The organism is Streptomyces kanasensis (genome assembly GCF_043077165.1).
Classification (GTDB): Bacteria; Actinomycetota; Actinomycetes; order Streptomycetales; family Streptomycetaceae; genus Streptomyces; species Streptomyces changanensis.
In genome coordinates this window covers 568,290-625,739 of sequence record NZ_JBIBSF010000003.1, presented here as the reverse complement: position 1 = coordinate 625,739, position 57,450 = coordinate 568,290, and the positions used below count along the sequence as shown (strand labels likewise).

Here is a 57,450-nt window from a genome sequence, read left to right as displayed (position 1 = left end):
ACTGGGCGGACGCCCGCATCACCTGTGCGGACGGCGACTGACGGCGTCCGACGGAAGCCGAGGGGCTGAGGGGGCTAGGGCCGAGGGGGCGTGGGGGCGTGGAGAACGGGCCGCGTGGGGCTTCTGAGACGGCTGGGTCGGCACGAGGGTCGGGGCCTTCGCACGGGGACGGGACGGAGGGGGCGGGGGCTCCGGGAGGGCTGGGGCGGCGTGGGCGTGGAGACCCCCGGGACGGGGCGTCCGGCGGACACGCCATGCTGTGCTCGGCGGCCCGACCAGCCGTCAGACCACCGTGAGCACCAGGGGGACCCCATGGAACACGACACCCCGGCCGCCCCGGCCGCCCCAGCCGTCCGCGTCAAGGTCGTCGAGGACGACCTCTTCGGACCCGTCACCGTCTCGCTGGACCTCGGTGCGGGGGCGGTCGTCGTCCACGGCGACGCCGTCCCGCCCGTCGAGCTCCGCCGGGACGCGGCCGTCTCCGCCATCGACGAGCACGTGCCCGTCGGCACGCGCGACGGGGCGTCGCTCACGCTCGTCGTCGACGGTTCGGCGGTGCCGATCCGGCCCGGCAAGGGCCGGTTGACGAGGCACTCGTTCCGGGTGGACGTGGCGCACGGGGAGGTCGTCTACCGGCTCGTGCCCGACTCGTTGGCGGGCAGTCGGCTGCTGCGGGACGGGGAGCCGATCGGCGGGTTCACCTCCGACGGTGACGGGGCCGTCCTCGTCGAGTGGCGGGACGGCGTCGGCGTGCGGGCCGTCGAGGTGGGGCTCGGATACGCCCTCGCGGCGGCGTTCGGCACCGGGGCGGGGCCGATGTGGCTGCTGGTCCTGGAAGCGCTCGGGGACCTGATCACCCCGGGCTGACCCTCGGCGCCGGCCACCGGCGGCCCTGTGCGGGGCGTCGCGCCCGGAGCCGTACCGCAGCGTGCGTGTCGTACGCGGCCACCGGCGTCCACCGTCACGGGGCACCGCCGTTGACCCGCCCCGCACCACCGACCACCGAGCACCGATCACCGACCGCCGGCCACCGCCGCGCGCCGGTCGGTCGTCGCCTGCTCCGGCACGCCCGGGCCGCCCCGGTCACGTACCGCTCCGCCCCGTCTTCACGCCCATCGTCCCGGCCCCCCCGGGCGACCGGGGCACCCGCACGACCGTGGCACCCGCGGCGACCGGCCAGGGGTCACGAGCGGAGGGTCGGGCGGGACGGTACGCCCGCGGCGACCGCGCGGCGGCGGGGGGCGGCCGTGCCGGACCAGCAGGTCCCGCGGCGGGCGACGAGGCGGTGGAGCCACAGTTCGGTGGAGACCAGGTCGGCGATGCCGTCGAGGGGGACGGGCTCGCCGTCGGCGGCGGCGCGGAGGGCGGTGCGGACGACCCTGGCCTCGATGAGTCCGGCGTCGGCGAGGAGCGGGGCCTCGAAGAGGGCGAGGAGCTGCGGGAGGGCCACGCGGAGCCCGGCGCGTACGGCGGCCTGGGAGGGGGCCTGGGTGGGGGCGCCCCAGCCGGGTGGCAGGTCGTGGATGCCGGTGCCGGCGAGGACGGCGCGCAGGACGTCGGCGCGGGCGCCGGGGCGTACGCGCAGGGACTCGGGGAGGTCGCGGCAGGCGCGGACGACCTGGTTGTCGAAGAACGGGGCGTGGAGGCGCTGGCTGCGGACCTCGGCGGCCTGTTCGAGGACGCGGTGGTCGGCGGCGTGGCGGGCGAGGGCGGCGCGGGCGCGGGCCTCGCCGGGGCGTTGGACGGAGGTGGGGCGGGTCGCTGCCTGGTGGAGGCGAACCGATACTTCGGCGAGGGCCTCGCCGGTGAGCCAGCGGGCGGCCGGGCCGGGTCGGGTCCAGGTGAGGGCGGCGAGGGAGGCGTCGAGGGGGCCGTCGGGGTTGCCGTCGCCGGTGGCGAGGGCGCGGTTGGCTTCGAGGAGGCGGCCCGCGGCGGCTTCGAGTCCGGCGCGGTAGGGGGTGCGGGCGAGTCTGCGGGCGGCCCGGTAGACGGTGATGGGGACGAGGAGGGAGCCGGCGGTGGGGCCGCTGGCGCGGGCGAGGGCGGTGACGGGGCGGAGCAGGTGGCGGCGTCTGCGGTCCATGAGGAGGTCGGCGAGGCGGGCCGGGTGGGCGTCGAGGACCTGGCGGGCGCCGTGGCCGGTGAGGTGGTCGGCGCTGCCCGCGGCGAGGCGGCGGCGGTGGCGGGCCGCGGTGACGAGGGCGGGGCCGGGCTCGTCGGTGAGGGGGACGTCGAGGTCGGCGTAGGGGAGGGCTTCGTCGTCGGCGGCGACGACGACGTGGTGGAGGCGGGGGTTCTCGGCGAGGGCGTGGGCGCGTTCGAGTTCGGCGGTGTGGCCGGGTTCGCGGGCGCCGGCGGTGAGGTCGTTGAAGGTGACGGCGAGGAGGCGTTCGCCGGCGCCGGTGCCGCCGTGGCCGGTGATGGTGCCGGGGACGCCGGGGAGGCCCGCGGCGAGGAGGGCGAGGGTGCTGGAGGCGCTGCCGCCGGAGAGGTCGGCGCCGATGCCGGGGGCGGGGGCGTGGCCGCGGGCGGCGCGGCGGTCGGCGGGGCCCATGCCGGGGACGGGTCCGGGATCGGGCGGTGGGGTGGCGGGGGCGTGGCGGGGGGCGGTGAGGCGGGCTCGGACGGCTTCGACGAGGGCGTCGCGGACGGCTTCGACAGCGTGGTCGGGGTCGAGTTGGGGTGCGGCGACGGCGAGGGAGGCGACGGGTTCGTAGCCGGTGATCTCGCGGGAGCCCTCGCGCAGGACGAGGGCGTGGCCGGGGGGGACGCGTCTGACGCCGGCGTAGGGGGTGGAGTCGCGGAGCGCTTCGGGGGTTTCGGGGCAGGCGAGGAGCGCGGCGAGGTGGCCGATGTCGAGTTGGGCCTCGATGAGGTCGGCGAGGGGGAGGGCGGCGGTGGCGTAGGCGGTGCCGTTGGCCCAGGGGGTGTGGAAGACGGGGCGGGCGCCGGCGAGGTCCGCGGCGATGGTGATGCGGCGGCCGGTCTGGACGACGGCGGTGTAACTGCCGGGCCAGGCGGTGAGGTGGCGCAGGGCGCCGCCGCGGGCGGCGAAGAGGCCGACCTTGAGTTCCTCGTCGGTGGCGGCGCAGCAGCCGAGGACGGCGAGGCGGGTGTCGGGGGCGACGCTGACGACGCGCACTTCGTCGGGGCGCCAGTCGCCGACGGCCCAGAGGGGGTCGGGGTCGCCCCAGAGGAGGTGGCCGCCGACGGGTTGCATGGTGGCGGTGTCGTCGGAGGCGGTGACGGCGCCGACCGTGCCGAAGCTCGCGGCGATACTGCTCCACCCCACCAGCCAGCGCATCGCCGCCTCCACAGCCTGTGGACATCTTCAGCCACTCGGGTCCGCTCGTCGTGTGCCGCTGGGGCGGCTGGTGCGGCGAGGGGTGCCGATGGAGACATGCTGCCACGACAACAGGCGCACAGGAGGTCGTCCGGGCGGCGCGTACGCAAACGGGAACGCGCCCCTGGCAATTGGCGGAGCGGTGGGGAGGTGTCGGTGCGGGGCGGTCAACTCCCTTCGCGGGACGACGGATTCGTCAAGTCCGGCTGGGCGTGGGAGGGTTCGGCCGCATTGGCGATGGGCATCATTCAGCCAATCTCCGTGCCCGCCGGTGCCCGTGCGCGGCGTCGGTCCGGGTCCGGTCCGCCTCGGTGTGGTCCGGTCCGGGGGGCGCTGCTCGCCCCCCGGTCCGGTCCGCCGCCCGCGGGGAATGAGGCGGCGGTGTCCCCCGGCCCGCTGGTTCCCGCCCAGCGGGCCGACCCACGCGGCACCATGGAAGCGCTCTCCCGGCGGGAGGGGGCAGAGCGCACGGACGGGCGCACGGCCACACGGCGGGGGCACGGCGGCGGGTGCGCGGCGCACGCCAACCTCCCGTACGCACAACAATCCCGCCATAGGGAACACCGCCTCTTAACGGTGGGGATGCGGCGAACTACGCTGGGTTTACGAATGCCGCGCGCCTATGCCTGGCAGCGCGGCGGCCGTCTGGGTCGAGGGGTGGCGCATGTCCAGGGAGCTACGCGGACCGAACGAGAAGCTCGGCACCGTTCTCGCCCTCGCCGGCATCAGTAACGCCGGCCTGGCCCGACGCGTCAACGACCTGGGCGCGCAGCGCGGTCTGACCCTGCGGTACGACAAGACGTCGGTGGCCCGGTGGGTGTCGAAGGGCATGATCCCGCAGGGTGCCGCGCCGCATCTGATCGCCGCCGCGATCGGCCAGAAGCTGGGCCGGCCGGTGCCGCTGCACGAGATCGGCCTGGCGGACGCGGATCCGGCGCCGGAGGTGGGGTTGGCCTTCCCTCGGGACGTGGGCGAGGCGGTGCGGTCGGCGACGGAGCTGTACCGGCTGGACCTGGCGGGTCGGCGGGCGGGTGGGGGCGGCATCTGGCAGTCCCTGGCGGGTTCGTTCGCGGTGAGCGCGTACGCGGTGCCGGCGTCGCGGTGGTTGATCGCCCCGGCCGACCCGTCGGTGGAGCGGCACGTCCCGCGCGCGGACGGCCCGGCCCCGAAGCCCGGCAGGACCGCCCCCGGCACCGCGACGGCCCCCGGCGCCGCGGCAGCGCCCGGTACGCCCGGTGCCGCCGCAGCGCCCGGCACCCGCGGCGACAACCCGCCCGCCCCGCCCGCGTCCGGCGCGGGGCCGGCGGCCCCGCAGGCCCCGGGCGCGACCGCCCCGGAGACCACCGCCCCGGCGCCCTCCGTCCCCGCCGCCCGCCCCGTCGCGTCCGTCACGGTGGTCGAGGAGCTGCCGCCGGACGGTGGCCACGCGCGCGTGGGCCACAGCGACGTGGCGAAGCTGCGGGAGGCCGCCGAGGACGCCCGCCGCTGGGACTCCAAGTACGGCGGCGGGGACTGGCGCTCGTCGATGGTGCCGGAGTGCCTGCGCGTCGACGCGGCGCCGCTGCTGCTGGGCTCGTACTCCGACGAGGTCGGGCGGGCCCTGTTCGGGGCGACCGCCGAGCTCACGCGGCTGGCCGGGTGGATGGCCTTCGACACCGGCCAGCAGGAGGCCGCCCAGCGGTACTACATCCAGGCGCTGCGCCTGGCGCGGGCCGCCGCGGACGTGCCGCTCGGCGGGTACGTCCTGGCGTCGATGTCGCTGCAGGCCACCTACCGGGGCTTCGCCGACGAGGGCGTCGACCTGGCGCAGGCGGCCCTGGAGCGCAACCGCGGGCTGGCCACGGCCCGCACGATGTCGTTCTTCCGGCTGGTGGAGGCGCGCGCCCACGCCAAGGCCGGGGACGCGGCGGCGGCCGGGGCGGCGCTGAAGGCCGCCGAGGGGTGGCTGGAGCGGTCCCGGGAGGGCGACGCCGACCCGTCCTGGCTCGGCTTCTACTCGTACGACCGGTTCGCCGCCGACGCCGCCGAGTGCTACCGCGACCTGAAGGCCCCCCGCCAGGTGCGGCGCTTCACCGAGCAGGCGCTGTCGCGGCCGACGGAGGAGTACGTGCGCTCGCACGGCCTGCGGCTGGTGGTCAGCGCCGTCGCCGAACTGGAGTCGGGGAACCTCGACGCGGCCTGCGCGGCGGGCACGCGCGCGGTGGAGGTCGCCGGGCGGATCTCGTCGGCGCGGACCACCGAGTACGTGCGCGACCTGCTGCACCGGCTGGAGCCGTACGGGGACGAGCCGCGCGTCGCGGAGCTGCGCGAGCGCGCCCGGCCGCTGTTGACGACCCCGGCGTAGGGCGGCGGGGACAGGGCGCACCACCTGGCGTGATCCATCTCCCACCGCCGCGCGGACCTGGTTTAACGGCGTTGTCAGCGGGCCAGTGCACTATCGGGGTGGGAGGTGGCACAGGTGTCCGGGTTCGGCGGCGGCATGTTCGACTGCGACATCCTGGTGATCGGCGGCGGGGTCATCGGGGCGTCGACGGCGTACGCGCTCTCGCGGGCCGCTCCCGGCACCCGGGTGGTCGTCCTGGAGAAGGAGGCGGGCCCCGCCCGTCACCAGACGGGCCGCAACAGCGGCGTCATCCACAGCGGGATCTACTACCGCCCCGGTTCGCTGAAGGCGCGGTACGCGGCGCGCGGCGCGGCCGAGATGGTGAAGTTCTGCGCCGAGTACGGGCTGCCGCACGAGGTGACCGGCAAGCTGATCGTCGCCACCGACCGCTCGGAGCTGCCCCGGCTGCACGCGCTCGTCCAGCGCGGCCGGGAGAACGGCATCCCCGTGCGCGAGCTGGGCCCGGCGCAGATCAGCGAGTTCGAGCCGCAGGTGCGGGGCATCGCCGCGATCCACGTCGGCACCACGGGCGTCTGCGACTACGGGGCGGTGGCGGCGCAGCTCGCCGAGGCGTCCGGCGCCGAGCTGCGGTACGGGGCGCGGGTCACGGCCGTCGACCGCCGCCCCTGGGGCGTGGCCGTGCGGACGGCGGACGGGAGCGTGGTGCGGGCCCGGGCGCTGGTGAACTGCGCGGGACTGCACTGCGACGCGGTGGCGCGGCTCGCGGGGGACGAGCCGGGCGTGCGGATCGTGCCGTTCCGCGGCGAGTACTACGAGCTGACCCGGCCCGGTCTGGTGCGCGGCCTGGTCTATCCCGTGCCGGACCCGGCGTTCCCGTTCCTCGGCGTGCACCTGACGCGCGGGGTCGACGGCGGCGTGCACGTCGGCCCGAACGCCGTGCCCGCGGCCGCCCGCGAGGGCTACCGCCGGCGGCAGGTGGACCCGCGGGACCTGGCCGGGACGCTGGCCTGGCCCGGCTCGTGGCGGATCGCCCGGCGCCACTGGCGGTACGGGGCGGGGGAGCTGCGCAGGTCCCTGTCGAAGCGGGCGTTCACGGACGCCGTGCGGCGGCTGCTGCCCGCCGTGGACGCCGCGGACCTGCGGCCCGCGCCGGCGGGGGTGCGGGCCCAGGCGGTGCTGCGGGACGGCACGCTCGTCGACGACTTCCTCATCCGGCGCGGCCCGCGCACGGTCCACGTGCTGAACGCCCCCTCTCCCGCGGCGACGGCGTCCCTGCCGATCGGGCGGGAGGTCGCCCGGCGGGCGCTGGCGCTCGTCGAGGGGTAGGTCGAGGGGTAGGGGGGTGTCGGCGCGGGTTCGTAGAATCGAAGGCACTGTGTCCGAGAAGACCGCGTCGAGCACGCCCCCCACGCCCCCCGCCCCCGCGACCCCGCAGGTGCCCGCCCCGGCGCGCCGCGGCAGCCGTATGTTCGCCGACGGCAGCGGGCCCGCCCCCGACCCGGCCGGGTCGCACTTCGAGCGGCGCATCCGCAGCTTCCAGCCCCGCCGCAGCCGCGTCACCACCGGTCAGGCCGACGCACTGCGCCGCCTGTGGCCCGCCTGGGGCCTGGACATCGACGGGCAGCGCGTCCTGGACCTGGACGAGCTGTTCGACGGACTGCCCGTGGTGCTGGAGATCGGCTTCGGCATGGGCGAGGCGACCGCCCGGATGGCCGCCGCCGACCCGTCGACCGGCATCCTCGCCGTGGACGTCCACACACCCGGCCAGGGCAACCTCCTCGGCCTCGCCGAGCGCCAGGGGCTGACGAACGTCCGCGTCGCCAACGGCGACGCGATCATCCTGCTGCGCGAGATGCTGCCGCCCGCCGCGCTCGCCGGCGTCCGCGTGTACTTCCCGGACCCGTGGCCGAAGAAGCGCCACCACAAGCGGCGACTGATCCAGCCGGAGTTCCTGAGCCTCCTCGCGCCCCGCATGGCGCCCGGGGCCGTCCTGCACTGCGCGACGGACTGGGAGCCGTACGCGGAGCAGATGCTGGAGGTGCTCACCGCGCACCCCGACTTCGAGAACACCGCCCCCGACGGCGGGTACGCGCCCCGGCCCGACTTCCGGCCGCTGACCCGGTTCGAGGGGCAGGGTCTGGACAAGGGCCACGTCGTGCACGACCTGCTCTTCGCCCGCGTCCCGGCAGACCTCCCGGCCTGACGGCCACGGCCGCCCCATCCGACCGCCCAGCCTGACCGCCCCACCTGACCGTTCCGGCGGATGCCCGCCGCGTGGCACCGGCGACCGGACGCCTCCGGCGTGGCGCCACGGGGCGGGACGGCCGCGGCGTGGCGCCACGGGGCGGGACGGCCGCGGCGTGGCGCCCCCGGCGGGGCGGCCGCAGGGCGCTCTCGGCGAGCCCGGCCCGCCGCGGCCCACCGCTCCGGTGGGACGGTCGCAGCGAGGCCCCGCGACGGGACATCCGCGGCGGGTCGTCCGCAGCGCGGCTCCCACGACCGGACACCCACGGCGTGGCACCCCCGGTGGGACGGCCGCAGGGCGACCGCGGTGTGTGGGGCACCCCGGCGACCACGGTGTGTGGGGCACCCCGGCGACCGCGGTGTGTGGGGCATCCCCGGCGGTGCGGCCGCAGGGCGCTCGCGGCGGCAGGGCCGTCGGCCACAGAACCCCCGGCCCGTCGGCCGCCCGGCGCCCGGTCCGTCGGCTGCAGGGCGCCCGCGGAGGGCCGCAGCGGCAGGGCGTGCACCGGCCGTCCGGCCCGCCGGGCCCGGTCCGGCTGTCCACAGACGGTCGCGGAGTGTCGGCGGGGCCGTCTAGGGTCGGCCGGGTGTCACAGTCGCCCGCGCACCGCCCCGCACCGCCGCACACCCGGCCGGCCGGCCCCGCCCAGCCGGCCATCCCGACGTACCACCCGCGGCCGTCCTTCGACGCCGTACCGGACCGGGCGCGCTGGCGGTACAAGCCCCGGCGCGCGTTCTGGCGCAGCAGGGCGGTGCGCGCCTCCGCCGTGATCCTCGTGCTCGCCCTGTGCGCCCTGGTGATCCTGGCCCTGGTGCGCGAGCAGACGGGCACGACGGGCTTCCTGGTGGGCCTCGGGCTGGCGCTGCTGCCCGTTCCGCTGCTGATGGCGGCGTTCCGGTGGCTGGACCGGGTGGAGCCGGGACCGTGGAAGAACCTGCTGTTCTCGTTCGCCTGGGGGGCGTTCGCCGCGGCCCTCGTCGCGATCGTCGCCAACACCTTCGCGACCCGGTGGATAGCCACCGCGACCGCCGACCCGACGTCGGCCGACACGCTGGGCGCGACCGTCGTCGCGCCCGTCGTGGAGGAGAGCGCCAAGGCCGCCGCGATCCTGCTGGTCTTCCTCTTCCGCAGACGCGACTTCACGGGCCTGGTCGACGGGGTGGTGATCGCCGGGTTCACGGCGACCGGCTTCGCCTTCACGGAGAACATCCTCTACCTGGGCAGCGCCTTCGGCGAGGACCAGGAGTTCGGCACCTCCGGCATCGGGTCGGTGACGGCGGCGACGTTCTTCGTACGGGTGGTGATGTCGCCGTTCGCGCATCCGCTGTTCACGGTGCTGACCGGCATCGGGTTCGGGATCGCCGCGATGACGGCCCGCCGCCGCAGGGTGGTGCGGGTGGTGCTGCCGGTGCTGGGGCTGGTCCTGGCGATGGGCGTGCACGCGCTGTGGAACGGCTCGACGACGTTCGGCCCGTGGGGGTTCGTCGCCGTGTACGGGGCGTTCATGCTGCCGGCGCTGGGGCTGCTGACGTGGCTCGCGGTCTGGACCCGCCAGCGGGAGCTGCGGACCATAGCCGCCGAACTGCCGGCGTACGCGGCGGCCGGCTGGCTCACCGCGGACGAGCCGCTCGCGCTGTCCTCGATGCGGGCGCGGTCCCTCGCGCGGGACTACGCGGCACGCGCGTTCGGCCCGGCGGCGGCCCGGTCGGTGGGCGAGTACGAGGCGTTCGCGACGACGCTGGCGTTCCTGCGCCACCGGGCGCGGCGGGGCGCGGCGGACCGGGACTTCACCGCGCGGGAGCAGGAGCTGCTGCACCACATGTGGCAGCGGAAGGCGACGGCCGGCCCGGCGCTGACGTTCGCGGCCCGCGCGACCGGCCGCGTGTGGACGCCGCCGCCGCACCGCGACTACGCGGGGTACAACCCGTACCGGTACTGAGCACGGGCGGGGCGAGCCGCCCGGACGGGGTCGGGCCCGGACGGCCTGGCATGACGGGGCCGAGCCCGGCGGGGCCTGGCGTGACGGGGCCGGGCCGGACGGGGCGGGGCGAGCCGGACGGACGGGCTCGGGCCCGGACGGGCCGGCGTGACGGGGCCGGGCCGGGACGGACGGGCGGGGAGGACCGGCAGCCCTGGCGTCGGGGGGTGTGCCGCCAAGGCTGCCGGGATCGATGGACCGCCGGAGGACGTCAGGCGGGCGGTGCGCACGCCGTACCGCCGTACCGTCGGTCGGTACGCCGCGTCGGCCCGCCCGTACCGCCGTACCGTCGGTCGGTACGCCGCGTCGGCCCGCCCGTACCGCCGTGCCGTCGGGCGGGACGCCGCATCCGGCGGGCCGCCGCGTCGGCGGGGACGGGGTCAGACGGTGAGGCCCTTGCCGCGGAGCCAGGCCAGCGGGTCGATGCCGCCGCCGGAGGGCGTGTGGACCTCCAGGTGCAGGTGCGGCCCGGTGACGTTGCCCGTGGCACCGACGCGGCCGATGGTCTCGCCGGTGCCGACGCTCTGCCCGGCGCTGACGGTCATCGAGGAGAGGTGGCAGTACCAGACCTCCGTGCCGTCCGCGAGCTCCAGGACGACCCGGTAGCCGTACGCGCCGGACCAGCCTGCCGACTTCACGGTGCCGCTGTGGACGGCGTTGGCCGGGGTGCCCGTGGGGGCGGCGAGGTCGAGGCCCGTGTGGTAGCCGGAGGACCACATGGAGCCGGCCTGGCCGTACGTGGAGGTGATCGTGTACGAGGAGGTCGGCAGGGCGTAGCTCGCGGCGAGCTTGGCCAGGCGCTCGGCCTCCGCCTTGGCGGCGGCCGCGGCCTCGGCGCGCTCGCGCTTCTCCTGCTCGGCCTTCGCCTCTGCCTGGGCGGTGGCCTGCTGGGCGGTGGCCTCGGCGGCGGCCTTCTCGGCCGCCGCCTTCTCCGCGGCGGCCCGGGATTCGGCGTCGGCGGCCGCCTGCTGCTGCTCGGCCTGCTGGAGGATCCGGGCGCGCAGGGCCTCGCCCGCGTCGGAAGCGCCCTGCGCCTCCTGGCCACCGGGCGCGGCCGACGACAGCGTGGCGAGCGGCGCGAGGTCGGCGGCGGCGACGTCCTGCGTGTCGGCGGCGGCCTCGGCGGTGGCGCCGGCGTCCGTGGTGTCGTCGGCGATCAGGGCGCCGACGCCGGGCAGCGAGGAGGCGTCCGGAAGGTCGACGTCCGGGAGGGATATGGCGACCCGGGGCTTGTCCTGAGCGGTGGCCATGCCGCCCGCGCCGACGGCGGCGATGACGCCGACGCCGAGAACGGTGGAGCTGCGGGCGAGGCCGCCGCGCTGCTTGACGACGCGGTGGCGGCCGCGGACCGGGCGGACGGAGTCCTCGGTGGGGTTCCACGCGACGTCGGCCGCGGGGGCGGCGGTGCCGGCGAAGCCCTGGCCGACCGGCTGGCCGGTGGTGTCGTACGCGCCGAAGGGGGCTTCGGGGGCAGGCCTGTTGGACGCCACGGGGGCGCTCTCCTTTCCTTCCTTCTCGCCTACCGGGTTAGCTGACGGGTTCGGAGCAGGAAGGTCTCCTACGGGCCGGAATGCAGCCCGATTCACCCCAGGTGTGGTGGGTCCCCGGTTCCCTCGCGGGATTCGGCGCATGCGCACGGTGCCGCCTCTGCGACGGCTGGTACGACCGCGCTGCGTTATCGAACGTTAATAGACGCACGGGTCGTATTCCAAGCTGTTGCCGGGTATTCGTGAAGGCCGGCGACATGGACCAAGTCCCCTATAAACAGACATTCCCCGGCGAATTGACGCCGCGTCACGGGGTCAGAGGGCCGCCGACCGACCACAATTTTCTGACGGTGTGTCACATGCTATTGCCGAGAGCTTTCCCGTCCTCACGGAGCGTGCCCGCCGGGGCGGGTGACCGCGAGCAGCGCCATGTCGTCGTCCGCCCCGCCGCCCGTGTACCGCCGCACGTCGTCGACCAGCCCGTCCAGCAGCTCCCCCGGCACCTGGCAGGTCCGCCCCGCCAGCCACGCGGCCGGGTCGTAGAAGACGCCCGCCGCGTCCCGTGCCTCGGTGAGGCCGTCCGTGTAGAGGAGCAGCGTCGCCCCCGGCGGGAAGGGCGCCGTGTACGCCCGGTCCGGCCAGGCGCCCAGCTCCCCCATGCCCAGCGGCAGCGCCGGCTCCGGCGGCTCCAGTACGGCCACCCGGCCGTCCGCCCCCAGCAGCAGCGGTTCGGGGTGGCCCCGGTTCACCACCCGTACCGTCCCGTCGCCGCGCGGGACCTCGGCGAGCACCGCCGTCGTGAACCCCTCCACCGCGTCCAGGCCGTCCCGCCGGGTCCCCTCCCGGGCGAGCGCCCGCTCCAGCCGCTGCGCCACCGCCTCCAGCGAGCTCTCCTGCTCGGCGGCCTCACGGAACGCCCCGATGACGATCGCCACGGCCTCCACCGCGCCCAGGCCCTTGCCCCGCACGTCCCCCACGACGAGCCGGACCCCGTACGGGGTGTCCTGCACGGCGAACAGGTCCCCGCCGATGGACGCGTCGGCCTGCGCGGCCTCGTAGCGCGCGGCCACCCGCAGCCCGCCGATGCGTTCGGCGGGCACCGGCAGCACCGCCCGCTGCGCCGTCTCCGCGATCACCCGCGCCGAGGCGAGCCGCTCGCCGCTGCGCCGGACGAGCCGGTTGATGAGCAGGGCGAGCCCGCCGACGGTGACCACGGTCAGCAGCTCGGTCAGCGTGGGGACCCGGGCGAGGGGCTTCTCGACCACATGCGGCGCGATCACCGCCAGGACGGCGCACAGCGCGACGACGAGGGTTGCGCGCCGAGTGTAGAGGGGCGCGGCGATGAGCGGCGCGGCGACGAAGAAGGGGACGCCCGTGAAGGGCGGCGGGGTCGCGATGTCGTACGCCACACCCCCGACGAGCAGCAGCCCGGGAAGCCCCCGCACGATCCGCCGGAGCACCCCTCCGGACTCGGCCCGACCGGACGCGACCCGACCGGACGCGACCCCACCCCGCTCGGGACGGCCGTCGCCGCGGGGCACCGGGTCGGCTCGGCCGGCACCGCCGCCGTGGGGCAGCGGGTCACCGCGGCCACCCCGGCCGGCGGCGCCGTCGCGCGCGTCGTCGCCGGCCCGCTCGTCGCCGCCCTCGCCGTGCTCCGCTCGCTGCCCCACCACCCCAGGCTGGCCGCAGCGACCCGCCCCGGCGACCCGCGGTCGGCCGACCGGGCGAGGCGGCCACACCACGCCCCCGCCGACCGCCCGCCATCCGACCGCCCGACCCACCATCCGACCGTCAGACCGACCGCTCTCCGTCCACCCGGCAGCCCACCACCCCACCGGGAAAACGCCGAAGGCCCGGTGCTGTAAGCACCGGGCCTTCGGTTTCAGTAGCGGGGACAGGATTTGAACCTGCGACCTCTGGGTTATGAGCCCAGCGAGCTACCGAGCTGCTCCACCCCGCGTCGATGAACACAACCTTACGCCATCCCGGGGAGTGCCGTTGACCATTTCGCGCCTTCAGCGCCAGAAAGCTGAAGAAATTCCCGGTTCGCCGGCGACGACGCCCCCCGGCAGCGGGTCACCACCGGCCCGGAGCGGGTCCCGAACGGCCCGGAAAGGGAGCGCGGCGCCCCCGGACGCACGAATGCCCCGGCCGGAAGGAACCGGCCGGGGCACCAGACCCCGTGACGAGCCGCGGAGGCTCGCGACTGGTAGGCCCTGTGGGACTCGAACCCACAACCAACGGATTAAAAGTCCGCTGCTCTGCCAATTGAGCTAAGGGCCCTCGACGGGTCATCCCCGAGCATAGCCCGCCGGGGCCGGTGAGCCGATCGGGTATCGGCACAACACCCTCGTACGGCGGCTCCCGGAACCGGGACGGGCCCGTACGCGGCACACGAGGTGTCGCGTACGGGCCCGTCGGGCGCCCTACGGGGCGTCAGCCGTTGCGCTTCCAGCGGGGCTTGTCGTCGCGGCGCCCGAAGGAGGAGCCGGAGTTGGAGCCGGTGTTCGATCCGCCGCGGTGGTCGTCACGGCGACCGTACGGGCGCTCGTGGCCGCCGGAGCGGAAGCCGCCGCCCGCGGGGCGGTCGTCACGACGGTCGCGGTTGAACGGACGGTCGCTGCCGCGGTGACCGCCGGTGGGGCGGTCGTCGCGACGGTCGTCGCGGCGGAAGCCACCGGACGGGCGGTCGTTGTCCCGGCGGAAGCCACCGGACGCCGGACGGTCGTTGTCCCGACGGAAACCACCCGAGGCCGGACGGTCGTTGTCCCGACGGAAACCGCCGGACGCCGGACGGTCGTTGTCACGGCGGAAACCACCCGAGGCCGGACGGTCGTTGTCACGGCGGAAGCCACCGCGGTCGTTGTCCCGGCGCTCGAAGGAGCGGCCACCGCGGTCGTCACGGTCGCGGTTGAAGCCGCCCCGGTCGTCGCGGCGGTCGTTGTCGCGGCGGAAGCCGCCCGACGGGCGGTCGTTGTCGCGGCGGAACCCGCCGCGGTCGTTGTCCCGGCGGTCGTCGCGGCGGTAGCCACCCCGGTCCTCGCGGTCGCGGCGCTCGAAGTTGCCCCGCTCGTCGCGGCGGTCCCGGCGCTCGTACGAGGACGAGCGGTCGTCGCGGGAGTCCCGCTCGGGCTGGGCCGGTACGGCGGCGACGGCGGCCTGCACCTCGGCCTCGGCGGCCTCGGTCACCTCGGCGACGGCGGCCTCCGGGTCCTCGCCCCGCTCGCGCGCGGCGCGGGCGACCAGACGGTCGGCCTCCTCGCGGAGCTCGGCGGCGCGGCGCTGCATGCGCTCCAGCTGCTGGGCGAGGTCGGCGGCCTCGCGCTCGGCCTGCTTGGCGGCGTTGTTCGCGGAGTCGGCCTGCACCTCGGTCAGGGACCGGGCACCGGTGATCTCGGCGACCTCCGGGTCGAACGCCCCGGCACCGCCCACGATGTGGCGCGTGGCGTCGACGCCCGCGTCCTCCATGAGGCGGAAGATCTGGCGGCGCTGGTGCGGCAGGGCCAGCGAGACGACGACGCCGGACTTGCCCGCACGGGCGGTACGGCCCGAACGGTGCAGGTAGTCCTTGTGGTCGCCGGCCGGGTCCACGTTCAGGACCAGGTCGATGCCGTCGACGTGGATGCCGCGGGCGGCGACGTCGGTGGCGACGAGGGCGTTGACGTAGCCCTTCTTGAAGTCTTCCAGGACCCGCGTACGGGCGCCCTGGGTCATGCCGCCGTGCAGCGCGTCGGCCTTGACGCCGGTGTCCTGCAGCTGCTCGGCGATGCGGTCCGCGCCCAGCTGGGTGCGGACGAAGATGATGGTGCGGCCCTTGCGGGCGGCGATCGCGGCGGTGACCGGCGCCTTGTCCTTGGGCTTCACGACCAGGACGTGGTGGGTCATGGTGGTGACGTTGCCCTGGGCGCTGTCGACCTCGTGAACGACCGGGTCGGTCAGGTAGCGCTTGACCAGCGTCGCGATCTCGTTCTCCATCGTGGCGGAGAAGAGCAGGCGCTGGCCGCCGGCCGGCACCTGGTCGAGCAGCTCGGTGACCTCGGGCAGGAAGCCCAGGTCGGCCATCTGGTCGGCCTCGTCGAGGACGGCGACCTGGACGGCCTCCAGCGAGCAGGCGCCGCGGTTGATGACGTCGCGCAGCCGGCCCGGGGTGGCGACGAGGATGTCGACGCCGCGCTCCAGGGCGTAGATCTGGTTGCCCATCGACGTACCGCCGCAGACGACCTTCATCTTGAGGCCGAGGACGTCGCCGTACGGCTGGAGGGCGTCCGCGACCTGCATGGCCAGCTCACGGGTCGGGGTGAGGATGACGCCGCGGGGCTTCTTCTTGTCGGTGTGGCCGCCGGCCAGCGTGGCGAGCAGCGGCAGACCGAAGGAGAGGGTCTTGCCGGAGCCGGTGCGGCCGCGGCCGAGGATGTCCTTGCCGGCCAGGGCGTCCGGGATGGTCGCGGCCTGGATCGGGAAGGGGGTGGTCACGCCGTTCTGGGCGAGCTTGCGGACGACGCCCTCGGGGAGGCCGAGGTCGGCGAAGGTGATGGTGGACTCGTCGGCGACCGTCTCGTCGGCGACCGCCACGGCGGTCTCCTCGGTGGTCTCCTCGACCGTGCCCTCCGCGTCGGCGGCGACGAGCTGCTCGTCGTTCACCGCGGTGTCGGCGGTGGGGTTCTCGGTCGTGGACAGAACGGTGTCAGTGCTGGAAATGGACATGCGAAATGCGAAACCTTCCGGAGTCTCGGCACGCGCCCGTCAACTCCGTGTTTCGCTGCTTAGCAAATCGACCGCCTCGATGCGGTCAGCCACGGCAAGGGAGAGAGTACGCGCCACACGCGGCGCTCTTCGGTCTGGCGCCGGGCAAATGGGATCAAACGATCTACCACCATACGCACCTTCCCCCACTCAGCGCAAGCCCGCCCCCGCTCGGCCGCCGAACGGCGCCTCACCGGCCCCGCCCCGACCCCCCGACCAGACCCCCTGCGCCCCCTTCCCGGACCGGCGTCCGGACCCCGCCCCGACCCCGTCCGGGGCACGAGCTCCGAAACCGACGGATCCCGCCCGGCGCCACCCGAAACACCCCACCCCATCCGGCCTCACACCCACCCGGTCCGCACCTCACCCGGACCCAGTCCCCCTCACGCCCGGGCCACACACCCGGGCCACACGCCCGGACCCCGCCCGGACCACCGTCCCGAGCACGGACCCGAGCACGAACCCCGGGCCCCGCCCGGCCCCGCGCCCAGCCGTGCCCCCGGCGGTGCTCAGGCGGTGCTCAGGCGGGTGCGATCTGCGGTGACGCGGCCGGCTCCGTCCACCGGGACGCGGACCGGTCCGCGCGGTGCAGCGCCTCGGTGCGGGTCTCGGCGGACGGCGACGCGGTGGGCGGCTCCGACGGCTCGGGCGCGGGCGGCTCGCCGGACGGCGTCGGCGTGGGCGTCGGCTCCGGCGGCGGGGCGGGCACGGACGGCTCCGGCGGCGGTCCGCTCGGCCCCGTACCGCCCCCGGAGCCGCCGGAGCCGCCCGTGCCGGGGCCGGGGCCGGGGCCGGGTGCGGGGTCGGCGCCGTGGCCCCCGCCGGGCCTGGCGCTCGCCGCGGGCCCCGCGGAGGGCGCGGCGGACGCGGCCGGCGCCCGGGACGGGCGGGTGCCGGCGGCCGTGTCGTCGCCGGGCGTGTCGGGATCGTCCGCTCCGCCGCGCGGCCCGTGCTGCCCGCCCGGGGCGGCGACCCCGCTGTCCGCCTCGGCCGCGGCCGCCCCGGAGGGGTCCACCGACTCGGTGGGCCGGGGCCGGGAGCTGTCGTCGGAGACGCTCATGCAGCCGCTGACGGAGCCGGCGGAGGCCACCACCGCCACGGCGGTGACGGCCCATCGGACGGGGGCGGGCAGCTGGCGCACGGGGGCACCTCCAGGGCGGGGACGGGGTTTCCCTGCCCAACTCCCGGGCGCCCGCGGGGGACACGCCCGGACGGCGGGTCCGTCAGCCGTACCCCAGTTCGTGCAGCCGGGCGTCGTCGATGCCGAAGTGGTGGGCGATCTCGTGGACGACGGTGATCTCCGTCTCGGCGACCACGTCCTCGCGGGAGTCGCACATCCGCAGGGTCGGCCCCCGGTAGATCGTGATCCGGTCGGGCAGCACGCCCGCGTACCACTCGCCCCGGTCGGTGAGCGGCGTCCCCTCGTACAGGCCGAGCAGGTCGGGGTCGTCCGCGGAGGGTTCGTCCTCCACGAACACGGCGACGTTGTCCATCAGCCGGGTGAGTTCCGGGGGGATCCGGTCGAGCGCCTCGGCCACCAGTTCCTCGAACTCCTCGCGCGTCATCTCCAGCACTCCGCCATTGTCGTGGATGCGGCGGCCGCCCGGGCATAGCCGCGCACCGTGCAGGGCATACGGCCCCAATGGCCCGAGCCGTCGCCCGTACCCCGTACGTCCGTATCGCCCGAGCCGTGCGCCGCGTGCGGCACCGTGTGCGCCCCGGCGCCCGTCCCGGGGGCCGGCCGGCGGCGCCCCGCGACCCCGCCGGGACCCGCCGTCCCGCGGCACGGCGGGCCGTCCGCGCCGTCGGGCTGCTGGCGGTGGTCGTCGCGGGGGCCTGGCTGGGACTGCTGGTCGTGGGCAGCGTCCGTACGCCGGTCGGGCCGATGGACACCAGCATGACGCTGCGCCCGTCCCTCACCGGCGGCACGAAGATCAACGTCTCGCCGCTGGGCGCCCTGGAGCTGGACTCGCACACCGGCCCCATCCGCCTCGACGTGGACGTCGACCAGCTGGACCCGGTGCGCTCACAGGTGCTGGTCGAGCACCCCGAGCGGATCTCCGGCCTCCAGGAGGAGATCACGGGCGACGTGGTGGACGGCACCCGCGAGCTGGCCCTCCGCTCCTGCGTCGCCGTCGTCACCGGCGCCACCGCGCTCGGGCTCGTGGTCTACCGCAGGCCCCGCCGCGCGCTCGCCGCCGGCGGCCTCGCGCTCACGCTGCTCGCGGCGTCGGGCGCGACCGCGTACGCGACGTGGAACCCGAAGTCCGTCCTCGAACCGCGCTTCTCCGGCCTGCTCAGCAGCGCCCCGGCGGTCGTGGGCAACGCCCGCTCGATCGTCACCGAGTTCGACGTCTACCAGAAGGAACTGGCGCGGCTCGTCACCAACGTGACCAAGCTGTACGACGCGACGTCCACGCTCCCGACGTACCAGCCCGACCCGGCGACGATCCGGGTGCTGCACGTCTCGGACATCCACCTCAACCCGGCGGCCTGGCACATCGTCGCCTCGCTCGTGGAGCAGTACGGCATCGACCTGATCATCGACTCGGGCGACACCATGGACCACGGCAGCACCGCGGAGAACGTCTTCCTGAACCCCATCAGCAACCTCGGCGCGCCGTACGTGTGGGTGCGCGGCAACCACGACTCGATGGACACCCAGAAGTACCTGGGCGGCCTGCGGAACGTGCACGTCCTGGACGGCGGGCGGGCGGTCACGGTGGCCGGGGTGCGGGTGGCGGGCGTCGGCGACCCGCAGTTCACACCGGACCGCACGGTCGTACCGGCGGGCGACGACGCCGAGCGGGACGCGGGCCGGCGCCTGGCGGAGTCGCTTCGGGCGCAGACGCGGGCGGGCACGCCCGTGGACGTCGCGGTCGCCCACAACCCCGTCGCCGCCCACCAGACGGACGGCGCGGTCCCGCTGGTCCTGGCGGGCCACGTGCACCGGCGCGTGAACGAGGTCCTGCCGAACGGCACACGCCTCAAGATCGAGGGATCGACGGGCGGCGGCGGCCTGCGCGCGGTCGAGAAGGACGAACCGGAGCGGGTCCACGCCTCGGTCCTGTACCTGGACCGGGACACCCGGCGCCTCCAGGCGTGGGACGAGATCACGCTGGGCGGGCTCGGGCTGACCACGGCGGAGGTCGCCCGCCACGTCCCGGAGGACGCGCTGGTGGAACCGGAACCCGTCCCCTCGGCCGGGAGCCCGTCCCCCGCCCCGTCTCCGTCCCCCACCCCGGTGCCCGGCAGCCCGTCCCCGGCACCCGCCGCGCCGTCGCGGGAGCCCACCGCCGCACCGGGCACCCCGTCGCGGTGACCCGTCCCGGCGTCCCGCGCCCCGGCGCTCCGCGCGTCTCGCCACCGCCACCGCCCCGCCCCCGCGAAACCGTTTTGGCGAACCGTCCCCGCATCCCATATGCTTCTCACGTCCCCGACGCGCTGACGAAGCGCCCAGGCGGGCCCTTAGCCCTCATCGTCTAGTGGCCCAGGACGCCGCCCTTTCAAGGCGGTAGCACGGGTTCGAATCCCGTTGGGGGCACGCATTACCGTGTGCGAGACTTGGTCTCGCACGAAGCTTGGTCCTGTGGAGCAGTTTGGAGTGCTCGCCACCCTGTCAAGGTGGAGGCCGCGGGTTCAAATCCCGTCAGGACCGCTGCGACTCGTCAGAGTCGCGTGGCTGGGTAGCTCAGTTGGTACGAGCGTCCGCCTGAAAAGCGGAAGGTCGCCGGTTCGACCCCGGCCCCAGCCACCAGCCGAAAGGCCCCGTCTCCGGACGGGGCCTTTCGTCGTTCCCCGCCGCTCGCCGGACCGGACCGGTCGCTAGAGTCGCCCCCATGGGGGAGTACGCGAACCAGGGCCGCACGCTGCCGTGCAAGTGGTGCGACCGGCCGGTAAGGCTGGAGCGCCGGTTCTTCCCGCGCCGGTACTGCAATCGCCGGCACAAGTGGAAGCACCGCTTCACCGAGCTGTTCGGCGAGGTCCTCGGCGGCGGCGCCTAGCGACTCCCGGCCCCGCCGCCGTCTCCCCGGGCCCACCGTCTCCCGGCCCCGCCGCCGTCCCTTCGGGTCAGGCGCGCTCCCCCGGGGTCAGGCGCCGACCCCCCGGGTCAGGCGCGTTCCCGGTGGCGCCGGCCGCGCACGCCCAGCACCACCGCGACCACCGCGACGACGCCCGGCAGGAGCGCCCAGTCCGGGACCGCGCGGCCCGCGCGGGCCGCCCACTGCTCGGCCGCGAACGAGGCGTCCACCGACAGCAGCCCCGGCAGGGCCGTCGTGCCGTCGAAGGCCAGGAACATCCCGCCCAGCAGGACGAAGAACCCGCCCGACAGCAGGGACGTGGTGTGCAGCTCCAGCCGGCCCAGCCGCACCGGGCGGCCGCGCAGCCAACGGCGGCGACCCAGGTCGTACCGGTCCCACAGCAGGGCCAGCGCGAACAGCGGCACCGCCATGCCCAGCGCGTACACGGCCAGCAGCAGACCGCCGTAGAGGGCGCTGCCGCCCAGCGCCGCCACCGTCAGGACGCTGCCGAGGATCGGGCCCGCGCAGAACCCCGCCAGGCCGTAGACCAGGCCGAGCGCGTACACCGACACCGCCGACGTGGGGCGGATGCGGCCGCTCGCCTCCGTGAGCCGGCGCGGCGCGAAACCGAAGCCCAGCACCTGGGCGACGCCGAGCGCGATGATCAGCCAGCCGCCCCCCGTGACGAGCAGGTCGCGGTTGCCCTGGAAGAAGCGCCCGGCGACGGAGCCCGCGGCGCCCAGCGGCACGAGGGTCGTCGCCAGGCCCGCGTAGAAGACGCCCGTGCGCGCGATCAGCCGCGCCGTCGAGTCGACGGAGTACGCGAAGAACGCCGGCAGCAGCAGGGCGCTGCACGGGCTCAGCAGTGCCAGCAGACCGCCGAGGAAGGCGGCCAGGTAGCCGATGTCCGTCACCGGCCGGCCTTCGCCGCCGCCGCGTCGATCGCGGCCGTGAACGTCTCCAACGGCTGCGCGCCCGCGATCGGGCGCCCGTTGATCAGGAACGACGGCGTGGAGGCGGCACCCAGCTCGTACCCCTCCTTCTGGTCGCGTTCGACCGCCCGCCGGGCCGCCGGGCCGTCCAGGTCGCGGGAGAAGCGGGCGACGTCGGGGACGCCGGCCTGCCGGGCCAGCTCGGCCAGCCGGTCCGCGCCGAAGCCCTTCTCCTTCGCCCCTTCGGCGTACGCGGCCTTGTGGAACTGCCAGAACCTGCCCTGCCGGCCCGCCGCCCACGCGGCCCGGGCGGCGCGCTCCGACTCCTCGCCGAAGATCGGGAGGTTGCGCCACTCGATGCGCAGGACGCCCGTGTCGACGTACTTCTCGATCAGCTGCGGCTCGGTGTCCCGGGCGAACTTCCCGCAGTACCCGCACCGGAAGTCGGCGTACTCGATCATCACCACCGGGGCGTCGGCGCGGCCCACGGCCAGGCCGTCCCGGGCGTCCCGGCGGGCGAGCTCCTCCCACTGCGGGTAGACGCCCTCCTCCGCGGCGGCGGACGCCGGGGCGGAGGCGGCCGTGCCCGCCGCGTCCCGGTCTTCGGGCTTGGTGGCCGTGTACGAGGCGAAGGCGAGCAGTGCGGCGGCGGCCGCGACGCCGGCGCCGATGAGGTACGGCCTCACCCGGGACGGCTCCTTCGCCGGGGACGGCTTCCTCGACGCCGACGCCGACGCCGACGCCGACGCCGGGGACGGGGACGGGGACGGGGTGGGGGCCGGGGACTTCGGGGACTTCGGGGACATGGTGGATCTCCTGCGGTGTGCGGACGGGAAGGGTGGGGCGCGGCGGCGGGGCGCCGGCTACACGCGCAGGATCGACAGGTCCATCGGGGAGGGCGGGACGAGACCGGGCGGGGCACGCCCGGGGGTGGTGCCGGCCGGTTCCCCCACCGCGCATCCGGTCCCGTGCGCGGCGCCGCGCCCGTCGTACGGCGCGGGGAGCAGCTCGCCGGGCGACGGGCCGCGGGGCAGGGTGGCGGGGGCCAGGCCGCCGTCGCCGGAGCGGGATCCGTCGTCGCAGCCGGGCGTACCGGCGCCGGCGGGGTCGCCGGGGGCGGCGGCCCGCGCGGGGACGGCCGAGAAGCCCGGCGCGGCGGAGAAGCCCGGCGCGGCGGAGGGCACCGGTACGAAAGAGGCGAGAGAGGCAACGGAGACGGCGGGAGTCACGGAGACCGCAGGCACCACAGCGCCCCCAGGCGCCCGGAAGACCGCGGGCACCGCGGGCCCCGCATACGCCGCCGAGACCGCAGGCGCCGTGAAGACCTCGGACACGCCGGTGGCCGCCGACGCCCCGGACGCGGCCGCGGTGGTCACCGTCGCCCGCCCGGGCTGCGCCCCGGTCGCCGCGGGCAGGGCGCCGGCCCACCACCCGCCGGCGCAGAGCAGGAGGCCGAGCACCGCGCCCACCAGCACCGGCACGAGCGGCGCCGGGCGGCGCCGCCGGGTGTCGGTACGGGGCATCGGGTCGGGCGCCTTCCTGATCGCGGCGGCTGGTGTCGGCTCGCCCGAAATGGTACGGGGAAATGGGTTCGCCACTCCCGAGCCGCGGGTGAGATCCTGGGACACGGTATGTCTACTTCCTTCGCCGACCTCCAGACCCTGCTGGCCGAGGTCTCGCTGCGCGACGCGCACCGGCTCGGCCGCCGTCTCGAAGGCGCCCGCCGCATCCGTAAGCCCGAGGCCAGGCAGGCCGTCCTGGACGAGATCGCCGCCGAGGCGGCGAAGGGTGCCGCGCGCACCGCCGAGCGGGCGTCCCGCGTGCCCGCGGTCACGTATCCGCAGCAGCTGCCGGTCAGCCAGAAGAAGGACGAGATCGCGGAGGCGATACGCGACCACCAGGTCGTGATCGTCGCCGGTGAGACCGGCTCCGGCAAGACCACGCAGATCCCGAAGATCTGCCTGGAGCTCGGCCGCGGCGTGCGCGGCATGGTCGGGCACACGCAGCCGCGGCGGATCGCGGCCCGCACGGTCGCCGAGCGGGTGGCCCAGGAGCTGGGGACGCCGCTGGGCGAGGCGGTCGGCTGGAAGGTCCGCTTCACGGACCAGGTCGGTTCCGACACGTTCGTGAAGCTGATGACGGACGGCATCCTGCTCGCCGAGATCCAGACCGACCGCGACCTGCGCGCGTACGACACGATCATCATCGACGAGGCCCACGAGCGCAGCCTCAACATCGACTTCCTCCTGGGCTACCTGGCCCAGCTGCTGCCGCGGCGCCCGGACCTCAAGGTCGTGATCACCTCCGCGACGATCGACCCCGAGCGGTTCTCCCGGCACTTCGGCGACGCGCCGATCGTCGAGGTCAGCGGCCGGACGTTCCCGGTGGAGGTCCGCTACCGCCCGCTCCTCGAAGAGGACTCCGACGACGCGGACCGCGACCAGATCACCGCGATCTGCGACGCCGTCGACGAGCTCCAGGCCGAGGGGCCGGGCGACGTCCTCGTCTTCCTCTCCGGCGAGCGCGAGATCCGCGACACGGCGGACGCACTGGTCAAGCGGAAGCTGCGGAACACCGAGGTGCTCCCGCTGTACGCGCGGCTCTCCCACGCCGAGCAGCACCGCGTCTTCCAGGCGCACCCGGGGCGCCGGATCGTCCTCGCGACGAACGTCGCCGAGACGTCGCTGACGGTCCCCGGCATCAAGTACGTCATCGACCCGGGCACGGCCCGGATCTCCCGGTACAGCCACCGCACCAAGGTGCAGCGGCTGCCGATCGAGCCGGTCAGCCAGGCCAGCGCCAACCAGCGCAAGGGCCGCTGCGGCCGCACCTCGGACGGCATCTGCATCCGCCTGTACAGCGAGGACGACTTCCTCTCCCGCCCGGAGTTCACGGACGCGGAGATCCTCCGGACGAACCTCGCCTCCGTCATCCTGCAGATGACGGCGGCCGGTCTCGGCGACATCGAGAAGTTCCCCTTCATCGACCCGCCGGACCACCGCAACATCCGCGACGGCGTGCAACTCCTCCAGGAGCTCGGCGCGATCGACCCCGCGCAGAAGGACCCGAAGAAGCGACTGACGCCGGCGGGCCGCAAGCTGGCGCAGCTGCCCGTCGACCCGCGCCTGGCCCGGATGGTGCTGGAGGCCGACCGGAACGGTTGCGTCCGTGAGGTCATGGTCATCGCGGCCGCCCTGTCCATCCAGGACCCGCGCGAGCGGCCCGCCGAGAAGCAGGCGCAGGCCGACCAGAGCCACGCCCGGTTCAAGGACGAGACGTCCGACTTCCTCGCCTTCCTGAACCTCTGGCGGTACGTCCGCGAGCAGCAGAAGGAGCTGTCGTCGTCGGCGTTCCGCCGGATGTGCAAGACGGAGTACCTCAACTACCTGCGCATCCGTGAGTGGCAGGACATCTACAGCCAGCTGCGCACGGTCGCCAAGCAGATGGGGATACACCTCAACGAGGAGGACGCCGACGAGCAGCGCGTCCACGTCTCGCTCCTCGCCGGCCTGCTCTCCCACGTCGGCATGAAGGACGTCAAGGACGGCGCGAAGAACGAGTACCTCGGTGCCCGCAGCGCCAAGTTCGCGATCTTCCCCGGGTCGGCGCTCTTCAAGAAGCCGCCGCGCTTCGTCATGTCCGCCGAGCTCGTCGAGACGTCCCGGCTGTGGGCGCGGGTCAACGCCCGCATCGAGCCCGACTGGATCGAGCCGCTCGCCGGGCACCTGCTGAAGCGCACGTACTCCGAGCCGCACTGGGAGAAGGACCAGGCGGCCGTCATGGCGTACGAGAAGGTGACGCTGTACGGCGTGCCGATCGTCACCGACCGCAAGGTGAACTACGGCCGCATCGACCCGGAGGTGTCGCGGGAGCTGTTCATCCGCCACGCGCTGGTGGAGGGCGACTGGCGCACCCACCACAAGTTCTTCGCGGACAACCGCAGGCTGCTGACCGAGGTCGAGGAGCTGGAGCACCGGGCACGGCGCCGCGACATCCTCGTCGACGACGAGACGCTGTTCGACTTCTACGACCAGCGCGTGCCGGAGCACGTGGTGTCCGGCGCCCACTTCGACTCGTGGTGGAAGCACAAGCACCGGGACGAGCCGGAACTGCTCGACTTCGAGCGCGAGATGCTCATCAACGACCGGGCCGGGGCGGTCACCAAGGACGACTACCCCGACACGTGGCGGCAGGGCGCGCTGAAGTTCCGCGTGACGTACCAGTTCGAGCCGGGCGCGGACGCCGACGGCGTCACCGTCCACATCCCGCTCCAGGTCCTCAACCAGGTCGTGGACGAGAACTTCGACTGGCAGATCCCGGGCCTGCGCGAGGAGGTCGTGACGGAGCTGATCCGTTCGCTGCCGAAGCCGATCCGCCGCAACTACGTGCCGGCGCCGAACTTCGCGCGGAGGTTCCTGGAGCAGGCCGCACCCGGGCAGGAGCCGCTGACGGAGACCCTCGCCCGCGCACTGCAGCGCATGGTGGGCGTGCCGGTCTCCGCGGACGACTTCGACTGGGCGAAGGTCCCCGACCACCTGCAGATCACGTTCCGGATCGTCGACGAGCGGCGCCGCAAGCTCGCCGAGGACAAGGACCTGGAGGCGCTGAAGCTGCGGCTGCGCCCGAAGGCCCGGCAGGCCCTGTCGAAGGCCGCCGCGGCCGCGACGGCGGGCCCCTCGGGCTCGGGCGGGTCGCTGGAGCGCACCGGCCTGACGGAGTGGACGATCGGCACGCTGACGCGGGTCTTCGAGACGCGCAGGGCCGGCCAGCCGGTGAAGGCGTACCCGGCCCTCGTCGACGAGGGCGAGACGGTCGCCGTCCGGCTCTTCGACACCGAGGCCGAGCAGGCGCGGGCGATGTGGCGGGGCACGCGGAAGCTCATCATGCTGAACATCCCGGTGAACCCGGCGAAGTTCGCCTCCGACCGGCTGACGAACCAGCAGAAGCTCGCTTTGTCCCGCAACCCGCACGGCTCCGTGCAGGCGCTGTTCGACGACTGCGCGACCGCCGCGGCGGACCGGCTGATCGCCGAGCACGGCGGCCCCGCCTGGGACGAGGAGTCCTTCCGCAAGCTGTACGACAAGGTCCGCGCCGACCTGGTGGAGCTGACGATCCGTACGGTCGACCAGGTCCAGCAGATCCTGGCCGCCTGGCAGGCGTGCGAGCGCCGGCTGAAGGCCACGAACAGCCTCGCCCTGGTGGACAACGTGCGCGACGTCCGCGAGCAGCTGGCGGCCCTCGTGCCGGCCGGCTTCGTGACGAGGACGGGGCTGCGGCGCCTGCCTGACCTGATGCGCTACCTGGTGGCGGTGGACCGCCGCCTGCAGCAGATGCCGACGTCCGTGCAGCGCGACACGACGCGCATGGAGAAGGTCCACGAGATGCAGGACGAGTACGCCTGGCTCCTGGAGCAGCTGCCGAAGGGGCGGCCGGTGCCGCAGGAGGTCCTCGACATCCGCTGGATGATCGAGGAGCTGCGCGTCAGCTACTTCGCGCACGCGCTGGGCACGGCGTATCCCGTCTCGGACAAGCGGATCGTGAAGGCGATCGACGCGGCGGCGCCGTGACGGTGCGGTCGCCAGGAGTGAGTTCGACCTGGTGGTCCGACCTGCTGTACAGTCTTGCTCGCAGCCAAGGAACAACGGCCGCGAAACCTGGTCCTGTGGAGCAGTTTGGAGTGCTCGCCACCCTGTCAAGGTGGAGGCCGCGGGTTCAAATCCCGTCAGGACCGCAGTGATACGAGGGCCCGCACCACACGGTGCGGGCCCTCGTTCGTGTGCCCGGGCCCGGCCTCCGCGCGCCTCCCTCACCGGTACGGCCCCCGCGGTCGCCCTCTCCACCGCACACCCCCCCGCTCCCGGTTCACGCCTCGACGGCTCCCCGGCTCACACCCCCGGCGCTCCACCGGCGGGGCGCTCCCTGCGCCGCCCCGGCACGCTCCCGGACATCTGATCCCCCCTCAGCCCGTACGGGGCCGTCCGCGCCGCTCAGAGGCCCGTACGGGGCGCGGGTGCGTGCCGACCGTCTTGACGGCGGATGACGGGACCGGTACCCAGACAGGAGGGCACCGGCGCCCTGTCCCGGAGGTGACGCGCATGGCGACTGCGACGGCACGGCACGAGACCCGCGCGCTCCTGCGCGCCCACCTGGCGGCCGCCTCCGGCTACCGCCACCTCACCCGGCGCTGCGCCGTGTGCCACCGCCTCGCCCAGCTCGCCGCGCTCACCGAGCAGTCCCCGTCCCGGGAGGTCCGGTCCGAGCCCGCCTGACGGCCCGTCCGGTGGGCGCGCGCGAGAGGTGCGGGGTGCGCGTGAGGCGTACGGGGGCGTGCGCGCCCCACGAGACCGTGCGGGGCGGGCCCGTCCGGCGGGCGGGCGCGGACCCGGCGGGGGTCGCGCGAACCGCCCGAGGGGGCGTCAGGAGTGTGACGCGAGTCACGGAGCTCGTTCGAGAAACCCCTCCACTTATCCCGCGCCTACACCAGCCCGATTTAATACGTGCAATTGCACCGTCGGGACGACGGGAGGCGGGAACGAAAAAAGATCGCGCCGGACCCGGCGGAGTCCAGCGCGATCGGTGACCTTCGGCCCGTTGGGGCGGGCGTCCGTCAGTGGTGCAAGGGGTGGGCGGCCCGGGTTGGGGGACCCGGAAGAGCCCGGTTCACAGGGGTGTCTCAGGCCTCGCTACGCTGCTGCGGAATACCCGCGAGCAGCGCACGGACCTCTGCCTCGCGGTACCGGCGGTGTCCACCCAGCGTGCGGATGGACGTGAGCTTGCCGGCCTTCGCCCAGCGGGTCACCGTCTTCGGGTCCACGCGGAACATCGTGGCAACCTCAGCGGGGGTCAGCAGCGGCTCAGCATCAGGGGTGCGAGCGGTCATGAGCGGCCTCCTCGGGAGAACCGACGTTCTCGGTTCTTTCCTCTAAATTCTGCACCTTGACCCGCGTTGCCCGAAATGGCAGACGCGGGCCGAGTCGGTTATAGGACGAACGGCTTGTCCTCGGCACTACAACTACACCATCTGTCCAGCCACGTTCGGCCAAACCGATGGAATTGCCCTCTCAGGTGTCCATCAGCGGCGGAAGCCGATGGACCATGCCATAGCGGACAGTCACGTCACAGTGACGATCAGTCACAGAGCGATCAGGAGCCACCAGACCCCCCATAGCGTGCAATGCTGAGCCTTCCGCCCAAAGCTGGACGGAAGGAGCCCTCCCCGGACTCCTTGTCCTATTTTGGCATGAGGTCGGGCGATGGACGCAAGAGCCACTGTTAGTGCGATTCATCACCCTTGAGGCAAAGACCCGGATCGGGACCATCGACCTTCAGGGCACGCACGTCACACAAGACTCAGGTGCAACAGCCTCCGGCGCAATAGCCCCACTTGGGAATCTTCCGGTTCAGTTCGCGAAGCGCAGGTCCCGGACCGTCCGCCACCGCGTCGTCAGCCGCTCGTACGCCGTCCCCGCGCCCGTCCCGTCGCCGTCCCGCAGCGCCGCGATGGCGGCCGTCACGTCCGCGACCGACCGGTCCTCCGCCAGCCGCTCCGCCGGCAGGGCGTGCACGAGGCCCCCGTAGTCGAGCTCGACCAGCGAACGCGGGTGGAACTCCTCCAGCCACCGCCCGACGTCCACCAGCCCCTCGGTCAGGGGCCCTTCGTCGACCGCCTGGCGCAGGGCCCGCAGCCCCCGCGCCACCCGCCGGCGCGCCTCGACCATCGGCGTGCGGTACCGAAGCAGCGGCGGCTTGCCCGCCCCCTCCCCCGGCACGTACTCGCGCTCCTCGTCCGCGAAGAGGACGAACCAGCGCACCGGCACCTGCCACACCGCGCCCCGGATCCACGGCCGGGCGTCCGGGTTCCGCTCCCGCCACCGCTCGAAGTCCGCCGCCGCCTGGCCCCGCACCACCGCGGGCAGCGCCGCGTCCAGCACGGGCGGGGGCAGCAGCTCGGACAGCTCCTCCAGGGCCAGCCAGCCGCGCAGCCGGGTCCGCCACGGGCAGACGCACACCACGCCGTCGCGCTCCACCACGAAGGCGTCGCCGCTCTCGTGCACCGGCACCGGCACCGGCGGCGTCGGCAGCAGATCGGCGAGGGAGCGGCGCAGTTCGTCCTGGGCCGTCGGCGTCCCGCCCCGCAGGGCGACCGGCGCGTAGCGGGCCCAGTGGCCCCGCTCGGGCTCCGGGAAGGCGTCCAGGGGCTCGTACACCCGCAGGTACGAGGCGTACGGGACGAGGACCGAGGAGACAGCCGCCATGCCGGGAATCCTTCCACGCCGGCACCGTCCCGTACTCCGGGAGGGGGTGATCCTGCGCACTGCATCGGATCTACGCGCAGGTAGGACTTACCCTCATCCCGAGCAGGTCCCTCCCCACCCCCGGAGGGCCTCATTCCGCCGCTTCGTACTTGGGAGTCACCACCGTGACCGATGTGACCGACGGCGTCCTGCACACCCTGTTCCACTCGGAGCAGGGGGGCCACGAGCAAGTCGTGCTGTGCCAGGACCGCGCCTCGGGCCTGAAGGCCGTCATCGCCCTCCACTCGACCGCCCTGGGCCCGGCCCTGGGCGGCACCCGCTTCTACCCGTACGCCACGGAGGCGGAGGCCGTCCTCGACGCGCTGAACCTCAGCCGCGGCATGTCGTACAAGAACGCTCTGGCCGGCCTGGAACACGGCGGCGGCAAGGCCGTCATCATCGGCGACCCGGAGCAGATCAAGACCGAGGAACTGCTGCTGGCCTACGGCCGGATGGTGGCCTCCCTCGGCGGCCGGTACGTCACCGCGTGCGACGTCGGCACGTACGTCGCCGACATGGACGTCGTCGCCCGCGAGTGCCGCTGGACGACCGGCCGCTCCCCCGAGAACGGCGGCGCCGGCGACTCCTCGGTCCTCACCGCCTTCGGCGTCTTCCAGGGCATGCGCGCCTCCGCCCAGCACCTGTGGGGCGACCCCACCCTGCGCGGCCGCACGGTCGGCGTCGCGGGCGTCGGCAAGGTCGGCCACTACCTGGTCGAGCACCTGGTGAAGGACGGCGCCGAGGTCGTCGTCACGGACGTGCGCGAGGAGTCGGTGCGCCGGATCACCGACGCGTACCCGCAGGTCAGGGTGGCCGTGGACACGGACGCGCTGATCCGCACCGAGGGCCTGGACATCTACGCGCCGTGCGCGCTCGGCGGCGCGCTGAACGACGACACCGTGCCCGCCCTGACCGCGAAGGTGGTGTGCGGCGCGGCCAACAACCAGCTCGCGCACCCGGGCGTCGAGAAGGACCTCGCCGAACGCGGCATCCTCTACGCGCCCGACTACGTGGTCAACGCCGGTGGCGTCATCCAGGTCGCCGACGAGCTGAACGGCTTCGACTTCGACCGGTGCAAGGCGAAGGCGACGAAGATCTTCGACACGACGCTGGCAATATTCGCACGTGCGAAGGAAGACGGCATCCCGCCGGCCGCCGCCGCCGACCGGATCGCCGAGCAGCGGATGGCGGAGGCCCGCCGCCGCTGACCCCGCCGCGGAGCCGTCCGGACACGCTGCGTACGCCCGCCGGGAAGGCGCCCTTGACAGGGCGGCCCGGCGGGCGGCACCTTGCGCGCCCTCGACGACCTCCCGGACGCGCTCCGGGTTGGTGTGTTCGTACAGCGGCGAGCGGCCGTCGGAGAGAGATGGCTCACGCCGGTCGGCGGGTCGACCTCGGGAAGAGGTTAAAATCGCAGCTGACCAGCGAGGACGGGGCGCCTCGCAGGTCCGGCTCCGGGGCGCGTCATGCGGGCGGCGTACCGTATGGCCGCGGAAGCAGGTACCGTTGAAGCCCACGGGCCGGTCTCTCCACGGGGAGTCCGTTCCGCATCATGAACGCGTGTCAAGACTCTGGGGCCGTCGAGCCCCGTCACCGAGGGGGTCGAGCCATGGGGCGCGGCCGGGCCAAGGCCAAGCAGACGAAGGTCGCCCGCCAGCTGAAGTACAACAGCGGTGGGACTGACCTCGCACGGCTGGCCAGCGAGCTGGGCGCATCGACTTCGAGTCAGCCTCCGAACGGAGAGCCGTTCGAGGACGACGACGAGGAAGACGACCCGTACGCCCGCTACGCGGAGCTGTACAACGACGACGATGACGGGGACGACGAGTCCGGTCCGTCATCGCAGCGTCGCGGCGCTTGACGCCCGCACACTCTCCACCCGGTCCGGGGCCCGCCCCGGACCGGGTTTCTGCGCTGCTCAGCTCGCGTAGTCACCCGTGAGGGCGGCGCCGGTCGAGTGGTCGCCGCGCTCGGTGATCTCACCGGCGACCCAGGCGTCGAGGTTCCGGTCGGCGAGGGTCGTCAGGGCCACGTCGACGGAGTCGGCGGGGACGACGGCCATCATGCCGACCCCCATGTTCAGGGTCTTCTCCAGCTCCAGCCGCTCCACCCGACCGGCCGTGCCGACCAGGTCGAAGATCGCGCCGGGGGCCCAGGTCGACCGGTCGACCGTGGCGTGCAGGTGGTCGGGGACGACCCGCGCCAGGTTCGCGGCGAGGCCGCCGCCGGTGATGTGGCTGAAGGCGTGGACGTCCGTGGTGCGGGTGAGCGCGAGGCAGTCCAGCGAGTAGATCCTCGTCGGCTCCAGCAGCTCCTCGCCGAGGGTCCGGCCGAGCTCGTCGACCTGCTGCTCCAGGGCCATGCCGGCCCGGTCGAAGAGCACGTGGCGGACGAGCGAGTACCCGTTGGAGTGAAGACCCGACGACGCCATGGCGATGACGACGTCACCCGTACGGATGCGATCGGCGCCGAGCAGGCGGTCCGCCTCGACGACACCGGTGCCGGCGCCGGCGACGTCGAAGTCGTCGGGGCCGAGGAGGCCGGGGTGCTCGGCGGTCTCGCCGCCGACCAGGGCGCAGCCGGCGAGGACGCAGCCCTCGGCGATGCCCTTGACGATGCCGGCGACCCGCTCGGGGTGCACCTTGCCGACGCAGATGTAGTCCGTCATGAAGAGCGGTTCGGCGCCGCAGACCACGATGTCGTCCATGACCATCGCGACCAGGTCGTGGCCGATGGTGTCGTACACGCCCATGCGGCGGGCGATGTCGACCTTCGTGCCGACGCCGTCGGTGGCGGAGGCGAGGAGGGGGCGCTCGTAGCGCTTGAGGGCGGAGGCGTCGAAGAGGCCGGCGAACCCGCCGAGGCCGCCGAGGACCTCCGGGCGCTGCGTCTTGCGCACCCACTCCTTCATCAGCTCGACGGCGCGGTCGCCCGCCTCGATGTCGACGCCCGCGGCGGCATAGCTGGCGCCGCCGCCCGTGGCACTGGTGGCCTGAGACATGGCTACAGAACTTTCGTGTCGTACAGCGGGGGTGGGGGGTGCCTACGGGCGGCGGAGGGCGTCGGCGGCGGCCGTGGCGGCCGGGCCCGCGGCGAGCTCCGTCTCCAGCAGCTGCTTGCCGAGCAGCTCGGGGTCGGGCAGCTCCATCGGGTACTCGCCGTCGAAACAGGCGCGGCAGAGGTTCGGCTTGGCGATCGTGGTCGCCTCGATCATGCCGTCGAGCGAGATGTACGCGAGCGAGTCGGCGCCCAGGGACTTGCCGATCTCGTCGACCGTCATGCCGTTGGCGATCAGCTCGGCGCGGGTGGCGAAGTCGATGCCGAAGAAGCACGGCCACTTCACCGGCGGGGACGAGATCCGGATGTGGACCTCGGCGGCGCCCGCCTCGCGGAGCATCCGTACCAGCGCGCGCTGGGTGTTGCCGCGGACGATCGAGTCGTCGACGACGACCAGGCGCTTGCCCCTGATGACTTCCTTCAGGGGGTTCAGCTTGAGGCGGATGCCCAGCTGGCGGATGGTCTGGGACGGCTGGATGAAGGTCCGGCCGACGTACGCGTTCTTGACCAGACCGGCGCCGAAGGGGATGCCGCTCGCCTCGGCGTAGCCGATCGCCGCGGGCGTGCCTGACTCCGGCGTCGCTATGACGAGGTCCGCCTCGGCCGGGGCCTCGGCGGCGAGCTTCCGCCCCATCTCCACACGGGAGAGGTAGACGTTCCGGCCGGCGATGTCCGTGTCGGGACGGGCCAGGTACACGTACTCGAAGACACAGCCCTTGGGCTTCGCTTCCGCGAATCGGGAGGTGCGGATGCCGTTCTCGTCGATCGCGATCATCTCGCCCGGCTCGACCTCGCGGACGTAGCTGGCGCCGCAGATGTCGAGGGCGGCGGACTCGGAGGCGACGACCCAGCCGCGCTCCAGCCGGCCGAGGACCAGCGGGCGGATGCCCTGCGGGTCGCGGGCGGCGTAGAGGGTGTGCTCGTCCATGAAGACGAGGGAGAAGGCGCCCTGGACCTTGGGGAGGACCGCGGCGGCGGCCTCCTCGACGGTCAGCGGCTTGCCGTCGGCGTCGACCTGCCCCGCGAGGAGCGCGGTGACGAGGTCGGTGTCGTTGGTGGCCGCCACCTGGGTGGAGCGGCCGTCCTTCTTGGGCAGGTCGGCGACGAGCCCGGCGAGCTCGGCCGTGTTGACCAGGTTGCCGTTGTGCCCGAGGGCGATGGAGCCGTTCGCCGTGGCCCGGAAAGTGGGCTGGGCGTTCTCCCAGACGGAGGCCCCGGTGGTCGAGTAGCGGGCGTGACCGACCGCGATGTGACCCTGGAGCGAGCTGAGGGAAGTCTCGTCGAAGACCTGGGAAACCAGGCCCATGTCCTTGAAGACGAGGATCTGGGAGCCGTTGCTTACCGCGATTCCCGCGGATTCCTGACCCCGATGCTGGAGGGCGTAGAGCCCGAAGTACGTGAGCTTTGCGACCTCTTCGCCCGGAGCCCAGACACCGAAGACGCCGCAAGCGTCCTGGGGGCCTTTTTCGCCGGGAAGCAGATCGTGATTGAGTCGACCGTCACCACGTGGCACACCACCGAGTGTAGGCGAGATCGACCACTGGTCCGAATGGGGCCGTCCCGCCCCCGCGGGGCGCGGGCGGGACGGGGCCCCTGACCAGGCGGCCTTTCGCCGCTCCCGGGAGCCCCGCGGCCCCGCCCGCGGTGTGACGGACCTCGCACCCCTACCGGGCCGTGGCCCGCGCGGCGAATCCGGAGCCGTCCTGCGCGGTGACCGTGAGTGCCCGGTGCTGGATCCGGAACGTCACGGTCCCGCTGCTCAGCGTCCCGTACAGGTGCTGTTCCAGCTCCATCTGCGGCTTGGTGCACATCTTGCGGGTGACGGCGAGGGGGCCGAACGTCAGCTTCCCGGAGCCGGTCTTCACGGTGGCGGTGAAGTTGTTGCAGCCGAGGTTGCCGCGCGCGGTGCCGTCGTCGGCGACCGTCAGGTGCGCCCGGCCCTCGGTGCCGGCGGGCAGTGACGTGGCCGTCTTCCCCTCCAGGAGCGAGTCGACGTGCCAGGTGGTGCCGGCGAGGGGCGCGGCGGGCTGCTCGGTGAGGGCGATGGTGTCGCCGTCCGGGGTGGTGAGGGTGAGGCGGTCGTCGTCGAGCCGGGCCTCCAGCCGGCCGGTGAACGCCTTGAGGAAGGCGTTCTCGAAGCCCTGTACCGGCCCGTCGCAGGCCATCTGGGTGCGGGTGCTCCTGCCGACGGTGACGGTGTCGCCGTCGACGGTCGCCGCGGCGGTGAAGCTGTTGCACCCGGCGTTGCCCGCCGAGCGCCCGCCCGGCTGGAATTCGACGTACGCGGTGGGGGCCGGGGAGGCCGTCCTGCGGCCGTCCACGGTGAGGGAGTCGACCGTCCAGTGCACACCGGTGACGGGGATGTCGGGGCGCTCGCCGGGGCCCTCGGTGGTGGCGCAGCCGGCGAGCGCGACGGCGGCGGCCAGGGCGGGGAGGAGAGTCTTCGTGGTCCGCATGCGGATGTGACGGGCGGGGACGCGCGTCGGTTCCGCCCCCTGCGCCCCTGGGGTCTTCCGGTGGCCCGGGCGCCCCGGGGACCCCGCGGGGCCTCGCACGACGCCTGGGACCCGTACGACGGGCGGCCAGGGGCTGGTGCACGGGGCCGCGCGGGGCACGGCCGGGCGCCCGGGGCGGGCCCCTGGAGCCCTCCCCGCGGGCCACGGGACGCCCCTGGAGGGGAGCCCGGGGGTGGACGGCGTCGGAGGGGCCCGGGTGGCGCGTCGGAGGGGCCCGCGGCCCCGGGTCGACGCCGGCGGGTCAGCCGAGGACGGGGAGCCAGACGGCCAGGTCGGCGCGCTCACCGCTGGCGCGCACGTGGGCCGCGTCGACCGCCTCCGCCCACGAGGTGCGGCCCGTGGCGAGCCGGGTCCAGGTGAGCGGGTCGGTCTCGACGACGTTCGGCGGTGTGCCGCGGGTGTGCCGGGGGCCCTCCACGCACTGCACGACGGCGTGGGGCGGTACCCGCAGCTCCACGGAGCCGCCCGGTGCCTTGAGGGCGAGGGCGTCGGCGAGGACGCGGGTGCAGGTGGCGAGGGCCTGCCGGTCGTGCGGGACGGCCAGCCCGGTCGCGGCGTTGAGGTCGTCGGTGTGCACGGTCAGCTCGACCGTGCGGGTCACGAGGAAGTCGGCCAGCGGCATGCCGCCGAAGCGCGTCACGATCAGCCGGTCGCCGGGCGCGTCCGCCAGCGCGGCGGCGAACTCCTCGGCGGTGCGGGCGTACAGCTCCGGCAGCCCGTCGGGTCCGACGGCCGCCTCGGCGAGTTCGCGGGTGTCCTCGTCCACGGCGGCGGCGTACTGCCGGGTGGCGGCGGGCCAGTCGAGGAGGACCACGTCCCGGACGGACGGCTCGGGCGCCGCCACGCCGCGGATGACGGACCGGAGCACCATGGCGACGTGCGCGGCCAGTTCGCGTACGGTCCACTCGCCCAGCCGCGTCGGCAGGGCGAGTTGCTCCGGGGTGAGCCGTGCGACGCCCTCGTGGACGTGCGCGAACTGCGCCGTGACCGCGGCGCGGGTCTTCGCGGGGTCGTAGCTGCGGGGGCGCTTCCTCGGCTGTGGCATGCCCCGAGGCTACCGGCGCACCACCCCGTACGGCGCGGTCGGGCGCGGGTGTTGGGGCAGCCCGGCGTCCCGCGGCCCCGGCCCGCGGCGACCCGGCCGACAGCCCCGGCGCCCGACGGCGCCGGCGCCCGGCGCCCCGCCGCGCGGGGGCGGCGGGGCGGACGGGACAGCGGGCGGCGGGACGGGGCGGGTCTCAGGCCAGCAGGCCCGGGATGGTCGCCTCGTGGGCCGTGCGGAGCTCGTCCAGCGGGATGCCGAACTGTCCCTGGACGTCGATCGTGTCGCCGTCCACGACACCGATGCGGGTCGCGGGCAGGCCGCGCGCGCCGCACATGTCGGTGAAGCGGAGCTCCTCGCTGCGCGGGACGGCGACGACCGCGCGGCCCGCCGACTCGCTGAAGAGGAACGTGAACGCGTCGAGCCCGTCCGGGACGACGAGCCGGGCGCCCTTCCCGCCGCGCAGGCACGACTCGACGACGGCCTGGACGAGTCCGCCGTCGGACAGGTCGTGCGCCGCGTCGACCATGCCGTCGCGCGAGGCGGAGATGAGGATCTCGCCCAGCAGCTTCTCGCGGTCGAGGTCCACCTTCGGCGGCAGACCGCCGAGGTGCCCGTGGACGACCTCGGACCAGGCCGAGCCGCCGAACTCCTCACGCGTGTCGCCCAGCAGGTACAGGAGGTGGCCCTCCTCGGCGAAGGCGATGGGCGTGCGGCGGGTCACGTCGTCGATCACGCCGAGGACGGCGACGACCGGCGTCGGGTGGATGGCGGTGTCACCGGTCTGGTTGTACAGCGAGACGTTGCCACCGGTCACCGGCGTGCCGAGCTGGAGGCAGCCGTCCGCGAGGCCGCGGGTGGCCTCGGCGAACTGCCACATGACGGCCGGGTCCTCGGGCGAACCGAAGTTCAGGCAGTCGGAGATGGCGAGCGGCCGGGCGCCGGAGGCGGCGACGTTGCGGTACGACTCCGCCAGCGCGAGCTGCGCGCCCGCGTACGGGTCGAGCTTGGCGTACCGGCCGTTGCCGTCGGTGGCGATGGCCACGCCGAGGTTGGTCTCCGCGTCGATGCGGATCATGCCGGAGTCCTCGGGCTGGGCGAGGACGGTGTTGCCCTGCACGAACCGGTCGTACTGGTCGGTGATCCACGCCTTGGAGGCCTGGTTCGGGTGGGCGACCAGCTTCAGGACCTGCTCGCGCAGCTCCTCCGCCGTGGCGGGCCGGGGCAGCGCGTTCGCGTCGTCCGCCTGGAGGGCGTCCTGCCACGCGGGACGCTCGTACGGGCGGTGGTACGTCGGGCCCTCGTGGGCGACCGTGCCCGGGGGCACGTCCACGATCTGCTCGCCGTGCCAGAAGATCTCCAGGCGCTCGCCGTCGGTCACCTCACCGATGACGGTGGCGATGACGTCCCACTTCTCGCAGATCTCCAGGAAGCGGTCGACGTGCTGCGGCTCGACGATCGCGCACATGCGCTCCTGCGACTCGCTCATGAGGATCTCCTCCGGCGAGAGCGAAGCGTCGCGCAGCGGCACGGTGTCCAGCTCGACCCGCATGCCGCCGGTGCCGGCGGAGGCGAGCTCGCTCGTGGCGCAGGACAGGCCGGCGCCACCGAGGTCCTGGATGCCCGCGACGAGCTTCTCCCGGAAGATCTCCAGGGTGCACTCGATGAGGAGCTTCTCCTGGAAGGGGTCGCCGACCTGGACGGCGGGCCGCTTGGTGGGCTTCGTGTCGTCGAAGGTCTCGGACGCGAGGACCGAGACGCCGCCGATGCCGTCGCCGCCGGTGCGGGCGCCGTAGAGGATGACCTTGTTGCCGGGGCCCGAGGCCTTGGCGAGGTGGATGTCCTCGTGCTTCATCACGCCGATGCAGCCGGCGTTGACCAGGGGGTTGCCCTGGTAGCAGGAGTCGAAGACGACCTCGCCGCCGATGTTGGGCAGGCCCAGGCAGTTGCCGTAGCCGCCGATGCCGGCGACGACGCCCGGCAGGACGCGCTTGGTGTCGGGGTGGTCGGCGGCGCCGAAGCGCAGCGGGTCGACCACCGCGACGGGACGGGCGCCCATGGCGAGGATGTCGCGGACGATGCCGCCGACGCCGGTGGCGGCGCCCTGGTAGGGCTCGATGTACGAGGGGTGGTTGTGCGACTCGACCTTGAAGGTCACCGCGTACCCCTGGCCGACGTCGACGACGCCGGCGTTCTCGCCGATGCCGACGAGCATGGCGTCGGACTGCGGCTTCTTCTCGCTGAACTGCTTCAGGTGGACCTTGCTGCTCTTGTACGAGCAGTGCTCGGACCACATGACGGAGTACATCGCCAGCTCGGCGCCGGTCGGGCGGCGGCCGAGGATCTCGCGGATGCGCTCGTACTCGTCCTTCTTCAGGCCGAGTTCGGCCCACGGCTGCTCGACGTCCGGGGTCTCGGTGGCGTGCTTGACGGTGTCGAGGCTCATCAGACGTTGACCAGCTTCTTGAGGATCGAGGTGAAGAATCCGAGGCCGTCCGTGCGGCCCGTGCCGACGAGGGGCTCGACGGCGTGCTCGGGGTGCGGCATCAGGCCGACGACGTTGCCCGCGGCGTTGGTGATGCCTGCGATGTCGCGCAGCGAGCCGTTGGGGTTCACGTCGAGGTACCGGAACGCGACCCGGCCCTCGGCCTCCAGCTCGTCGAGCGTGCGCTCGTCGGCGACGTACCGGCCGTCCATGTTCTTCAGCGGGACCGAGATCTCCTGGCCCTGCTCGTAGTCGGCGGTCCAGGCGGTGCCGGCGTTCTCCACGCGCAGCTTCTGGTCGCGGCAGACGAAGTGCAGGTGGTTGTTGCGCAGCATCGCGCCGGGCAGCAGGTGTGCCTCGGTGAGGATCTGGAAGCCGTTGCAGATGCCGAGCACGGGCATGCCGGCGCGGGCCTGCTCGATGATCGTCTCCATGACCGGCGAGAACCGGGAGATCGCTCCGGCGCGGAGGTAGTCGCCGTAGCTGAAGCCGCCCGCGAGGACCACGGCGTCGACCTGGTGGAGGTCCTTGTCGCGGTGCCAGAGCGGAACCGGCTCGGCACCGGCGAGGCGGGCCGCGCGCAGGGCGTCCTGGTCGTCGAGCGTCCCGGGGAAGGTGACGACTCCGATGCGAGAGGTCACGCCTCCTCCACCTTGACGACGAAGTCCTCGATGACGGTGTTGGCAAGGAATGTTTCGGCCATCTCGTGGATGCGGGCGAGGGCGGCCTCGTCGACCGGGCCCTCCACATCCAGCTCGAAGCGCTTCCCCTGGCGGACGTCCGCGATCCCCTCGAAACCGAGGCGGGGCAGTGCACGCTGCACCGCCTGTCCCTGCGGGTCGAGGATCTCCGGCTTGAGCATGACGTCGACTACGACGCGTGCCACTGGCACTCCCGGTGGTGTGTTGCGTGGGCGGTTCCCTCAGCGTACCTGCCTACAAATTCTACGCGAGTAGATTTCCAGAGGATCCCACAAACGACCAGGGGTGATCTTGAAGGAAGACACGCGCGCACCCGGGAGGCCCGCTCCCCTCCCCGCGGCACGCGGACACGGAAGGCCGGCAACGGCACATCCGCGGGACGCCCGGGGAAAATCCCGGAAAAGAATCCGGTCCGTGCAATGCCAGGTGGACACGCGGGGAGAATTGCCGGGTCTTCCCAGTGCGGCACCCGGCGCTGTACAAAGGAAATAACACCCATGTGAATCAGGTATCGCCGCACGTCAAACGTGTCACAGAACACACATCGACGGCGGCTTACCACGGGAAGGGACCGATATCCGTGGCGCAGCGCGTAGTGGTCACGCTCACCGACGACATCGAGGGCGGGGAAGCGGCGGAAACGGTCAGGTTCGGCCTCGACGGTAAGTCGTACGAGATCGACCTCAATGAAGCCAATGCAGAGAAACTGCGCAAGGCCCTCGCCCCGTACCTCGACGCCGGCCGGAAGAAGTCCGGCGGCGGCGTCGAGAAGGCCCGCAAGCCGTTCCGGCACACCGCCGTGGACCCCGACCCGGCGGCCGTTCGCGCCTGGGCGCAGTCCAACAAGCTGGACGTCCCGGCGCGCGGCCGCATCCCGAAGCGGGTGTACGACGCCTTCGAAGAGGCGCACTGAGACGTAGGGCGCCGGCCTGAGCCGGCGGCGGGACGCGGGCGGGGGCGGTGACGGGAGTCGCCGCCCCCGCCGCACGTCGGCGCCCGTGCGGGGCCGCCCTTGCCGGGCGCGGCCTGTGCGGGGCGTCCGGGGCGCGGCCTGTGCGGGGTGCGGCCTCCCGCCGACCGTCCCGCGCACCGCCGGGTCAGATGCGGGTCGTGCGTGCAGGGCGCCTGTGCGGGGCCGTCCGTGCGGGGCGCGGCAGGTGCGAGGCCCTTGTGCGGGGCCGTCCGTGGGGGGGCGGCCACCGATGCGGGACGAGGCCCGCTCGGGCGGCGGTCGCACGGGGCGGGCCCCCTGCGGAGGGCGGCGTTCGACGCGGGCGCTCGGCGAGGCGGGGGTCCCGGGCAGGAGCCGCACCGTGCGAGGGGAGCACTCGTACCGGCGGCGCTCGTGCGGGGCGGCAGCGCGGCGGTCGGCCGGTCGGGCCCCGGCGAGACGCCGGCGGGGGCCCGGGGGGGGGACGTTCCGTCGGGCGACGGGCCCGCCGGTCTCCCCGAAAGGCCGGCGGGGGCCGGGGAGGCACGCTCCCCGAGGCCGGCGGGAGCGGTGCCGGAGCACCGAGTTGCGCGGCACCCCCCTTGATCGGCTAAAGTCTGGAGCACGCCGAGGGGCGAGGCCGAAAAGGCCGAGACCTCACGGAGCGTGCGGGTGTAGTTCAGTAGTAGAACATCCCCCTTCCAGGGGGAAGGCGCAGTGTGCGATTCCTGTCACCCGCTCCACATCACGTACCGACCACTCCGGTGGATCAGGTACAGTGGTGTTCGCACCGCCCGGTGAAAGCCGGTCGGGAGCAATGCGGACGTGGCTCAGTTGGTAGAGCATCACCTTGCCAAGGTGAGGGTCGCGAGTTCGAATCTCGTCGTCCGCTCAGGAATGGAGACCCCGGTCAATCGACCGGGGTCTTCGCCGTTCCCGGCCCCGCATCCGGCGCCCCTACTCTCCCCTCCTCTCCGCTGCGATGACATTTGTCATCGCGAGGAGCTGACAGCGCCCACTGCCGACCGCCCCGGTCCGCGCCGAGCCTGGAACCATGACCAGCGACGACCACTCCGCCCCCGACCACGGGCCCGCCCGGAGCCACGCCGGACCCGTACCCGCCCCCGCGCCACGTCCCGGCCCCGGACCCGCGTCCCATCCCGGGACCGGACGCCGGCCCGACGACGGACCCGTCATCGAGGCGGAAGGGCTCCGCCGCCGGTACGCCGGGGGCTTCGAAGCGGTGACCGGCATCACCTTCGCCGTGGAGCGCGGGGAGATCTTCGCGCTCCTCGGCACCAACGGCGCCGGGAAGACCTCCACCGTCGAGATCCTCGAAGGGCTCGCCGCCCCCGACGGCGGCAGCGTCCGGGTGCTGGGCCACGACCCGTACCGGCAGCGCGCCGCCGTCCGGCCCCGCATCGGCGTGATGCTCCAGGAAGGCGGCTTCCCGTCCGACCTGACCGTCAGCGAGACGGTCCGCATGTGGGCCGGGTGCACCAGCGGTGCCCGGCCGACCGGTGAGGCGCTCGACATGGTCGGCCTCACCGGCCGCGCCCGCGTCCGCGTCAAGCAGCTCTCCGGCGGCGAACGGCGGCGGCTCGACCTGGCGCTCGCCCTGCTGGGCCGGCCCGACGTGCTGTTCCTCGACGAGCCCACCACCGGACTCGACGCCGAGGGCCGCCGCGACACCTGGGACCTCGTGCGCCAGCTCCGCGAGACCGGCACGACCGTGCTGCTCACCACGCACTACCTGGAAGAGGCCGAGGCCCTCGCCGACCGGCTGGCGATCATGCACGCCGGACGCGTCGTCTCCTCCGGCACTCCGGCGGAGGTGACCGCCTCCCGGCCCGCCCGGATCCGCTTCGCCCTCCCCGCCGGCGTCCCCGCCGCCCGGCTGCCGCTCTCCCTGCGCGCCGCGCAGCAGGGCGCCCGGCGCGTCGAGATCCGCACCCACGACCTCCAGCAGGCCCTGACCGACCTGCTCGGCTGGGCCCGCGACCAGGGCGTGACGCTCGACGGGCTCGACGCGCGGTCCGCCTCACTGGAGGAGGCGTTCCTGGAGATAGCGCGGTCCTCCGGGGACCGCGCCGACACGGTGGGGGTGTGACATGGCGGCGACCACCGTCCACGAGCGGCCCGGAACCACGGCCGCCGGCCGGCTCGGCGCGCTCGCGCGGGCCGAACTGACCCTCCTCGTACGCAACCGCACCTCGCTCTTCGTCACCCTCCTCATGCCACTGCTGATGGTCGGCTCGATCGGGACGAGCGTCGACCGGATCGGCGCGGAGAAGAGCGGACTGACCCTGCTCGAAGCGGTGATGACCGGCGGCGTCGGGATGGTCCTCGTCATCGTCGTCTACCTCAACCTCGTCCCCGCGTACGTCGCGCGCCGCGAGGAGCTCGTCCTCAAGCGGCTGCGCACCGGCGAGGCGACCGACCCGGAGATCCTCGTCGGGACGGCGCTGCCCTCGGTGGCGCTCACCCTCGCCCAGTGCCTGATCATGGTGGGGGCGGCGGTGGCGTTCCTCGACGTGCGGGCGCCCCGGCGGCCGGAGTTGCTCGTCGCGGGCGTCCTCGTCGGCATCGTGCTGCTCGCCGCGCTCGCCGCGGTCACCGCGGGACTGACCAGGACCGTGGAGAGCGCGCAGCTGACGACGATGCCGCTGTTCCTGGTGTCGGCGTTCGGCTCGGGACTGTTCGTCCCGCTGGAGGTGTTCCCGGAGCGGGTGCAGGACGTGTGCGCGCTGCTGCCGGTGACCGGGGTGGTGCAGCTCGTACGGGCCGGGTGGCTCGGCGGGGGCGATGCGGGGGAGCTCGTGCGGGCGGTGGTGACCGCCCTGGCCTGGACGGCCGTGTCGGTGTTTGCTGTGCGGCGGTGGTTCCGGTGGGAGCCCCGCCACTGAGCGGGACGGGGGGAGACGGGGCGCATGCCTGGACTGACCGGCTGGTGGAGCCGCAGGAGCAATCCGGAGAAGGTCGAGCTGTACACGCGGTGGACGTACCACGGGCTCGCCGGGGTGTCGGTGTTCATCTCGGGGCTGCCGGCGCTGGCCCTCGCCGTGCAGGCCGGTCCCATCGGCGGCTGGCTGTTCCTGCTGGTCGTCGTGCACACGGTGCTCGTCGCGGTCCTCGCCTCGTGGGCCCTCAGCTGGCAGCTCGGCAGGCGTGACCGCCCGCACCGGCTGATGGCCGCCGTCGCGGCGCTCACCGTGCTCGGCTGCGTCACCGTGCTCGCCCAGCGCCGGGTGGCTCCCCTGCTCGACCTCCAGATCACGATGTACATCGCCGCCGGGCTGGTCAGCTGGGGCGTCGGCGCCCTCGCCCTGTGCTCCCTGCGGACCCGCCACCTGCTCGCCCTGACGGTCGTCGCGATCGGCGGTGTCGCGGGGCTCGCCCTGGCCATGGGGCTGCCCGCCACCGCGGTCGTCGGCGTCACCGTCTCGTCCGCTTTCGGGACGGTGGTCTTCGCCGTCACCAGCGGCTTCTCCGGCTGGCTGCTGCGGGCCGTGTGGGAACTGGACGCCGCCCACCGGCTCCAGGCGCGGCTGGCCGTCACGGAGGAACGGCTCCGGTTCGCCCGCGACCTCCACGACGTCATGGGGCGCAACCTCTCGGTGATCGCCCTCAAGAGCGAGCTCGCCGTCCAGCTCGCCCGGCGCGGCGCCACCGACCGGGCCGTCACGGAGATGGCCGAGGTGCAGCGCATCGCCCAGGACTCCCAGCGGGAGGTGCGCGACGTCGTGCGCGGCTACCGCGGGGCGGACCTCCACACCGAACTGGAGGGCGCCCGCGGCGTGCTGGCCGCCGCCGGCATCGTCTGCCGCGTCGACGTGCGGGACGCCGAGGCGGTCCTGCCCGCGCCCGTGCAGTCGGCGCTCGCCTGGGTCGTCCGCGAGGCCACCACGAACGTCCTGCGGCACGGCGACGCCCGGCTCTGCGAGGTGACGGTGACGGTACCGGCGGGGAGCGACCGCGCGGTCCTCGTCATCGAGAACGACGGCGCCGCCACCACGGCGGTACCGGCCGCACCCGGGGCGGCGGGGGACGCCGGCGCGGCGGACGCGCCCGGGGCGGCGCGGGACTGGCCCGGGGCGCCGGTCGGTTCGGGGCCGTGGGGCGTTGCCGGAGCGGGCGGTGCGGCCGGAGGACCGGGCGGTGGCGAGGGGCCGGGCGGTACCGGGGTGCCGGGCGGGACCGGGCCGTCGGGCGGTACGGGGGCGGGTGGCGGAACCGGGGCGGGTGGCGGGACCGGGGTGCCGGGCGGTGTCGGGGCGGGCTGCGGCGTCGGTCGTACCGGGGCGGGCAGGACCCGCGCGCCGGAGGCACCCGGGTCGGGGCTGGCCGGGTTGCGGGAGCGGCTGGCCGCCCTGGACGGCGTGCTGGAGGCCGGGCCGGTCGACGGCGGCAGCCGGTTCCGCGTCACGGCCCGCGTACCTCTCGGCGCCGCCACGGTCGCCGCGGCGGCCGCGGTCATCGCCGGAACGGGGGCGGCCGGGACCACCGGAGCGGGGACGGCCGCGACGGCGACCGCCGGGCCGCTGACGAGGGTGGCGCCCGGCACGGCCGACGTGACCGACGTGACGGCGGCGACCGGCATGGTCCCCGCGACCGACATGGCCCCGGTGGCCGGCGCGGCCCCGGTGGCCGACGGGGCTCCCCCCGGGCGGCGGGACGACGTGGAAGGGGTCCGCTGATGACCGTACGAGTGCTGCTCGCCGACGACGAGCACCTGATCCGGGGCGCGCTCGCCGCCCTCCTCGGGCTGGAGGACGACCTGGAGGTCGTCGCCGAGGCCGCGTCCGGCCCGGAGGCGCTCGCCATGGCGCGCGTCCACCGGCCCGACGTGGCGGTGCTGGACCTCCAGATGCCGGGCGCCGACGGTGTGAGGGTCGCCACAGCGCTCCAGGCCGAACTGCCCGGCTGCCAGACCATGATCGTGACGGGGCACGGCCGCCCGGGCCACCTCAAGCGGGCCCTCACGGCCGGCGTGCGGGGATTCGTCCCGAAGACGGTCAGCGCCCAGCGGCTCGCCGAGATCATCCGCACCGTGCACGCCGGAAACCGCTACGTGGACCCGGAGTTGGCCGCCGACGCCATCTCCGCGGGCGACTCCCCGCTGACCGCGCGCGAGGCCGAGGTGCTGGAACTCGCCGCCGACGGGGCACCCGTCGCGGAGATCGCCCGCCGGGCCCACCTCTCCCCCGGGACGGTCCGCAACTACCTCTCCTCCGCCGTCTCGAAGCTCGGGGCCGAGAACCGTCATGCCGCGGTGCGTCTCGCGCGCGAGCGGGGTTGGGTATAGTGGGTCCCGCGCTACGGCGCATGCGGACGTGGCTCAGTTGGTAGAGCATCACCTTGCCAAGGTGAGGGTCGCGAGTTCGAATCTCGTCGTCCGCTCAGTGTGAAGGCCCCGGTCATCCGACCGGGGCCTTCGGCGTTCCCGCCCCGTTCCCCTCCCGGTTCCGGTTCCGGTTCCGGTTCCGTTCCCGGAGCGGATCGACCGACCGGACGGGCGCGGACCCACCCCGTGGGTGCGCCCGCGTCCGTCCGTGTGTGCCGCGTCCGGCCTTCGTACGCCCGGAACCCGTCAGGTGCGGTCGTACGGCTACCAGGCCGTGCCCGTCAGCAGCTCGTACGCCTCGATGTACTTGGCGCGCGTCGCCTCCACGACCTCGCGCGGGAGCGGCGGCGGCGGCTGCTCGCTGCGGCGGTCCCAGCCGGAGGCGGGGGACGTGAGCCAGTCCCGCACGAACTGCTTGTCGTACGAGGACTGCGCGCGGCCCGGCTCCCACTCGGCGGCCGGCCAGAAGCGCGACGAGTCCGGCGTCAGGACCTCGTCGGCCAGCACGAGGCCGCCCGCCGCGTCGTGGCCGAACTCGAACTTGGTGTCCGCGAGGATGATCCCCCGGTCCCGTGCGACGTCCCGGGCCCTGCTGTACACGGCGAGGGTCGACTGCCGCAGCTGCGCGGCGGTCTCGGCGCCGACCTGTCGGGCGACCTCCTCGTAGGAGACGTTCTCGTCGTGCTCCCCGACGGCGGCCTTCGTGGCCGGCGTGAAGATCGGGGCGGGCAGCTCCGAGCCGTCGACGAGGCCCTCGGGCAGGGCGAGGCCGCAGACCGTGCGGTTCGCCTCGTACTCGACCAGGCCGGAGCCGGTGAGGTAGCCGCGGGCCACGCACTCCACGGGGATCATCGACAGCGAGCGGCAGACCAGCGTGCGCCCCTCCCACTCCGCGGGGGCGCCCTCCGGCAGCTCCGTGGAGATGACGTGGTTGGGGATGAGGTCCGCGAGCCGGTCGAACCACCACAGGGAGAGCTGGGTGAGGACGCGCCCCTTGTCCGGGATCTCCGTGGGCAGGACCCAGTCGTACGCGGACATGCGGTCGCTGGCGACCATCACGAGGTCGCCCGCCTCGTTCCGGTACAGCTCGCGCACCTTCCCGGTGTGCAGATGCACCAGGCCCGGCACCTGAAGCGGCTCGGGCTTTTCTACGAATCCGGACACGGTTCCTCCCCGTGGTTCTGACCGATCGGTTCCGATTCTCCCGCACGCGGCGGGACGGGCCGTGGCCAGGGGTGCAGGGACGTTCTAGTCCCGTTTGCAGATGCGGTCCAGCAGGTTCGCCGTGGCGCGCTGGACCCGGAGGTCGACATGACCCGGCCGGTCCAGAGCCGGCGACCAGGCGAACGTTCCCGACGCGAAGACGAGGGCGCCGGACGGGGCGCGGTAGAGGGACGTCTCCTGGTGGCGGACGGCGCCGTCCCCGTCCCGGTACGGGGAGTGGGCGAGCAGGATGCGCCGCTGGTGGGCGGGGAGGGCGGTGCGCGGGAAGTAGCGGTCCGCCTCGCCCGCGACGAGGCCCGGCAGCTCGTCGCCGTCGCCGGCGCCGGTGGAGTCCCAGAGCCAGTGCCCGGCGTTCCGCACGACCAGCGGGGCCGGCTCCGGGACACGGCCCGCGTACTGGATGCCGAGCAGCTGCTGCTCCGGGCGGTCCGCCTCCCGCCACAGCGCCGACCTGCCCGGGCCCCGGCGTTTCCGGCAGGTGAGCAGGCGGTCCGGCACACCGGGCGGGGACGCGGAGAGCTCGACCTGCCAGTACAGGGAGTTGGCCGACAGGAAGACCAGGGAGGTGCCGGCGTCCCGGGCGGCCTCCACGGCCCGGCGCAGCGGCACCGACCAGTACTCGTCGTGGCCGGGGAAGACCAGGCCCCGGTAGCGGGTCGGGTCGACGCGGCCGGCGTGCAGGTCGGTGGCGTTGGCGTAGGCCAGGTCGTAGCCGTACCGCTCGGCCCAGCGGATGACGTCGTAGGCGTGGCCGACGTGCAGCGGCAGGCCCTGCCCGGCGTACGGGCGGTCGAAGGAGACCGTGACCGCGGCGTCCGCCTCGCCGAGCAGGCGCCCGTCGGCGCCCCACGCGTGGTAGAGGCTCGCGCCCGTACGGCCGTCCTCCGGATAGAGGTTGTACGCCTGCCACGTGAGGTCCGGGAGGACCAGGAGCAGGTCCGCCGGGTGGGCGTCGCGGACCGTGAACGGGATGTGGGAGCGGTAGCCGTCCACCGTGGTGAGCACGGCGACGTACGCGCCGGTCGACCAGTACGCCGGGACCTGCAACCGCCACGAGAGCCACCAGTGGTGGCAGGAGACCGTGCGGTCCGCCGTGAGCGGCGGCGGCTGGACGATGCCGGAGAGGCGCGGACTGGTGGTGATCTTGGTGGCGCCGTCGCCGCCGTAGTGCCCGATGCGGTACACGTCCACCGAGAACTGCTGGGGCGGGTTGACCGTGACGTGGAAGTCGACCGCCTCGCCCGGGGCGACCGCGCCCGTGGAGGCGAAGCCCTTGATCTGGAGGTGGACGTCGTCCGCGGCGCGCGGGCCGCCGCCCCGGGACGCGGCCGGGCGCGGGCTCGGGGGGTACGGGCGCGGGTGCGGGGGCGAGGGCTGATCGGCGTACCAGGTGGTGACGCGGCCGTCCTCGTCGACGAACTGCTCGGTCCCGCGCAGCCAGGGCAGCCGCCCCTGACCGAACGGATCGGCGGCCGCGTGGGCGAGCGCCCCCGACTCCCACCTCCGTACGTGCTCCGCCCCCATGCCGCGCCCCTCCCTCAGCTCCCCCGGTTCCGGTGGTCCGACGCGTTCAGCGCCGGTCCCCAGCACATCACATAACGCACGCACTCCGTCACCGGTCGTCGCGAATTGACGTGAACGGAACTGCGCCTTCCGGGAGGGGTACCACCGGGGCACCCGGCGCACCCGTCCGCACCGGGTGGGTCGGCGGCGCGTGATTCGGCGGCGGGTGGGGGCTGCGGCGGCTCGGCAGCGGGTGCGGCGATGGGCGGGAGCTGCCGCGGGCGGCGGCACGCCGGTGAGTGGGGCGGGTGGGACCGAGGGCGGGCGTGGAGTCGGGCGGGCGGCTGGGCGTGCGGGTGGCCGGGCCGGGGGGTGGCGTGGCGGTGGAGGGCTACTGCCGGACCGGGCCCGTCAGGCGACCGCCGGGGCGGTCGTCAGACGAGTCGTACGGGCTTCTCCGGGCGCGCGCCCACGGCGGCGAGCCAGCTCCGCAGCGGTTCGGGGTCGGCGTCCTCGATCAGCGCGAGGACCCCGTCGGCCACGTCGGCGCGCTGCCTGCCGCCGTCCTCACCGAGCAGCAGGACCGGCCCGTCCAGCCAGTCCAGCCCGGGTGCGGCGCCCGCGGTGTCGACGGCGGCACAGCAGACCATCGCCGTGACGTGATCGGCCAGCAACTCCCGGCCCGTGCGGGGCGGCTGGAGCGGCAGGAGCGGCAGGTCGTCACCGCCCCAGATGTACGGCGCGGGCCCTGCGGCGCCCGCGGCGTGCGCGGGGGTGGACGCGCTCCCCCGGTGCGCGGCCGCCTCGATCTGACCGGATGCGGCCGTCTCCTGCCCGTCACGGAGCGGCACGGGGGTGATTGCGGCGGTGGCCGGGGTGGCGTCCGTGGCCGGGGTGGCGTCCGTGGCCGGGGTGGCCGGCGCCTGGCCGCTCGACGGCGCGTCGCCGGGCGCCCGGCCGGTCGGCGGCAGGTCGCCCGTCTTCGGGCCGGTCGGCGTCCGGTCGCTTGGTGACGGGTCGGGCGGGGGCCGGCGGGTGGACTCCTCGCGGGAGAGTTCCGCGCTGATCGCCGCCGCCAGGGTGTCGCCGTCGTCCGCCGTCGACAGGTGCCGCAGGACGCGGGCGAGCGTGGGGCCCTCGGGGTCGGGAGCCCCGTCCGGGCCGCCCGGGTGGGCGCCCAGGCGGTCGAGGGCGCGGTGGAGGCGGGCGGCCTCGGTGCGCCACTTCCGGTCGACGACCTCCTCCGGGTACCGCTGCCAGTCGACCGGCGCCCAGTCGGGACCCGGTACGGCCGGGCCGCCGTGGAAGAGGCGGGCGGCCAGCAGGGACGTCGCCTCGTCCACCAGTCCGGGCTCCTCCAGGAGGTCGCACGCGGGCCGCTCGCCCAGCCGCGCCGTGTAGCCCTCGGCCAGCCGGTCGCGACGGGAGAGCTCCGTGAGCGCCGAGACGACGCCCGCGTCCAGCCGGGACGGCCAGCGGCCCATGCGCCAGGCGGGGAGCGCGACCCGGGTCAGCAGCCGGTCCCACCCCGCGTACGCGAGGCCGACCTGCTCCTGGGCGACGATCCGCAGTCCGTAGTCCACGGCCTGCGCGCGCTCCGACGCCGCCGCCGCCACGCCCCGCTCCATCTCGGTGGCGGGTCCGCGCACGGCCCGCAGCAGCAGTCGCGCGACCGCGCCCGCGCCCCGGGCGCCCAGCCGTGGCAGCGCGCCGAGCGCCGGCCGGTCGGGCAGGGCCACGGCCGCGTCCAGCCCGCGGACGAACCGGCGGGCCGCGGCTATGTCGGGGTCGGCGGACGAGCCCGTGCCGGCCACGACCGGCGCCAGCACCGCCCGCAGCTCGCCGACCCGCATCCACCACAGGAACGGTGACCCTATGACCAGGACGGGAGCGGCGTCCGACGGCCCGTGCGGACGGCCGGACACACGGTGCGCCCGGTGCGTGCGGTCCTCCAGCCAGCTGTCGCAGTCCGGTGTCAGCGCTATCGCCGACGGCGCGGGCACCGACAGCCGCGAGGCCAGGTCGCGCACCATCCGGTACAGGTCCGGGGCGGACGCCTCCGTGATCTCGACGGTCGGCGTGAGCGCCGGGCGGGCCCGCGCGATGACCGCGCCGACGCCGGCCGCGCCCAGCAGCACGACCGCGGCCAGACCGGACACCACCCACCGCGCCGCGTCCCAGCCGCCGCCCGCCAACTGACCCGTGAACCCACCGGTGAGCAGGACGACGGCGACGGCGGCCGGCAGCAGGGCGACGGCCAGGGCACGACCGCGCACCCGCAGCACGGCGACGGCCAGGGCGTGCGCGGCGCGCGCGCCGCGCTCCTCGCCCAGCGCGCCACCGGCACGCGGGACGCCCACGCCGTCCCTGTCGGATCCGGACCCGAACACGGCCTTACGTCACCCCCTCCACGCCTGCGACGGTTCTGCTCACTCCCCCACTGTGACACCCGCCCCTGACATCGCAATGCCGGTGGGCCAAGTGCCGGAACGCCTGCGCGGCACCCTAGTTGGGGCGTCGGCAGGCGTCATCCGGATGGGTGAGCCGTCACTCGATGGAATGGCTTTGGCTAAGGCTGAGGACGGTTCGGGGTTCGAACGGGTTTACTGCCCGGCGGCCGTACGGGCGATGTCGGTCCGGTGCTGGGAGCCCTCCAGGCGGATCCGCCCGACCGCCGCGTACGCCCGCTCCCTGGCCTGTGCCAGGTCCGCGCCGGTGGCGGTGACGGACAGGACGCGACCGCCGGCGCTGACGACCGCGTCGCCCTCGCGCCGCGTACCGGCGTGCAGGACGTACGCGTGCGGCGCGTCCAGCTCGGCGACCTCGTCGAGGCCGCCGATCGGGTCGCCGGTGCGCGGGGTGGCCGGGTAGTCGTGCGCGGCGACGACGACGGTGACGGCGGCCTCGTCGCGCCAGGTGAGCGGCGGCTCGGAGTCGAGCGTGCCGTTCGCCGCGTGGAGCAGGACCCCGGCCAGCGGCGTCCTGAGGCGGGCCAGGACGACCTGCGTCTCGGGGTCTCCGAAGCGGGCGTTGAACTCGATGACCCGCACGCCGCGCGAGGTGATCGCGAGGCCCGCGTACAGCAGGCCGGAGAACGGCGTGCCGCGACGGCGCAGTTCGTCGACGGTCGGCTGCAGGACGCTTGCCATGACCTCGTCGACCAGCTTGGGGTCGGCCCACGGCAGCGGGGAGTAGGCGCCCATGCCACCGGTGTTGGGGCCCTCGTCGCCGTCGAGGGCGCGCTTGAAGTCCTGGGCGGGGGTGAGGGGGAGGACGGTGGTGCCGTCGGTGACCGCGAAGAGGGACACCTCGGGGCCGTCGAGGTACTCCTCGATGACCACGCGCTCGCAGGAGCGGGCGTGGGCGCGGGCCTCCTCCACGTCGCCCGTGACGACGACGCCCTTGCCGGCGGCGAGACCGTCGTCCTTGACGACGTACGGGGCGCCGAAGGCGTCCAGCGCCTCGTCGATCTCCTCGGGGGTCGTGCAGACGTAGCTGCGGGCCGTGGGCACGCCGGCGGACGCCATCACGTCCTTCGCGAACGCCTTGGAGCCCTCCAGCCGGGCGGCTTCCGCTGAGGGGCCGAAGCAGGGGACACCGGCCGCGCGCACGGCGTCGGCGACCCCGGCGACGAGCGGGGCCTCCGGGCCGACGACGACCAGGTCGGCCCCCAGGTCGGTGGCGAGGCGCGCCACGGCCGCGCCGTCGAGGGCGTCGACGCGGTGCAGCTCGGCGACCTCCGCGATTCCGGCGTTGCCGGGCGCGCAGTGCAGAGCGGTGACGTCGGGATCGAGCGAGAGGGAGCGGCACAGGGCGTGTTCGCGGGCGCCGCCGCCGATGACGAGGACCTTCACGCCAGCCAGGGTAGCCCGGCGCGCGGCGGACCCTTTGTGCGGGCCGCCGAGCCGGGGTCCCCTACTCGTTCGTGTATTCCTCCACCACCGTCGCGCCGAGCTCCCGGACGATCAGGTCGTGACCGGAGAGCGCGGAGTCGACCAGGTCCGGATCGTCCTCCTCCGGAACGTCGTCCTCGGGGGCGACCGGCTGGGGTCCGGTGGACCGCGGCTGCTCGTATCCGCCGGGGCCGGTGGACGGGCCGGACCGCCCCTGCGGGGCCTGCCCGGTCGGGGGCTGCGGGGCGGGGCGGGGCGCGGCGGGCGGCGGGGACTGCGGGCCGGACGGCGGCGGCCCGGCCGGGGCGGCGGGGCGGCCGCCGCCGTAACCGCCCTGGTGGGCCGAGGGGGCCGGACCGGAGCCGCCGGACGGGTCGACGATCGCCTCGATCTTCCAGTTGACGTGGAACTGCTCGGCGAGCGCCTGCCGCAGCACCTCCTCGCTGCCGCTGCCCGCGAAGTTGTCCCGGGCGCCCGCGTTGAGGAAACCGAGCTGGAGGGTCGTGCCGTCGAACCCGGCGACCTGGGCGTTCTGACTGAGCAGGATCCAGGTGAAGCGGCGGCGGTTCTTGACGGCCTCCAGGATGCCGGGCCACATGGCGCGGGCCTGGGCGGCGCCGTGCGTCATCTCGGCGGAGGCCCCGGCGGGCGGGGCGCCGTGCGCCGGCGGCTGCGGGGCGGCGTGGGCCGCCTGCGGCTGCGGGGGCTGGGGGGCGTGCTGCGGCTGCTGGGACGGGGCGGCGGGGCGGCCCTGGCCGGGCGCGGTGGCGGACGGCCACGCGCCGGGCTGCCGGCCGCCGGGGGCGGGGGCGCCTGTACCGGCGCCGGCGGGTGCGGGGGCGCCGGACGCGGCGGCGCTGGGCCAGGCGCCAGGGGCGCGGGAACCCGCGGCCTCCGCCGCGGGGGCGGGGACGGGCGCCGCCGGCGCCTCCGGGGGCGCGGGCGAGGCCGGGGCGACGGGTGCGGGTGCGGGTGCGGGTGCGGGTGCGGCCGGGGCGATCGGCGTGGCCGGCGTGGGAGGTACGGCCTGGTCGGCGGGGACAGGGACAGGACCGGCACCCTCGCCGCCACCGAACCCCCCGGCCGGGCCACCGCCGACGCCGGGCCCGCCGCCGCGGACGGCCGCCCGCGCGGCCGCGGGACCGCCGCCGGGCGGCACGGCCGCCGGAGCGCCGTGCCCCACCGCGTCGGGCTGGTGGGCACCGGGCCCAGGTACGTACCCCGTCGAGGGCCCCGGGCCGGCGGCCTGGACGTGCATGCCGCGCTCCAGCCGCTCCAGCCGGGCCTGTACCGAACGCTCGTCGTCGAAGGCGGCGGGCAGCAGGACACGGGCGCAGATGAGCTCCAGCTGCAGCCGCGGCGAGGTGGCGCCACGCATCTCGGTGAGGCCGGTGTTCACGAGGTCCGCGGCGCGGCTCAGCTCGGCCGCGCCGAACGTCGACGCCTGCGCCGTCATCCGCTCGACCACGTCCACCGGGCCCTCGATGAGGCCCTTGTCCACGGCGTCGGGCACCGCGGCGAGGATCACCAGGTCCCGCAGCCGCTCCAGCAGGTCGGCGACGAACCGGCGCGGGTCGTTCCCGCCCTCCACGACCTGGTCGACCACCTCGAAGGCCGCCGCGCCGTCACCGGTCGCGAACGCCTCCACCACGGCGTCCAGCAGGGACCCGTCCGTGTAGCCGAGGAGCGACGTGGCCATGGCGTACGTCACGCCCTGCTCGCCGGCGCCGGCGAGGAGCTGGTCCATCACGGACATCGAGTCACGCACGGACCCCCCTCCGGCCCGCACGACCAGCGGCAGCACGCCCTCCTCGACGGGGATGTCCTCCCGGCCGCAGACCTCGCCCAGGTACTCCCGCAGCGTGCCGGGCGGCACCAGCCGGAAGGGGTAGTGGTGCGTACGCGACCGGATCGTCCCGATGACCTTCTCGGGCTCCGTCGTCGCGAAGATGAACTTGAGGTGCTCCGGCGGCTCCTCCACGACCTTCAGCAGGGCGTTGAACCCCGCCGAGGTGACCATGTGGGCCTCGTCGATGATGTAGATCTTGTACCGGCTGCCCGCGGGCCCGAAGAACGCCTTCTCCCGCAGGTCACGGGCGTCGTCCACACCACCGTGCGACGCGGCGTCGATCTCGATGACGTCGATCGAACCCGGCCCGTTCCGCGCGAGGTCCCGGCACGACTGGCACTCCCCGCACGGGGTGGGCGTGGGGCCCTGCTCGCAGTTCAGGCAGCGGGCGAGGATGCGCGCGCTGGTCGTCTTGCCACAGCCCCGCGGCCCGCTGAACAGGTACGCGTGGTTGACCCGGTTGTTCCGCAGCGCCTGCTGCAGGGGGTCGGTGACATGCTCCTGCCCGATGACCTCGGCGAAGGTCTCGGGTCGATAGCGGCGGTACAGCGCGAGGGACGACACCCTTACGACGATATCGGGCCCCACCGACAAGCGGCCCCGCCCCGAGACCAGCGCCACACGCGCCCGGCCGCCAACGCAAGCGCCCCCCACGCACCCGCCAGAGCCGACCTACCCTTGCTGCCTTCCGGCCCTGGGGGAGTTCAGTCAGATAGCGCCACGTGAGGGGCTGCGCCCAGCGTACCCGATCCTCCGGCCTGGGAACGAGTTCGCGAGCACCCCTCCGAGTCATGTAATGTTCCCGGCGGAGGATTCGCCTAGAGGCCTAGGGCGCACGCTTGGAAAGCGTGTTGGGGGCAACCCCTCACGAGTTCGAATCTCGTATCCTCCGCCAGTGCCTCACCGGGCACGATGTCGAAGGGCCCCACCGTTCGCGGTGGGGCCCTTCGACGTGTCTCAGACCTCGCTGTCCTGGTTCTCGTCCACAGGGGACGCGTCCGGCGATCCCCGGGCGACATCGGCGATCTTCCGGGCCACCTCCTTGAGCATGGCGTCCGGCACGTGGAGGTACCGCCCGCGCCCACATGCGCGCGGACGTGCCCGGCTCCGCGCCCACGGGCCGGTCGACGACGCGGTCCGGAACGCCGAGCAGCACGAGCACGGTGACGGCGGCGTGCCGGGCGTCGTGGATCCGGCCGTCCCGCGCCGGCGCGTCTTCGAGCAGCCGCTTCCCGTCGCGGCGCCGCGTGTCCGGGCTCAGCGGCCCCCGAGCGGCGTGGTGCACACGCAGTCCGACTCACCCCCGCGGGATGCCGGCGGACTCGCGCTCGCGGGCTTGCGGACTTGCGGGCTTGCGCCTCGGCATGTTGCGGGAGCACAGCGACCAGCGGGCCCGGCAGCGGCACCGCACGGCGGCCCGCCCGGGACTGCGCCTCTTCGAAGGAACAGGGCTCGACCTCCGGTCCGCAGTGGCACCCCCGTTCCGCCGCACTCGCCTACCTGCCGCCGTCGGCGAGCCCCTGCCAGCGCCCTGACATGCCGTCCGGTCGGGGGTCCGCCCCTTTCCCCGAGAGATTTCGGTCCTGTGGCGGATGCGCGCCATTAATCGTCGACAAGACAACCGTCAAACAAGAAACCATTCAGTGATGGACGACCGCCCGCACTCATGTCGCCACCACCCTCTGGCTTGCACCCACAGCACACCATGAGACGATGAATTCCTCTCAGCATTCCTATCGACCCGCGCAGCACAACGTCAACGTCCGGCGCCGTCGATGCAATGAGGCCGCACGGACGGACACCCTCCGGCTTCCGGCCGGAATTCCCACCCGGTCATCATCGTAGGCGGGTGCATTGCCATGGAAAACCTGTTGGCCTCCATCGATGGAGTGGTCGGCAGCGGGAACCCCGTCATCTCAACCGACGGCCACACCGTGATATCCATAGTGAAGGCCACCATTCACAGCGGCTTGTCGGCTACGTTCTACCTGCCGAAGAGTCAGTACGACGCGATCATCGAATGGTACTGGACCCCTGAACAGAAGCAGCGATACGGCCTGGAGGAGGTATCAGACCAGGAGAAAGAGCGGATCGAGTCCGAGCTGGGTGTATCGGATGCAGGGATCCTGTACTCCAACCGCATCCCCTGCCCGGAGTGTGGACACGTCTACGGCGCATTCGAGTTCATGCAGCAAGGCATCCGCCACCATGGGCGGGAAACCGCTGAGGTCGCATTGAAGATGCAGAACGCGTGCGTGCTCAGAGTAAATCCGCATCAAGTCCCCGCCTGTCCGGAATGCGGCTTCCTCATGAGGTCCTCGGGCCACTACTACATATGCAGGCAGTACGGATGCTGCAGGCAGGTGTAGGGCACCGGCGTCGGTGAGCGCCCCGGGGGGGTGACATCGCCTGGGACCGCACGCTGCGGTACCGCGACGAGAGCTCCGGGGGGCTGCTCGTCTCGCCCCGGTCCGGCCGGCCGGACCGTTCCTACGGCACCGATGTCGGCGGTTTCCGTCCTGGTGGAAGGCATCCCCACCTGTCAGGATCGGCCCCGTGACCGAGTCTTCGAGAGCCACGGTGGCGGATCGGGTCCTCGACTGGGCGGGATTCGTCCCGTCCGGTCTCCTCCTGGCCACCGGGATCAGGGACTACCGCGCCGGCGGGTCCGTGGGGTGGTTGGTCGGCGGGGTGCTCCTGGTGCTGATCAGTACGTGGGTGGTGTGCCGGAGGCCGCCGCGGCGGGCCCGCCGCGGCTCCCCGACCCGGTAGGTGCCGCGTTTCCGGGACGCCGGGCGGTCGGACAGCTGCGGAGGCGTACCCCGTCGGGCCGGTCAGGTGACCGCGGGGGCGGGGTGGCGGGTGGCGCCCGGGGGCCAGACCACGTCCACCGGGATGCCGCGGGCGCGGGCGTAGGCGACCAGGTGGGCCGTCGCGTCGCGCCCGTCGGAGGGGGAGCCGTCCCAGACCGCCAGGACGTGGCGGCTGGTGGCGATCATGCGCTCGTCCGCGCCGACGCACGCGTCGCGGCCCTCCGGGTCGTACGGCATGAGCCGCATCTGCTCGGCCAGGCGGAGGAGTTCGCCTGCGGCGTGGCGGTCGCGGCGGGGGAGCACGGCCGGTACCGAGCCCTGGGCCGGGAGCAGGACGACCAGGCCGCGGCCCGCCCCGCGGACCGCGCGGCCGAACGCCACGGGCAGGCCGGCGGCGGCGCGCACGAGGCCGGTGCCGTCGTCCGTGAGGTGTTCCAGGCGGGTGCGCAGCTCCTCCTCGACCAGGGCCAGGGTCTCCGGGGTCAGGTCGGTGTGGCCGACCGCCGCGATCACCTCGCGGCTCGCTTTCCTGCCATGGACGCCTCCCCCTCGTACGTGCGGACCGCACGGCGGACACGGTGGGCGCCCGCTTCCGTGCCGGTGCGCGGCGAGCCCCCGGTAGAGGAGAAGTGAACACACCGTGTCCCGGTGGGGGAAGGGGACCTGCCGGGGTCCTGGGCGAGGGGGGCCGGGGGCGGGGA

General features: G+C 74.4%; 43 protein-coding genes, 10 tRNA genes, 1 other RNA gene, 1 pseudogene and 1 riboswitch (1 of these 56 cut by a window edge). Of the genes and pseudogenes, 27 read left to right on the top strand and 28 right to left on the bottom strand.

The annotated features are described in order from the left end of the window. Both ACF053_RS11665 and ACF053_RS11660 read left to right on the top strand, forming a co-directional pair. Nucleotides 1–41 carry the end of a sigma-70 family RNA polymerase sigma factor gene (locus tag ACF053_RS11665; RefSeq protein ID WP_391953676.1) on the top strand. It extends 2,083 nt beyond the left edge of the window, so the window shows 41 of its 2,124 coding nt (coding positions 2,084–2,124); the start codon falls outside the window, past its left edge; its stop codon occupies nt 39–41. 271 nt (nt 42–312) lie between these two features. Continuing rightward, nucleotides 313–867, top strand: a complete 555-nt coding sequence (locus ACF053_RS11660) for a hypothetical protein (protein ID WP_391953675.1) — start codon at nt 313–315, stop codon at nt 865–867. Nucleotides 868–1,183: 316 nt separating this feature from the next. Here the strand turns inward: ACF053_RS11660 and ACF053_RS11655 are convergent, their stop codons facing one another. Next, nucleotides 1,184–3,304 carry an asparagine synthase-related protein gene (locus tag ACF053_RS11655; protein ID WP_391953674.1) on the bottom strand — a complete coding sequence of 707 codons (2,121 nt, stop codon included), beginning with the start codon at nt 3,302–3,304 and terminating at the stop codon, nt 1,184–1,186. Nucleotides 3,305–4,007: 703 nt separating this feature from the next. Between ACF053_RS11655 and ACF053_RS11650 the strand changes: the two genes are divergently transcribed. The 4 genes from ACF053_RS11650 to ACF053_RS11635 all read left to right on the top strand — a co-directional run bounded on the left by ACF053_RS11650 (nt 4,008) and on the right by ACF053_RS11635 (nt 9,871). Continuing rightward, the gene (locus ACF053_RS11650) at nt 4,008–5,687 is read left to right on the top strand and encodes a hypothetical protein (RefSeq protein WP_391953673.1); all 1,680 of its coding nucleotides are present in this window, start codon (nt 4,008–4,010) and stop codon (nt 5,685–5,687) included. Nucleotides 5,688–5,822: 135 nt separating this feature from the next. Continuing rightward, nucleotides 5,823–7,013 carry an L-2-hydroxyglutarate oxidase gene (gene lhgO, locus ACF053_RS11645; RefSeq protein ID WP_391953707.1) on the top strand — a complete coding sequence of 397 codons (1,191 nt, stop codon included), beginning with the start codon at nt 5,823–5,825 and terminating at the stop codon, nt 7,011–7,013. Nucleotides 7,014–7,062: 49 nt separating this feature from the next. Then, complete coding sequence (trmB, locus tag ACF053_RS11640) at nt 7,063–7,890, top strand: tRNA (guanosine(46)-N7)-methyltransferase TrmB (RefSeq protein WP_391953672.1); 828 nt, start codon at nt 7,063–7,065, stop codon at nt 7,888–7,890. A 628-nt stretch (nt 7,891–8,518) separates the two neighbouring features. Then, the gene (locus ACF053_RS11635; RefSeq protein WP_391953671.1) at nt 8,519–9,871 is read left to right on the top strand and encodes a PrsW family intramembrane metalloprotease; all 1,353 of its coding nucleotides are present in this window, start codon (nt 8,519–8,521) and stop codon (nt 9,869–9,871) included. A gap of 419 nt (nt 9,872–10,290) precedes the next feature. On the opposite strand, the gene ACF053_RS11630 is transcribed toward ACF053_RS11635, so the two are convergent. The 7 genes from ACF053_RS11630 to ACF053_RS11600 form a co-directional block, all read right to left on the bottom strand. Then, nucleotides 10,291–11,400, bottom strand: a complete 1,110-nt coding sequence (locus ACF053_RS11630) for a M23 family metallopeptidase (RefSeq protein WP_391953670.1) — start codon at nt 11,398–11,400, stop codon at nt 10,291–10,293. A gap of 11 nt (nt 11,401–11,411) precedes the next feature. Further along, nucleotides 11,412–11,548, bottom strand: a riboswitch (cyclic di-AMP (ydaO/yuaA leader). A 235-nt stretch (nt 11,549–11,783) separates the two neighbouring features. Further along, nucleotides 11,784–13,070 (bottom strand): PP2C family protein-serine/threonine phosphatase, encoded by a 1,287-nt coding sequence (locus ACF053_RS11625; RefSeq protein WP_391953669.1) that lies wholly within the window; start codon nt 13,068–13,070, stop codon nt 11,784–11,786. Between the two features lie 216 nt (nt 13,071–13,286). Further along, nucleotides 13,287–13,360: transfer RNA gene (locus ACF053_RS11620), tRNA-Met, on the bottom strand. Nucleotides 13,361–13,607: 247 nt separating this feature from the next. After that, nucleotides 13,608–13,683: transfer RNA gene (locus ACF053_RS11615), tRNA-Lys, on the bottom strand. A 153-nt stretch (nt 13,684–13,836) separates the two neighbouring features. Next, nucleotides 13,837–16,104: a DEAD/DEAH box helicase gene (locus ACF053_RS11610; RefSeq protein ID WP_391953668.1), complete on the bottom strand. Its 2,268-nt coding sequence runs from the start codon at nt 16,102–16,104 to the stop codon at nt 13,837–13,839. Nucleotides 16,105–16,663: 559 nt separating this feature from the next. After that, nucleotides 16,664–17,284, bottom strand: coding sequence for a hypothetical protein (locus ACF053_RS11605; RefSeq protein WP_391953667.1), 621 nt, complete (start codon nt 17,282–17,284; stop codon nt 16,664–16,666). Nucleotides 17,285–17,366: 82 nt separating this feature from the next. After that, the gene (locus tag ACF053_RS11600; RefSeq protein WP_228983271.1) at nt 17,367–17,717 is read right to left on the bottom strand and encodes a metallopeptidase family protein; all 351 of its coding nucleotides are present in this window, start codon (nt 17,715–17,717) and stop codon (nt 17,367–17,369) included. Between the two features lie 68 nt (nt 17,718–17,785). Between ACF053_RS11600 and ACF053_RS11595 the strand changes: the two genes are divergently transcribed. The 5 genes from ACF053_RS11595 (at nt 17,786) to ACF053_RS11575 (ending at nt 20,147) form a co-directional block, all read left to right on the top strand. After that, the gene (locus ACF053_RS11595) at nt 17,786–19,465 is read left to right on the top strand and encodes a metallophosphoesterase family protein (RefSeq protein ID WP_391953666.1); all 1,680 of its coding nucleotides are present in this window, start codon (nt 17,786–17,788) and stop codon (nt 19,463–19,465) included. Between the two features lie 149 nt (nt 19,466–19,614). Further along, nucleotides 19,615–19,687 (top strand) — tRNA-Glu (locus tag ACF053_RS11590). Between the two features lie 39 nt (nt 19,688–19,726). Beyond that, a tRNA-Asp gene (locus tag ACF053_RS11585) sits at nt 19,727–19,801 on the top strand. A gap of 22 nt (nt 19,802–19,823) precedes the next feature. Further along, a tRNA-Phe gene (locus tag ACF053_RS11580) sits at nt 19,824–19,900 on the top strand. Between the two features lie 82 nt (nt 19,901–19,982). Beyond that, nucleotides 19,983–20,147 carry a hypothetical protein gene (locus tag ACF053_RS11575; RefSeq protein WP_157901883.1) on the top strand — a complete coding sequence of 55 codons (165 nt, stop codon included), beginning with the start codon at nt 19,983–19,985 and terminating at the stop codon, nt 20,145–20,147. 107 nt (nt 20,148–20,254) lie between these two features. Here ACF053_RS11575 and ACF053_RS11570 read toward each other — a convergent pair whose 3' ends face one another. The 3 genes from ACF053_RS11570 to ACF053_RS11560 form a co-directional block, all read right to left on the bottom strand. Continuing rightward, nucleotides 20,255–21,079: a cytochrome c biogenesis CcdA family protein gene (locus ACF053_RS11570; protein WP_391953665.1), complete on the bottom strand. Its 825-nt coding sequence runs from the start codon at nt 21,077–21,079 to the stop codon at nt 20,255–20,257. After that, a complete protein-coding gene (locus ACF053_RS11565) occupies nt 21,076–21,783 on the bottom strand; it encodes a DsbA family protein (RefSeq protein ID WP_391953664.1) in 708 nt (235 codons plus the stop codon). Before ACF053_RS11565 ends, ACF053_RS11570 begins: the two co-directional genes overlap by 4 nt. A 177-nt stretch (nt 21,784–21,960) precedes the next feature. Then, entirely contained in the window at nt 21,961–22,620 is a 660-nt protein-coding gene (locus tag ACF053_RS11560) for a hypothetical protein (RefSeq protein WP_391953663.1), read from the bottom strand. A gap of 108 nt (nt 22,621–22,728) precedes the next feature. Between ACF053_RS11560 and hrpA the strand changes: the two genes are divergently transcribed. From hrpA to ACF053_RS11545, 3 genes are all read left to right on the top strand, one after another. Beyond that, nucleotides 22,729–26,664: an ATP-dependent RNA helicase HrpA gene (hrpA, locus tag ACF053_RS11555; protein WP_391953662.1), complete on the top strand. Its 3,936-nt coding sequence runs from the start codon at nt 22,729–22,731 to the stop codon at nt 26,662–26,664. Nucleotides 26,665–26,753: 89 nt separating this feature from the next. Beyond that, nucleotides 26,754–26,828 (top strand) — tRNA-Asp (locus tag ACF053_RS11550). A gap of 364 nt (nt 26,829–27,192) precedes the next feature. Then, nucleotides 27,193–27,366 (top strand): DUF6274 family protein, encoded by a 174-nt coding sequence (locus ACF053_RS11545; protein WP_391953661.1) that lies wholly within the window; start codon nt 27,193–27,195, stop codon nt 27,364–27,366. Nucleotides 27,367–27,770: 404 nt separating this feature from the next. Here the strand turns inward: ACF053_RS11545 and bldC are convergent, their stop codons facing one another. Further along, nucleotides 27,771–27,977 (bottom strand): developmental transcriptional regulator BldC, encoded by a 207-nt coding sequence (gene bldC, locus ACF053_RS11540; protein ID WP_003949541.1) that lies wholly within the window; start codon nt 27,975–27,977, stop codon nt 27,771–27,773. A 520-nt stretch (nt 27,978–28,497) separates the two neighbouring features. After that, nucleotides 28,498–29,352 carry a hypothetical protein gene (locus tag ACF053_RS11535; RefSeq protein ID WP_391953660.1) on the bottom strand — a complete coding sequence of 285 codons (855 nt, stop codon included), beginning with the start codon at nt 29,350–29,352 and terminating at the stop codon, nt 28,498–28,500. A gap of 164 nt (nt 29,353–29,516) precedes the next feature. Here ACF053_RS11535 and ACF053_RS11530 point away from each other — a divergent pair, with 164 nt between their 5' ends. Together ACF053_RS11530 and ACF053_RS11525 are read left to right on the top strand one after the other, a co-directional pair. After that, nucleotides 29,517–30,599, top strand: coding sequence for a Leu/Phe/Val dehydrogenase (locus ACF053_RS11530; RefSeq protein ID WP_391953659.1), 1,083 nt, complete (start codon nt 29,517–29,519; stop codon nt 30,597–30,599). Nucleotides 30,600–31,000: 401 nt separating this feature from the next. Then, nucleotides 31,001–31,252, top strand: a complete 252-nt coding sequence (locus ACF053_RS11525) for a DUF3073 domain-containing protein (protein ID WP_058942884.1) — start codon at nt 31,001–31,003, stop codon at nt 31,250–31,252. A gap of 57 nt (nt 31,253–31,309) precedes the next feature. Here ACF053_RS11525 and purM read toward each other — a convergent pair whose 3' ends face one another. From purM to purS, 7 genes are all read right to left on the bottom strand, one after another. Continuing rightward, on the bottom strand, nt 31,310–32,392 hold the full coding sequence (purM, locus tag ACF053_RS11520) for a phosphoribosylformylglycinamidine cyclo-ligase (protein WP_391953658.1): 1,083 nt from the start codon (nt 32,390–32,392) through the stop codon (nt 31,310–31,312). A 42-nt stretch (nt 32,393–32,434) separates the two neighbouring features. Next, the gene (gene purF, locus ACF053_RS11515) at nt 32,435–33,961 is read right to left on the bottom strand and encodes an amidophosphoribosyltransferase (RefSeq protein ID WP_391953657.1); all 1,527 of its coding nucleotides are present in this window, start codon (nt 33,959–33,961) and stop codon (nt 32,435–32,437) included. Nucleotides 33,962–34,112: 151 nt separating this feature from the next. After that, complete coding sequence (locus ACF053_RS11510) at nt 34,113–34,904, bottom strand: META domain-containing protein (RefSeq protein WP_391953656.1); 792 nt, start codon at nt 34,902–34,904, stop codon at nt 34,113–34,115. A gap of 301 nt (nt 34,905–35,205) precedes the next feature. Further along, complete coding sequence (locus ACF053_RS11505; protein ID WP_391953655.1) at nt 35,206–36,009, bottom strand: maleylpyruvate isomerase family mycothiol-dependent enzyme; 804 nt, start codon at nt 36,007–36,009, stop codon at nt 35,206–35,208. Between the two features lie 193 nt (nt 36,010–36,202). Further along, on the bottom strand, nt 36,203–38,452 hold the full coding sequence (purL, locus tag ACF053_RS11500) for a phosphoribosylformylglycinamidine synthase subunit PurL (protein WP_391953654.1): 2,250 nt from the start codon (nt 38,450–38,452) through the stop codon (nt 36,203–36,205). Continuing rightward, nucleotides 38,452–39,132 carry a phosphoribosylformylglycinamidine synthase subunit PurQ gene (gene purQ / locus ACF053_RS11495; protein ID WP_391953653.1) on the bottom strand — a complete coding sequence of 227 codons (681 nt, stop codon included), beginning with the start codon at nt 39,130–39,132 and terminating at the stop codon, nt 38,452–38,454. Before purQ ends, purL begins: the two co-directional genes overlap by 1 nt. Further along, nucleotides 39,129–39,377, bottom strand: a complete 249-nt coding sequence (purS, locus tag ACF053_RS11490) for a phosphoribosylformylglycinamidine synthase subunit PurS (RefSeq protein WP_345690819.1) — start codon at nt 39,375–39,377, stop codon at nt 39,129–39,131. The genes purQ and purS overlap by 4 nt, the downstream gene beginning before the upstream one ends. 395 nt (nt 39,378–39,772) lie before the next feature. On the opposite strand from purS, the gene ACF053_RS11485 reads away from it, so the two are divergent. From ACF053_RS11485 to ACF053_RS11450, 8 genes are all read left to right on the top strand, one after another. Next, nucleotides 39,773–40,105, top strand: a complete 333-nt coding sequence (locus tag ACF053_RS11485) for a histone-like nucleoid-structuring protein Lsr2 (protein ID WP_391953652.1) — start codon at nt 39,773–39,775, stop codon at nt 40,103–40,105. Nucleotides 40,106–40,791: 686 nt separating this feature from the next. Next, nucleotides 40,792–40,866, top strand: a tRNA-Gly gene (locus tag ACF053_RS11480). A 76-nt stretch (nt 40,867–40,942) separates the two neighbouring features. After that, nucleotides 40,943–41,015, top strand: a tRNA-Gly gene (locus tag ACF053_RS11475). Nucleotides 41,016–41,177: 162 nt separating this feature from the next. Next, nucleotides 41,178–42,233, top strand: a complete 1,056-nt coding sequence (locus tag ACF053_RS11470) for an ABC transporter ATP-binding protein (RefSeq protein ID WP_391953651.1) — start codon at nt 41,178–41,180, stop codon at nt 42,231–42,233. A 1-nt stretch (nt 42,234) separates the two neighbouring features. After that, nucleotides 42,235–43,029 carry an ABC transporter permease gene (locus ACF053_RS11465; RefSeq protein WP_391953650.1) on the top strand — a complete coding sequence of 265 codons (795 nt, stop codon included), beginning with the start codon at nt 42,235–42,237 and terminating at the stop codon, nt 43,027–43,029. Between the two features lie 24 nt (nt 43,030–43,053). Beyond that, the gene (locus ACF053_RS11460; RefSeq protein ID WP_391953649.1) at nt 43,054–44,820 is read left to right on the top strand and encodes a histidine kinase; all 1,767 of its coding nucleotides are present in this window, start codon (nt 43,054–43,056) and stop codon (nt 44,818–44,820) included. Beyond that, nucleotides 44,820–45,428: a response regulator gene (locus tag ACF053_RS11455; protein ID WP_391953648.1), complete on the top strand. Its 609-nt coding sequence runs from the start codon at nt 44,820–44,822 to the stop codon at nt 45,426–45,428. The genes ACF053_RS11460 and ACF053_RS11455 overlap by 1 nt, the downstream gene beginning before the upstream one ends. A gap of 22 nt (nt 45,429–45,450) precedes the next feature. Continuing rightward, nucleotides 45,451–45,523 (top strand) — tRNA-Gly (locus tag ACF053_RS11450). Between the two features lie 208 nt (nt 45,524–45,731). Here the strand turns inward: ACF053_RS11450 and ACF053_RS11445 are convergent. The 6 genes from ACF053_RS11445 to ffs all read right to left on the bottom strand — a co-directional run bounded on the left by ACF053_RS11445 (nt 45,732) and on the right by ffs (nt 54,671). Continuing rightward, nucleotides 45,732–46,631, bottom strand: coding sequence for a phosphoribosylaminoimidazolesuccinocarboxamide synthase (locus tag ACF053_RS11445; RefSeq protein ID WP_391953647.1), 900 nt, complete (start codon nt 46,629–46,631; stop codon nt 45,732–45,734). An 84-nt stretch (nt 46,632–46,715) separates the two neighbouring features. Then, entirely contained in the window at nt 46,716–48,215 is a 1,500-nt protein-coding gene (locus tag ACF053_RS11440) for a N,N-dimethylformamidase beta subunit family domain-containing protein (protein ID WP_391953646.1), read from the bottom strand. 413 nt (nt 48,216–48,628) lie between these two features. Next, the gene (locus ACF053_RS11435) at nt 48,629–50,554 is read right to left on the bottom strand and encodes a hypothetical protein (protein WP_391953645.1); all 1,926 of its coding nucleotides are present in this window, start codon (nt 50,552–50,554) and stop codon (nt 48,629–48,631) included. 243 nt (nt 50,555–50,797) lie between these two features. Continuing rightward, nucleotides 50,798–52,048: a phosphoribosylamine--glycine ligase gene (gene purD, locus ACF053_RS11430; protein WP_391953644.1), complete on the bottom strand. Its 1,251-nt coding sequence runs from the start codon at nt 52,046–52,048 to the stop codon at nt 50,798–50,800. A 61-nt stretch (nt 52,049–52,109) separates the two neighbouring features. Beyond that, nucleotides 52,110–54,500, bottom strand: coding sequence for a DNA polymerase III subunit gamma and tau (locus tag ACF053_RS11425; protein ID WP_391953643.1), 2,391 nt, complete (start codon nt 54,498–54,500; stop codon nt 52,110–52,112). 72 nt (nt 54,501–54,572) lie between these two features. Then, nucleotides 54,573–54,671: signal recognition particle sRNA small type (gene ffs, locus ACF053_RS11420), an RNA gene on the bottom strand. 72 nt (nt 54,672–54,743) lie between these two features. On the opposite strand from ffs, the gene ACF053_RS11415 reads away from it, so the two are divergent. Next, nucleotides 54,744–54,831, top strand: a tRNA-Ser gene (locus ACF053_RS11415). 62 nt (nt 54,832–54,893) lie between these two features. On the opposite strand, the pseudogene ACF053_RS30240 reads toward ACF053_RS11415, so the two are convergent. Beyond that, a pseudogene (locus tag ACF053_RS30240) lies at nt 54,894–55,375 on the bottom strand (site-specific integrase); the annotation flags it as partial. 420 nt (nt 55,376–55,795) lie between these two features. Here ACF053_RS30240 and ACF053_RS11410 point away from each other — a divergent pair. Further along, on the top strand, nt 55,796–56,305 hold the full coding sequence (locus ACF053_RS11410) for a hypothetical protein (RefSeq protein ID WP_391953642.1): 510 nt from the start codon (nt 55,796–55,798) through the stop codon (nt 56,303–56,305). 187 nt (nt 56,306–56,492) lie between these two features. Continuing rightward, complete coding sequence (locus ACF053_RS11405; RefSeq protein WP_391953641.1) at nt 56,493–56,708, top strand: hypothetical protein; 216 nt, start codon at nt 56,493–56,495, stop codon at nt 56,706–56,708. 62 nt (nt 56,709–56,770) lie between these two features. On the opposite strand, the gene ACF053_RS11400 is transcribed toward ACF053_RS11405, so the two are convergent. Next, a complete protein-coding gene (locus ACF053_RS11400) occupies nt 56,771–57,262 on the bottom strand; it encodes a hypothetical protein (protein ID WP_391953640.1) in 492 nt (163 codons plus the stop codon). Between the last annotated feature and the right edge of the window lie 188 nt (nt 57,263–57,450).

What these genes read in the sequence shown, in the direction of transcription:
- ACF053_RS11660 (WP_391953675.1), top strand. Translation starts at nt 313, where the DNA reads ATGGAACACGACACCCCGGCCGCCCCGGCCGCCCCAGCCGTCCGCGTC.
- ACF053_RS11655 (WP_391953674.1), bottom strand. Translation starts at nt 3,304, where the DNA reads ATGCGCTGGCTGGTGGGGTGGAGCAGTATCGCCGCGAGCTTCGGCACG.
- ACF053_RS11650 (WP_391953673.1), top strand. Translation starts at nt 4,008, where the DNA reads ATGTCCAGGGAGCTACGCGGACCGAACGAGAAGCTCGGCACCGTTCTC.
- lhgO (WP_391953707.1), top strand. Translation starts at nt 5,823, where the DNA reads ATGTTCGACTGCGACATCCTGGTGATCGGCGGCGGGGTCATCGGGGCG.
- ACF053_RS11610 (WP_391953668.1), bottom strand. Translation starts at nt 16,104, where the DNA reads ATGTCCATTTCCAGCACTGACACCGTTCTGTCCACGACCGAGAACCCC.
- ACF053_RS11595 (WP_391953666.1), top strand. Translation starts at nt 17,786, where the DNA reads ATGGCCCGAGCCGTCGCCCGTACCCCGTACGTCCGTATCGCCCGAGCC.
- ACF053_RS11575 (WP_157901883.1), top strand. Translation starts at nt 19,983, where the DNA reads ATGGGGGAGTACGCGAACCAGGGCCGCACGCTGCCGTGCAAGTGGTGC.
- ACF053_RS11560 (WP_391953663.1), bottom strand. Translation starts at nt 22,620, where the DNA reads ATGCCCCGTACCGACACCCGGCGGCGCCGCCCGGCGCCGCTCGTGCCG.
- hrpA (WP_391953662.1), top strand. Translation starts at nt 22,729, where the DNA reads ATGTCTACTTCCTTCGCCGACCTCCAGACCCTGCTGGCCGAGGTCTCG.
- ACF053_RS11545 (WP_391953661.1), top strand. Translation starts at nt 27,193, where the DNA reads ATGGCGACTGCGACGGCACGGCACGAGACCCGCGCGCTCCTGCGCGCC.
- bldC (WP_003949541.1), bottom strand. Translation starts at nt 27,977, where the DNA reads ATGACCGCTCGCACCCCTGATGCTGAGCCGCTGCTGACCCCCGCTGAG.
- ACF053_RS11535 (WP_391953660.1), bottom strand. Translation starts at nt 29,352, where the DNA reads ATGGCGGCTGTCTCCTCGGTCCTCGTCCCGTACGCCTCGTACCTGCGG.
- ACF053_RS11525 (WP_058942884.1), top strand. Translation starts at nt 31,001, where the DNA reads ATGGGGCGCGGCCGGGCCAAGGCCAAGCAGACGAAGGTCGCCCGCCAG.
- purM (WP_391953658.1), bottom strand. Translation starts at nt 32,392, where the DNA reads ATGTCTCAGGCCACCAGTGCCACGGGCGGCGGCGCCAGCTATGCCGCC.
- ACF053_RS11510 (WP_391953656.1), bottom strand. Translation starts at nt 34,904, where the DNA reads ATGCGGACCACGAAGACTCTCCTCCCCGCCCTGGCCGCCGCCGTCGCG.
- ACF053_RS11505 (WP_391953655.1), bottom strand. Translation starts at nt 36,009, where the DNA reads ATGCCACAGCCGAGGAAGCGCCCCCGCAGCTACGACCCCGCGAAGACC.
- purL (WP_391953654.1), bottom strand. Translation starts at nt 38,452, where the DNA reads ATGAGCCTCGACACCGTCAAGCACGCCACCGAGACCCCGGACGTCGAG.
- ACF053_RS11470 (WP_391953651.1), top strand. Translation starts at nt 41,178, where the DNA reads ATGACCAGCGACGACCACTCCGCCCCCGACCACGGGCCCGCCCGGAGC.
- ACF053_RS11465 (WP_391953650.1), top strand. Translation starts at nt 42,235, where the DNA reads ATGGCGGCGACCACCGTCCACGAGCGGCCCGGAACCACGGCCGCCGGC.
- ACF053_RS11460 (WP_391953649.1), top strand. Translation starts at nt 43,054, where the DNA reads ATGCCTGGACTGACCGGCTGGTGGAGCCGCAGGAGCAATCCGGAGAAG.
- ACF053_RS11455 (WP_391953648.1), top strand. Translation starts at nt 44,820, where the DNA reads ATGACCGTACGAGTGCTGCTCGCCGACGACGAGCACCTGATCCGGGGC.
- ACF053_RS11440 (WP_391953646.1), bottom strand. Translation starts at nt 48,215, where the DNA reads ATGGGGGCGGAGCACGTACGGAGGTGGGAGTCGGGGGCGCTCGCCCAC.
- ACF053_RS11410 (WP_391953642.1), top strand. Translation starts at nt 55,796, where the DNA reads ATGGAAAACCTGTTGGCCTCCATCGATGGAGTGGTCGGCAGCGGGAAC.